General features: G+C 64.3%; 55 protein-coding genes (1 of these 55 cut by a window edge). 26 read left to right on the forward strand and 29 right to left on the reverse strand.

Translation table 11 applies throughout. From position 1 onward, the window contains the following. Window positions 1-29: 29 nt before the first annotated feature. A complete protein-coding gene (gap, locus tag AC6I9R_RS15040; RefSeq protein WP_461426379.1) occupies window positions 30-1,034 on the forward strand; it encodes a type I glyceraldehyde-3-phosphate dehydrogenase in 1,005 nt (334 codons plus the stop codon). A gap of 193 nt (window positions 1,035-1,227) precedes the next feature. On the opposite strand, the gene AC6I9R_RS15045 is transcribed toward gap (AC6I9R_RS15040), so the two are convergent. Further along, window positions 1,228-1,635: a DUF6841 family protein gene (locus tag AC6I9R_RS15045; protein ID WP_461426380.1), complete on the reverse strand. Its 408-nt coding sequence runs from the start codon at window positions 1,633-1,635 to the stop codon at window positions 1,228-1,230. Between the two features lie 163 nt (window positions 1,636-1,798). Between AC6I9R_RS15045 and AC6I9R_RS15050 the strand changes: the two genes are divergently transcribed. The 11 genes from AC6I9R_RS15050 to AC6I9R_RS15100 all read left to right on the forward strand — a co-directional run bounded on the left by AC6I9R_RS15050 (window position 1,799) and on the right by AC6I9R_RS15100 (window position 11,168). After that, window positions 1,799-2,284 (forward strand): cupin domain-containing protein, encoded by a 486-nt coding sequence (locus tag AC6I9R_RS15050; protein ID WP_461426381.1) that lies wholly within the window; start codon window positions 1,799-1,801, stop codon window positions 2,282-2,284. 53 nt (window positions 2,285-2,337) lie between these two features. Further along, a complete protein-coding gene (locus AC6I9R_RS15055; RefSeq protein ID WP_461426382.1) occupies window positions 2,338-2,481 on the forward strand; it encodes a hypothetical protein in 144 nt (47 codons plus the stop codon). A gap of 137 nt (window positions 2,482-2,618) precedes the next feature. After that, entirely contained in the window at window positions 2,619-3,620 is a 1,002-nt protein-coding gene (gap, locus tag AC6I9R_RS15060) for a type I glyceraldehyde-3-phosphate dehydrogenase (RefSeq protein ID WP_461426383.1), read from the forward strand. 145 nt (window positions 3,621-3,765) lie between these two features. Continuing rightward, on the forward strand, window positions 3,766-4,956 hold the full coding sequence (locus tag AC6I9R_RS15065) for a phosphoglycerate kinase (RefSeq protein WP_461426384.1): 1,191 nt from the start codon (window positions 3,766-3,768) through the stop codon (window positions 4,954-4,956). 129 nt (window positions 4,957-5,085) lie between these two features. After that, window positions 5,086-5,976 carry a fructose bisphosphate aldolase gene (locus AC6I9R_RS15070; protein WP_461426385.1) on the forward strand — a complete coding sequence of 297 codons (891 nt, stop codon included), beginning with the start codon at window positions 5,086-5,088 and terminating at the stop codon, window positions 5,974-5,976. A 132-nt stretch (window positions 5,977-6,108) separates the two neighbouring features. Then, window positions 6,109-6,402: an FtsB family cell division protein gene (locus AC6I9R_RS15075; protein WP_461426386.1), complete on the forward strand. Its 294-nt coding sequence runs from the start codon at window positions 6,109-6,111 to the stop codon at window positions 6,400-6,402. Between the two features lie 186 nt (window positions 6,403-6,588). After that, window positions 6,589-7,617: a pyruvate dehydrogenase (acetyl-transferring) E1 component subunit alpha gene (gene pdhA / locus AC6I9R_RS15080; protein WP_461426387.1), complete on the forward strand. Its 1,029-nt coding sequence runs from the start codon at window positions 6,589-6,591 to the stop codon at window positions 7,615-7,617. Between the two features lie 29 nt (window positions 7,618-7,646). Further along, on the forward strand, window positions 7,647-8,198 hold the full coding sequence (locus tag AC6I9R_RS15085) for a hypothetical protein (protein ID WP_461426388.1): 552 nt from the start codon (window positions 7,647-7,649) through the stop codon (window positions 8,196-8,198). Window positions 8,199-8,211: 13 nt separating this feature from the next. Next, window positions 8,212-9,585, forward strand: a complete 1,374-nt coding sequence (locus tag AC6I9R_RS15090; RefSeq protein ID WP_461426389.1) for a pyruvate dehydrogenase complex E1 component subunit beta — start codon at window positions 8,212-8,214, stop codon at window positions 9,583-9,585. Then, window positions 9,585-9,833 (forward strand): hypothetical protein, encoded by a 249-nt coding sequence (locus AC6I9R_RS15095; RefSeq protein ID WP_461426390.1) that lies wholly within the window; start codon window positions 9,585-9,587, stop codon window positions 9,831-9,833. The genes AC6I9R_RS15090 and AC6I9R_RS15095 overlap by 1 nt, the downstream gene beginning before the upstream one ends. Window positions 9,834-9,863: 30 nt before the next feature. Then, window positions 9,864-11,168, forward strand: a complete 1,305-nt coding sequence (locus AC6I9R_RS15100; RefSeq protein ID WP_461426391.1) for a pyruvate dehydrogenase complex dihydrolipoamide acetyltransferase — start codon at window positions 9,864-9,866, stop codon at window positions 11,166-11,168. A gap of 127 nt (window positions 11,169-11,295) precedes the next feature. Here AC6I9R_RS15100 and AC6I9R_RS15105 read toward each other — a convergent pair whose 3' ends face one another. The 5 genes from AC6I9R_RS15105 to polA all read right to left on the reverse strand — a co-directional run bounded on the left by AC6I9R_RS15105 (window position 11,296) and on the right by polA (window position 16,023). Beyond that, window positions 11,296-11,874 carry a YdeI/OmpD-associated family protein gene (locus AC6I9R_RS15105; protein WP_497862959.1) on the reverse strand — a complete coding sequence of 193 codons (579 nt, stop codon included), beginning with the start codon at window positions 11,872-11,874 and terminating at the stop codon, window positions 11,296-11,298. Next, complete coding sequence (locus AC6I9R_RS15110) at window positions 11,859-12,392, reverse strand: pseudouridine synthase (RefSeq protein ID WP_461426393.1); 534 nt, start codon at window positions 12,390-12,392, stop codon at window positions 11,859-11,861. The genes AC6I9R_RS15105 and AC6I9R_RS15110 overlap by 16 nt, the downstream gene beginning before the upstream one ends. After that, a complete protein-coding gene (locus AC6I9R_RS15115; RefSeq protein ID WP_461426394.1) occupies window positions 12,389-12,805 on the reverse strand; it encodes a hypothetical protein in 417 nt (138 codons plus the stop codon). The genes AC6I9R_RS15110 and AC6I9R_RS15115 overlap by 4 nt, the downstream gene beginning before the upstream one ends. 2 nt (window positions 12,806-12,807) lie before the next feature. Continuing rightward, entirely contained in the window at window positions 12,808-13,170 is a 363-nt protein-coding gene (locus tag AC6I9R_RS15120) for an MmcQ/YjbR family DNA-binding protein (RefSeq protein WP_461426395.1), read from the reverse strand. Between the two features lie 63 nt (window positions 13,171-13,233). Then, window positions 13,234-16,023 carry a DNA polymerase I gene (gene polA / locus AC6I9R_RS15125; protein WP_461426396.1) on the reverse strand — a complete coding sequence of 930 codons (2,790 nt, stop codon included), beginning with the start codon at window positions 16,021-16,023 and terminating at the stop codon, window positions 13,234-13,236. Window positions 16,024-16,062: 39 nt separating this feature from the next. Here polA and AC6I9R_RS15130 point away from each other — a divergent pair, with 39 nt between their 5' ends. Continuing rightward, window positions 16,063-16,524, forward strand: coding sequence for a hypothetical protein (locus tag AC6I9R_RS15130; RefSeq protein WP_461426397.1), 462 nt, complete (start codon window positions 16,063-16,065; stop codon window positions 16,522-16,524). A gap of 69 nt (window positions 16,525-16,593) precedes the next feature. On the opposite strand, the gene AC6I9R_RS15135 is transcribed toward AC6I9R_RS15130, so the two are convergent. The 3 genes from AC6I9R_RS15135 to AC6I9R_RS15145 form a co-directional block, all read right to left on the reverse strand. Next, on the reverse strand, window positions 16,594-16,773 hold the full coding sequence (locus AC6I9R_RS15135) for a zinc-finger domain-containing protein (protein ID WP_461426398.1): 180 nt from the start codon (window positions 16,771-16,773) through the stop codon (window positions 16,594-16,596). Window positions 16,774-16,885: 112 nt separating this feature from the next. Next, window positions 16,886-17,260 carry an HIT domain-containing protein gene (locus AC6I9R_RS15140; protein WP_461426399.1) on the reverse strand — a complete coding sequence of 125 codons (375 nt, stop codon included), beginning with the start codon at window positions 17,258-17,260 and terminating at the stop codon, window positions 16,886-16,888. A 16-nt stretch (window positions 17,261-17,276) separates the two neighbouring features. Continuing rightward, window positions 17,277-18,854, reverse strand: a complete 1,578-nt coding sequence (locus tag AC6I9R_RS15145) for a DUF5928 domain-containing protein (protein ID WP_461426400.1) — start codon at window positions 18,852-18,854, stop codon at window positions 17,277-17,279. Window positions 18,855-19,008: 154 nt separating this feature from the next. Between AC6I9R_RS15145 and AC6I9R_RS15150 the strand changes: the two genes are divergently transcribed. The 3 genes from AC6I9R_RS15150 (at window position 19,009) to AC6I9R_RS15160 (ending at window position 22,033) form a co-directional block, all read left to right on the forward strand. Next, window positions 19,009-19,827 carry a sulfotransferase family protein gene (locus AC6I9R_RS15150; protein ID WP_461426401.1) on the forward strand — a complete coding sequence of 273 codons (819 nt, stop codon included), beginning with the start codon at window positions 19,009-19,011 and terminating at the stop codon, window positions 19,825-19,827. Between the two features lie 155 nt (window positions 19,828-19,982). Further along, a complete protein-coding gene (locus tag AC6I9R_RS15155) occupies window positions 19,983-21,212 on the forward strand; it encodes a tetratricopeptide repeat protein (protein WP_461426402.1) in 1,230 nt (409 codons plus the stop codon). A gap of 2 nt (window positions 21,213-21,214) precedes the next feature. Then, entirely contained in the window at window positions 21,215-22,033 is an 819-nt protein-coding gene (locus AC6I9R_RS15160; protein WP_461426403.1) for a FecR family protein, read from the forward strand. Between the two features lie 13 nt (window positions 22,034-22,046). On the opposite strand, the gene AC6I9R_RS15165 is transcribed toward AC6I9R_RS15160, so the two are convergent. Continuing rightward, on the reverse strand, window positions 22,047-24,242 hold the full coding sequence (locus AC6I9R_RS15165) for a CHASE2 domain-containing protein (protein WP_461426404.1): 2,196 nt from the start codon (window positions 24,240-24,242) through the stop codon (window positions 22,047-22,049). A gap of 189 nt (window positions 24,243-24,431) precedes the next feature. Between AC6I9R_RS15165 and AC6I9R_RS15170 the strand changes: the two genes are divergently transcribed. Continuing rightward, complete coding sequence (locus AC6I9R_RS15170) at window positions 24,432-25,124, forward strand: cyclic nucleotide-binding domain-containing protein (protein WP_461426405.1); 693 nt, start codon at window positions 24,432-24,434, stop codon at window positions 25,122-25,124. A gap of 11 nt (window positions 25,125-25,135) precedes the next feature. Here AC6I9R_RS15170 and AC6I9R_RS15175 read toward each other — a convergent pair whose 3' ends face one another. The 4 genes from AC6I9R_RS15175 to nth are packed head-to-tail and all read right to left on the reverse strand — an operon-like array spanning window position 25,136 to window position 27,933. Further along, entirely contained in the window at window positions 25,136-25,831 is a 696-nt protein-coding gene (locus AC6I9R_RS15175; protein WP_497862960.1) for a cyclic nucleotide-binding domain-containing protein, read from the reverse strand. Between the two features lie 16 nt (window positions 25,832-25,847). Next, window positions 25,848-26,843 (reverse strand): adenosine kinase, encoded by a 996-nt coding sequence (locus AC6I9R_RS15180; RefSeq protein WP_461426407.1) that lies wholly within the window; start codon window positions 26,841-26,843, stop codon window positions 25,848-25,850. Beyond that, a complete protein-coding gene (locus AC6I9R_RS15185; RefSeq protein ID WP_461426408.1) occupies window positions 26,840-27,265 on the reverse strand; it encodes a RidA family protein in 426 nt (141 codons plus the stop codon). Before AC6I9R_RS15185 ends, AC6I9R_RS15180 begins: the two co-directional genes overlap by 4 nt. Next, the gene (gene nth / locus AC6I9R_RS15190; RefSeq protein WP_461426409.1) at window positions 27,262-27,933 is read right to left on the reverse strand and encodes an endonuclease III; all 672 of its coding nucleotides are present in this window, start codon (window positions 27,931-27,933) and stop codon (window positions 27,262-27,264) included. Before nth ends, AC6I9R_RS15185 begins: the two co-directional genes overlap by 4 nt. A 127-nt stretch (window positions 27,934-28,060) precedes the next feature. Between nth and AC6I9R_RS15195 the strand changes: the two genes are divergently transcribed. The 3 genes from AC6I9R_RS15195 (at window position 28,061) to AC6I9R_RS15205 (ending at window position 30,668) form a co-directional block, all read left to right on the forward strand. Beyond that, window positions 28,061-28,915, forward strand: coding sequence for a methylated-DNA--[protein]-cysteine S-methyltransferase (locus AC6I9R_RS15195; RefSeq protein ID WP_461426410.1), 855 nt, complete (start codon window positions 28,061-28,063; stop codon window positions 28,913-28,915). Window positions 28,916-29,107: 192 nt separating this feature from the next. After that, complete coding sequence (locus tag AC6I9R_RS15200; protein ID WP_461426411.1) at window positions 29,108-29,767, forward strand: YiaD family glycine zipper/OmpA-like lipoprotein; 660 nt, start codon at window positions 29,108-29,110, stop codon at window positions 29,765-29,767. Between the two features lie 133 nt (window positions 29,768-29,900). Then, the gene (locus AC6I9R_RS15205) at window positions 29,901-30,668 is read left to right on the forward strand and encodes a FadR/GntR family transcriptional regulator (RefSeq protein ID WP_461426412.1); all 768 of its coding nucleotides are present in this window, start codon (window positions 29,901-29,903) and stop codon (window positions 30,666-30,668) included. Window positions 30,669-30,757: 89 nt separating this feature from the next. Here AC6I9R_RS15205 and AC6I9R_RS15210 read toward each other — a convergent pair whose 3' ends face one another. Next, on the reverse strand, window positions 30,758-31,978 hold the full coding sequence (locus AC6I9R_RS15210) for a mandelate racemase/muconate lactonizing enzyme family protein (RefSeq protein WP_461426413.1): 1,221 nt from the start codon (window positions 31,976-31,978) through the stop codon (window positions 30,758-30,760). Window positions 31,979-32,065: 87 nt separating this feature from the next. Next, a complete protein-coding gene (locus AC6I9R_RS15215) occupies window positions 32,066-33,148 on the reverse strand; it encodes a Zn-dependent alcohol dehydrogenase (RefSeq protein ID WP_461426414.1) in 1,083 nt (360 codons plus the stop codon). Between the two features lie 133 nt (window positions 33,149-33,281). Here AC6I9R_RS15215 and pcaD point away from each other — a divergent pair, with 133 nt between their 5' ends. The 3 genes from pcaD (at window position 33,282) to AC6I9R_RS15230 (ending at window position 36,725) form a co-directional block, all read left to right on the forward strand. Continuing rightward, entirely contained in the window at window positions 33,282-34,073 is a 792-nt protein-coding gene (pcaD, locus tag AC6I9R_RS15220) for a 3-oxoadipate enol-lactonase (protein WP_461426415.1), read from the forward strand. Further along, window positions 34,070-35,371 carry a lyase family protein gene (locus tag AC6I9R_RS15225; protein ID WP_461426416.1) on the forward strand — a complete coding sequence of 434 codons (1,302 nt, stop codon included), beginning with the start codon at window positions 34,070-34,072 and terminating at the stop codon, window positions 35,369-35,371. Before pcaD ends, AC6I9R_RS15225 begins: the two co-directional genes overlap by 4 nt. 136 nt (window positions 35,372-35,507) lie before the next feature. Beyond that, window positions 35,508-36,725 carry a TCR/Tet family MFS transporter gene (locus AC6I9R_RS15230; RefSeq protein ID WP_461426417.1) on the forward strand — a complete coding sequence of 406 codons (1,218 nt, stop codon included), beginning with the start codon at window positions 35,508-35,510 and terminating at the stop codon, window positions 36,723-36,725. On the opposite strand, the gene AC6I9R_RS15235 is transcribed toward AC6I9R_RS15230, so the two are convergent. The 7 genes from AC6I9R_RS15235 to fabA all read right to left on the reverse strand — a co-directional run bounded on the left by AC6I9R_RS15235 (window position 36,722) and on the right by fabA (window position 42,730). Beyond that, window positions 36,722-37,702: a threonine ammonia-lyase gene (locus AC6I9R_RS15235; protein ID WP_461426418.1), complete on the reverse strand. Its 981-nt coding sequence runs from the start codon at window positions 37,700-37,702 to the stop codon at window positions 36,722-36,724. The two genes, AC6I9R_RS15230 and AC6I9R_RS15235, sit on opposite strands and share 4 nt — an antisense overlap. Beyond that, entirely contained in the window at window positions 37,699-38,532 is an 834-nt protein-coding gene (locus tag AC6I9R_RS15240; RefSeq protein WP_461426419.1) for an alpha/beta fold hydrolase, read from the reverse strand. Before AC6I9R_RS15240 ends, AC6I9R_RS15235 begins: the two co-directional genes overlap by 4 nt. Further along, window positions 38,532-39,218, reverse strand: coding sequence for a haloacid dehalogenase type II (locus AC6I9R_RS15245; RefSeq protein ID WP_461426420.1), 687 nt, complete (start codon window positions 39,216-39,218; stop codon window positions 38,532-38,534). Before AC6I9R_RS15245 ends, AC6I9R_RS15240 begins: the two co-directional genes overlap by 1 nt. A 191-nt stretch (window positions 39,219-39,409) precedes the next feature. Then, window positions 39,410-40,198 (reverse strand): enoyl-ACP reductase FabI, encoded by a 789-nt coding sequence (locus AC6I9R_RS15250; protein WP_461426421.1) that lies wholly within the window; start codon window positions 40,196-40,198, stop codon window positions 39,410-39,412. Between the two features lie 10 nt (window positions 40,199-40,208). Then, complete coding sequence (locus AC6I9R_RS15255) at window positions 40,209-41,453, reverse strand: beta-ketoacyl-ACP synthase II (RefSeq protein ID WP_461426422.1); 1,245 nt, start codon at window positions 41,451-41,453, stop codon at window positions 40,209-40,211. Window positions 41,454-41,546: 93 nt separating this feature from the next. Beyond that, the gene (locus tag AC6I9R_RS15260) at window positions 41,547-42,221 is read right to left on the reverse strand and encodes a M50 family metallopeptidase (protein WP_461426423.1); all 675 of its coding nucleotides are present in this window, start codon (window positions 42,219-42,221) and stop codon (window positions 41,547-41,549) included. After that, window positions 42,221-42,730 (reverse strand): bifunctional 3-hydroxydecanoyl-ACP dehydratase/trans-2-decenoyl-ACP isomerase, encoded by a 510-nt coding sequence (gene fabA / locus AC6I9R_RS15265; RefSeq protein WP_461426424.1) that lies wholly within the window; start codon window positions 42,728-42,730, stop codon window positions 42,221-42,223. Before fabA ends, AC6I9R_RS15260 begins: the two co-directional genes overlap by 1 nt. A gap of 193 nt (window positions 42,731-42,923) precedes the next feature. On the opposite strand from fabA, the gene irrA reads away from it, so the two are divergent. From irrA to AC6I9R_RS15280, 3 genes are all read left to right on the forward strand, one after another. Continuing rightward, entirely contained in the window at window positions 42,924-43,343 is a 420-nt protein-coding gene (gene irrA / locus AC6I9R_RS15270; protein WP_461426425.1) for an iron response transcriptional regulator IrrA, read from the forward strand. Window positions 43,344-43,491: 148 nt separating this feature from the next. After that, the gene (gene typA / locus AC6I9R_RS15275; protein ID WP_461426426.1) at window positions 43,492-45,309 is read left to right on the forward strand and encodes a translational GTPase TypA; all 1,818 of its coding nucleotides are present in this window, start codon (window positions 43,492-43,494) and stop codon (window positions 45,307-45,309) included. A gap of 167 nt (window positions 45,310-45,476) precedes the next feature. Further along, window positions 45,477-47,648 carry a hypothetical protein gene (locus AC6I9R_RS15280; RefSeq protein WP_461426427.1) on the forward strand — a complete coding sequence of 724 codons (2,172 nt, stop codon included), beginning with the start codon at window positions 45,477-45,479 and terminating at the stop codon, window positions 47,646-47,648. 4 nt (window positions 47,649-47,652) lie between these two features. Here AC6I9R_RS15280 and cysE read toward each other — a convergent pair whose 3' ends face one another. From cysE to AC6I9R_RS15310, 6 genes are all read right to left on the reverse strand, one after another. Beyond that, entirely contained in the window at window positions 47,653-48,480 is an 828-nt protein-coding gene (gene cysE / locus AC6I9R_RS15285; RefSeq protein WP_461426428.1) for a serine O-acetyltransferase, read from the reverse strand. Window positions 48,481-48,571: 91 nt separating this feature from the next. Further along, the gene (locus AC6I9R_RS15290; protein WP_461426429.1) at window positions 48,572-49,279 is read right to left on the reverse strand and encodes a DUF2793 domain-containing protein; all 708 of its coding nucleotides are present in this window, start codon (window positions 49,277-49,279) and stop codon (window positions 48,572-48,574) included. Next, window positions 49,272-53,714, reverse strand: a complete 4,443-nt coding sequence (locus AC6I9R_RS15295) for a baseplate multidomain protein megatron (RefSeq protein WP_461426430.1) — start codon at window positions 53,712-53,714, stop codon at window positions 49,272-49,274. The genes AC6I9R_RS15290 and AC6I9R_RS15295 overlap by 8 nt, the downstream gene beginning before the upstream one ends. A gap of 1 nt (window position 53,715) precedes the next feature. Beyond that, complete coding sequence (locus AC6I9R_RS15300; RefSeq protein ID WP_461426431.1) at window positions 53,716-54,150, reverse strand: C40 family peptidase; 435 nt, start codon at window positions 54,148-54,150, stop codon at window positions 53,716-53,718. Further along, window positions 54,147-55,025, reverse strand: a complete 879-nt coding sequence (locus AC6I9R_RS15305; RefSeq protein WP_461426432.1) for a phage/gene transfer agent baseplate hub protein — start codon at window positions 55,023-55,025, stop codon at window positions 54,147-54,149. Before AC6I9R_RS15305 ends, AC6I9R_RS15300 begins: the two co-directional genes overlap by 4 nt. Further along, on the reverse strand, window positions 55,022-55,493 hold the 3' portion of the coding sequence (locus AC6I9R_RS15310) for a phage distal tail protein, Rcc01695 family (protein ID WP_461426433.1). Its footprint extends 161 nt past the window's final position; the window shows 472 of its 633 coding nt (coding positions 162-633); the start codon falls outside the window, past its right edge — the gene reads right to left on this strand; the stop codon is at window positions 55,022-55,024. The genes AC6I9R_RS15305 and AC6I9R_RS15310 overlap by 4 nt, the downstream gene beginning before the upstream one ends.

A 55,493-nucleotide genomic window follows, 5' to 3' on the forward strand; every position in this document is an offset into this window, starting at 1 on the left:
GGGCAAGATCGACCCATAGGAGAGCGTCCATGACCATCACCCTCGGCATCAACGGTTTTGGCCGCATCGGACGCGCTACCCTGGCCTATATCGCGGAAAGCGCGCGCAATGACGTGCAGGTCGTGAAGATCAACGCAACCGGCCCGGTCGAGACCAGCGCGCATCTGCTGCGCTACGACAGCGTCCATGGCCGCTTCCCCGGAGAGGTGCGGGTCGACGGCGACACGATGGATCTGGGGCGCGGGCCGATGAAGGTGTTTTCCACCTATGATCCGGCAGAGCTGGATTGGGACGGCTGCGATGTGGTGCTGGAATGCACCGGCAAGTTCAACGACGGCGTGAAATCGGCGGTGCATCTGGAGCGGGGCGCGAAGAAGGTCTTGATCTCGGCGCCTGCGAAAAACGTCGACCGCACGGTGGTTTACGGCGTGAACCACCGCGACCTGCGGGCGGATGAGCGGATGATTTCCAACGGATCCTGCACCACGAACTGCCTCGCCCCCCTGGTGAAGGTGTTGAACGAGGCCATCGGCGTGGAGCGTGGCATCATGACGACGATCCACAGCTACACCGGCGACCAGCCGACCCTGGACCGCCGCCACGACGACCTTTACCGTGCCCGCGCCGCTGCCATGGCGATGATCCCGACCTCCACGGGTGCAGCCAAGGCCCTGGCCGAGGTTCTGCCCGAGATGGAAGGCCGCCTGGACGGCACCGCCCTGCGCGTGCCCACGCCCAACGTCTCTGCCGTCGATCTGACGTTCGAGGCCGCGCGCGATGTCACGGTTAACGACGTTAACGACGTCGTGGCCGAGGCCGCCGCGGGCCATATGGGCGCGGTCCTGTCCTACGATCCGGCGCCCAAGGTCTCCATCGATTTCAACCACACGACACCCTCGTCGATCTTCGCCCCCGACCAGACGAAAGTTGTCGGCGGCCGCACGGTGCGGGTGCTGGCCTGGTACGACAACGAATGGGGCTTCTCGGCCCGCATGGCCGACGTCGCAGGCGCTATGGGCCGGTTGCTGCACTGAATTTCTGCGCTACCGCCCTTCGGGCTACTTGAGCGCGGGGATGCGCTACCGCGCTTCGCGCTACTTGAGCGGAGTCTTTTATGCGCTACCGCCCTTCGGGCTACTTGAGCGGAGTCTTTTATGCGCTACCGCCCTTCGGGCTACTTGAGCGCGGGGTGCGTGGCCGCCCTGCACTACTAACAACAACGCAACCTCACATCAGCGGGATGCCTTGCGACAAACGCTCTTTCCAAGGCGGCAGGATCTCGTGGCCGATGATTTTCCACTCCCCCGCCGGGTCCTGCTTCCAGATGTATCCGGCGTGAACCGCGCTAATCACGGCACCCCGGTCGTTGAAATTCGTCCATGTCACAAGCAGTTGCACCCGCCCGTCCGGCGCGTCCGTGCGGTGTTCAATCTCGATATCGGTATGGTCGTAGCTTTCGACCATCAGGTTGGAGCGGTAGGCGCGCAGCGCGTCGAGCATCACGTTTTCCGTCGCAAGCGACAGGATCTTGTCCCCGACATGGACCACGCCGGGGATCGCGAATGCGGCGGCAACCCTCTCCAGCTTCCCTTCCGAGAAGTCTCGGGCGATACCTTTGATCAGCGTCTCTGGCACAGCGCCGCCTCCGAGGATGCAATCATTGCCTGTGGCTGCGCCAAGCCTACGCGTCTTTGCCCCGCAAGTCGATGATCGCGCCCGCACACCACCGCCGATCCGCGCTTTACGCCGCGCGCGCCCTGACCCACACTTGCGGCAATGAATTGCCGGGAGATGCGCCATGTCCGACACCTACCTTCTGAAAGCCGCCGAGATTGCCGCGATGGAGGGCCTCGCGAAGGTCCACTTCGTCAATCCCGCCGCCAAACGCATCAACAAGTCCCTCGGCGACGAGACCGGGCTGACCGGCCTTGGCATCCACCTTATCGAAGTCGCCCCGGGCGATGAGACCACCGAATACCACGTTCACCACTTCGAGGATGAGGCCGTCTATATCCTGTCGGGCACCGGCACGGCCACCATCGGAGAGGACGACCACGCCATCGGCCCGGGCGATTTCATCGGCTACCGGGCGGGCGGGTTGGCCCACACCATCCTCAACACCGGCACCGAGACCCTGCGTATTCTCGTGATCGGCCAGCGCCTTGCCCATGATGTCGGCGATTACCCCCGCAAGAAGCAGCGGATCTATCGCAATGCCGGCCAACCCTATGAGCTGGTGCCCCACGATGCGATCCTGCACCCCGTGATGGGCGCCAAGAAGTAGCGCCCTGCAATCAGGCTTCCCCCCCGGCGCGCGCCGTGGCAAAGACTGCGGCCATGACCAACACGATTGCCATATGGATCCTGATCCTGATCGCCGCGTTTCTGGCCGTCGATGCGGTGCTGTTTGAATGGGCCAATTCGCTGTTTCTGGGCCGCAAGTTCGCGGATCTGCTGTCGTGGATGGCATTCTGGCGTTAACGACGCTGCCCCTTCCCAACGGGCAAAACACGCGCTAAGACGGCGCTGTTACCGCTAACAGTGGTCACACAACGCCGCCTTTGTGGCATCGTCCGCATTCGCCGCGCCCCTGCGGCATTATCCATAGGAGTCTCCCCATGGCCGTCAAAGTCGCCATCAACGGGTTTGGTCGCATCGGGCGCAACGTGCTGCGCGCGATCATCGAATCTGGCCGCACCGACATCGAAGTCGTCGCCATCAACGACCTCGGCCCGGTCGAGACCAACGCCCATCTGCTGCGCTACGACAGCGTCCATGGCCGCTTCCCCGCGACTGTCACGACGACCGAGACCACGATTGACGTGGGCCGTGGCCCGATCGACGTCACCGCGATCCGCAACCCCGCTGATCTGCCCTGGGCCCATGTGGACATCGTGCTGGAATGCACCGGCATCTTCACCTCGAAAGAGGCCTGCCAGGCGCATCTGGAAAACGGCTCCAGCCGCGTGCTGATCTCGGCGCCCGGCAAGAACGCCGACAAGACAATCGTTTACGGCGTGAACCATGACCAGCTAACTGCGGATGACCTCATCGTCTCCAACGCGTCCTGCACCACCAATTGCCTGTCCCCGGTCGCCAAAGTGCTCAACGACGCCGTCGGCATCACCAAGGGCTTTATGACGACGATCCACTCCTACACCGGCGACCAGCCGACGCTGGACACCATGCACTCCGACCTCTACCGCGCGCGCGCGGCAGCGATGAGCATGATCCCCACCTCCACCGGCGCCGCCAAGGCCGTGGGCCTGGTGCTGCCCGAGTTGAACGGCAAGCTCGACGGCGTCGCCATCCGCGTGCCCACCCCCAACGTCTCCGTCGTGGACCTGACGTTCGAGGCCAGCCGCGCCACCACGGTGGACGAGATCAACGCCGCCATCGCCGAGGCCGCAAACGGCCCCCTCAAGGGCATCCTCGGCGTCACGGACGAGAAACTGGTGTCGATGGACTTCAACCACGACCCCCATTCCTCGATCTTCGCCACCGACCAGACCAAGGTGTTGGACGGCACCATGGTCCGCATCCTGACCTGGTACGACAACGAATGGGGCTTCTCCTGCCGGATGAGCGACACCGCCGTGGCCATGGGCAAATTCCTGTAACCCCCACCAAAAGCCGCGCGCATTTGTCTAAAATTGCGCGCGCTCCCCTTCATCTTGCCAAAAAACTCCCGCCGGAGGCATCTAAACTCTTTTGGCGGCCCCTCTACGCGTGGCATGACCTCACCACCACAACGGGAGACCTCCGATGCGCTTCAACACCCTCGACGACATGGACCTTGCGGGCAAACTGGTGCTCACCCGGGTCGACATCAACGTCCCCGTGGAAAACGACACGGTAACCGACGCCACGCGCATCACCCGCATTGTTCCCACGATCCGCGACATCCTCGCCAAAGGCGGCCGCCCCGTCATGCTCGCCCACTTCGGGCGCCCCAAGGGCCAATACGTCCCTGAGATGTCCCTGCGCGTCACTCTTCCCGCGCTGGAAGCCGCCCTCGGCCAACCGGTCACCTTCATCGAGCGGCCCGACCGCGCCAGCCTCGACGCGCTGCCCGAGGGCGCCGTCACCCTGATCGAGAACACCCGCTTTTCCGCTATGGAAGAGGCGAATGATCCGAAGATGGCGGGGTTCCTCGCCTCCCTCGGCGATGTCTATTGCAACGACGCCTTCTCTGCCGCGCACCGCGCGCACGCCTCGACGGAAGGCGTCGCGCGCCTGCTGCCTGCCTGCGCCGGGCGGCTGATGGAGGCCGAGCTGAGCGCCTTGGATGCCGCGCTCGGCGCGCCCGCGCGGCCCGTCACCGCCGTTGTGGGCGGGGCCAAAGTGTCGTCCAAGCTGGATCTGCTCAGCAACCTGATCGAGAAGGTCGAACACCTGGTGATCGGGGGCGGCATGGCCAACACATTCCTCGCCGCCCAGGGCCATCCCGTGGGCACGTCGCTGTGTGAACATGACCTCGCCGACACCGCCCGAGACATCGTGGAGAAGGCCAAAACCACCGGCTGCACCATCCATCTGCCCGTCGACATCGTGGTCGCGCGCGCGTTCAAGGCCCACGCCCCGTCCGAGACGGTCGCCGCCGACGCCTGCCCCAACGACGCGATGATCCTTGATGCAGGGCCCGCCACGGTCGCGGGTTTTGACGCGCTGTTGTCGGACACCGCCACGCTGATCTGGAACGGCCCCCTCGGTGCGTTTGAGATGGCGCCGTTTGACGCGGCCACCGTGCAGGCCGCGAAGCTGGCTGCGATTGCGACGACCGCCAAGGACCTGATCTCGGTCGCCGGCGGCGGCGATACGGTCGCAGCCCTCAACCATGCGGGCGTGGCCGAGGACTTCACCTATATCTCCACCGCGGGCGGCGCGTTTCTGGAGTGGATGGAGGGCAAGACCCTGCCCGGCGTCGCGGCTCTGGAGGCCGCGCTTCAAAAATAGTGGCGCTGGAGGCGGCGCTTCAAAGATAGGGGCGTTGGAGGCGGCAAAGACCGCCTGATAGCGCAACCATCATGGACGCCTGCGCCCCTGCGGCCTAAACCCTCGGCAACCGAACCGAAGGAGGCACCGATGGGCACGTCTGATCAGATCGCACAGATGCAAAAGGGCGCGGGCTTCATTGCCGCGCTGGATCAATCGGGCGGCTCCACGCCCAAGGCGTTGAAGCTCTACGGTGTTGACGAGACGGCCTATGCCTCGGACGCGGAGATGTTTGATCTGATCCACCAGATGCGCTCGCGCATCGCCTCGGCCCCTGCGTTTACCGGCAAGAAGGTCATCGGCGCGATCCTGTTCGAGATGACGATGGACCGCGAGATTGGCGGGCGTCCGGCGGCGGATTACCTTTGGTCCGAGCGTGGCGTCGTCCCGTTCCTCAAGATCGACAAGGGGTTGGAGGCGGAGGCCGACGGCGTGCAGATGCTGAAACCGATGCCGGATCTGGACGCGACGCTGGCGCGCGCAGCGCAGAAAGGCATCTTCGGCTCAAAGGCGCGCTCGGTCATTGCCGAGCCCAACGCCAAGGGCATCGCCGCCAATGTGGCACAGCAGTTCGAGGTCGGCGCGCAGGTGCTGGACCACGGCATGGTCCCGATCATCGAGCCCGAGGTTTCCATCAACGCCCCCGCCAAGGCCGAGGCCGAGGCAGTGCTGCGCGACGCGTTGTTGGCGGAGTTGGACAAGATGTCCGGCGACCGGCAGATCATGTTGAAGCTGACTCTGCCCGACGAGGCCGATTTCTACGCGCCGCTGATTGCCCACCCAAAGGTGATGCGGGTCGTGGCGCTCTCGGGCGGCTATGCCCGCGACGACGCAAACACCAAACTGGCCGCCAACCACGGCATGATCGCCAGCTTCAGTCGCGCCCTGACCGAGGGGCTTTCCGCTCAGCAGGACGAGGCGGCGTTCAACGCCAAGCTGGATGAAGCGATCAGCGCGATCCACGCGGCCTCCATCACCTGAGTCCGATGCGCCACGGCTTGGGGGCCGCCACAAGATGTGGGGGATTCCCAAAGCAGTCCATTTGTGCGACTCTCCTGCCCACGCGCCCGTCAGAGGCGTGCGACCAAGGCTTTCGAGCCAAGAGGCAGTGACATGTTGCGGACCCTATCCCTGACCCGAGCCATCGTGCCGGGCATCCTGTTCCTTGTGGGATTTTATTTCACCTTCACCGCCGTGCAGGGAAACAACGGCCTGTTCCAGCGCATCCAGGTGGAGGCCGAGCGGGACCGATTGACCGATGAGCTTGCCCGTTTGCAGCTGCAAACCGCCCGGATGGAGATCCTGACGCGCCGTTTGTCGGACGACTACCTTGACATTGATCTTCTGGATGAACGGGTGCGCGACGTGTTGGGCTACGCCCGTCCGGACGAGTTGATCCTGCCCTAAGGGCCAAAACCGCGGGGGTGTGCCGCCGTGCACATCTTCCTATACCCCTGAAAAACAAGCATTTCCCAAATTGCATAGCGGGTCTGTGCCCCTGCGTCAGCTTTACCCCAAGACTCTGCCGACAACCTCTGATAATAGATGGTTCAACGTTAAACTATTCCCGAACAGGGAGAGGAGTGGCGCAGGATGGCTGCACGCAAGACGACTGCCAAAGCGGCAACGGAATCCAAGAGTGGCGGGGCGAACGTCTCGGCGGAGGAGCTGAAGACGTACTACCGCGAGATGCTTTTGATCCGCCGGTTCGAAGAAAAAGCGGGCCAGCTATACGGCATGGGCCTGATCGGCGGCTTCTGCCACCTTTATATCGGCCAGGAAGCCGTTGTTGTGGGCCTTGAGGCCGCCGCCGAGGAAGGCGACAAGCGCATCACATCCTACCGCGACCACGGCCACATGCTGGCCTGTGGCATGGACGCCAAGGGCGTGATGGCGGAACTCACGGGCCGCGAGGGGGGCTATTCCAAGGGTAAGGGCGGCTCCATGCACATGTTCTCCAAGGAGAAGCATTTCTACGGCGGCCACGGGATCGTGGCGGCGCAGGTGCCGATTGGCGCGGGGCTGGCCTTTGCCGACAAATACCTCGGCAACGACCGCGTGACCTTCACCTACTTCGGCGATGGTGCAGCCAACCAGGGCCAGGTCTATGAGGCCTACAACATGGCCGAGATCTGGGGCCTGCCCTGCATTTTTGTCATTGAAAACAACCAATACGCCATGGGCACCTCCACCAAACGCTCCACCCACTCGCCCTCCTATTGGGAACGGGGTGCGGCTTACGGCATCGCCGGGGAAGAAGTGGACGGCATGGATGTGCTGGCCGTGAAAGCCGCCGGTGAGAAGGCCGTCGCCCACTGCCGCGCGGGCAATGGGCCCTATATCCTAGAGATCAAGACGTATCGCTACCGCGGCCACTCCATGTCGGACCCGGCGAAATACCGGACCCGCGAAGAGGTTCAGGAGATGCGCGAAAAGCGTGACGCGATCGAGAACGTGCGCCAGATGCTGCTGACCGGGGGCCATGCCAGCGAAGATGACCTGAAGGCCATCGACAAGGAGATCAAGGAAATCGTCAACGAGGCGGCCGAGTTCTCCAAAACTTCGCCCGAGCCCGCGTTGGAAGAGCTTTGGACCGACATCTACGCCGAGGTCCCTGCGTGATTTCAAGGCGGCTCAAAAGGGCTGGCGCGGTGGCGTTGGGTGCTGTGCTGGCGGTCGCGCCGGTCAGTGCCGGAACGCCCGCGGATGCGGGGGCACGGATCACGGCGATCCTAGCCGCCAGCGGCCCGACGTCGACCGGCATCCAGATGATGAATACCACCGTCACTGGATGCCAGTTCGTCGTCGCCTTCGACGCGATCGAGAACGGCGATCCGCTGTCGGGGCAATTGACCGGGAACCTTACCGATATCTCGGGCGACGCCATCACCCTTCGCCCCAACGAGACGGACCAGGACCTGTTCTTTGAGCTGCCGGGCCCCCTGCCCGAATGGACCATCACCGCCGTCGCCCCCGTTGGGACGGAACTTTTCACCACCCTTTCGACCGACCCGGCCGCGTTGCCGTATGTGGCGGCCGACTGCAATGAAACCCAGTGCGACCTGATCTTCGATATCGGTGGCGGCTGGGACACTTACACAATGAACGTGGACCTTACAGAAGTTGTAAGCCGCCCCGACGCCGACCTTTTGCTGGTGGCTTTCCGGGATCTGGCGGGCCTTTGTAACGACCGCGCGGAATAGGGATAGCACGACCATGGCAACTGAAATTCTAATGCCCGCCCTCTCCCCCACGATGGAGGAAGGCACGCTGGCCAAATGGCTGGTGAAGGAAGGCGACACCGTCGCGGCTGGCGACATCCTGGCCGAGATCGAGACCGACAAGGCGACGATGGAGTTCGAGGCCGTCGACGAAGGCGTCATCGGCAAGATCCTGGTGGCCGAGGGCACCGAAGGCGTGAAGGTGAACACCGCCATCGCCGTGATCGGCGAAGAGGGCGAGGATATGTCCGCCACCTCTGCCGCGCCTGCCGCAGCCCCCGAGGCGGACGCCCCCGCGCCTGCCGCTGAGGAAGCGCCCGCCGCCCAAGCCGCCGTGCCCGCCGCGCCCAAGGTCGACACCAGCCCCGATTGGCCCGAGGGCACGCCGATGAAGACCCAGACCGTCCGCGAAGCGCTGCGCGACGCGATGTCTGAGGAAATGCGCGCCGACCCCACCGTTTTCGTGATGGGCGAGGAAGTGGCCGAGTACAACGGTGCCTATAAGATCACCCAGGGCATGCTGGACGAATTCGGCGAAAAGCGCGTGATCGACACGCCGATCACCGAGCACGGCTTTGCCGGGATCGGTGTGGGCGCGTCCTTTGGCGGCCTCAAGCCGATTGTCGAGTTCATGACCTTCAACTTCGCCATGCAGGCGATTGACCACATCATCAACTCTGCCGCCAAGACGCTCTATATGTCCGGCGGCCAGATGGGCGCACCCATGGTGTTCCGGGGCGCCAACGGTGCCGCCGCCCGTGTGGGCGCGCAGCACAGCCATGATTACGCGACGTGGTATTCTCAGGTGCCGGGCCTCAAGGTCTGCATGCCCTATTCGGCAGCCGACGCCAAAGGCCTGCTGAAAACCGCCATCCGCGACCCCAACCCGGTCGTGTTCCTGGAAAACGAGATCCTTTATGGCCGCTCCTTCGAGGTGCCGGACCTGGATGATTTCACCGTGCCCTTCGGCAAGGCCAAGATCTGGCGCGAAGGCACTGATCTGACGATTGTCTCTTTCGGCATCGGCATGACCTATGCCCTTGAGGCCGCAGACAAATTGGCCGAGGAAGGGATTTCTGCCGAGGTCGTGGACCTGCGCACCCTGCGTCCGTTGGACTATGACACGCTTCTGGCCTCGGTGATGAAGACCAACCGCTGCGTCACCGTGGAGGAAGGCTTCCCGGTCTGCTCCATCGGCAACCACCTGTCGGCCTACCTGATGCAAAACGCGTTCGATTACCTCGACGCGCCGGTCATCAATTGCACCGGCAAGGACGTGCCCATGCCCTATGCGGCCAACCTGGAACGCCACGCGCTGATCACCACCGATGAGGTCGTGGCCGCGTGCAAACAGGTGACGTACCGCTGATGCGCATCCTGGGAAAAAATCCCTCTGCTGACGCCTACCGCGTTTCCGTCGATCTTGGCGGGGATGCGGTGGTGGCTCTGGTCCCGGACGCGTTGCTGTCGCAGCAATACGGCGTGGACACCAAGGTGAGCCACGAGCAGGCCTACGAGTGGATTGCCGCCCAGCAACACGACCTGGCCGACGCCATCAAAGCCCTCAAGAAAGGCGCCGCCCCGCGCGCGCCGTTCACTCACATCACGCTCGAATAAGCGACACCCCCTCCAAGGGAGACGATCCAAATGCCCATCGAACTTCTCATGCCCGCCCTGTCCCCCACGATGGAGGAAGGCACCCTCGCCAAATGGCTGGTCAAGGAAGGCGACACCGTCGCCGCCGGGGACCTGCTGGCTGAAATCGAAACCGACAAGGCCACGATGGAGTTCGAGGCCGTCGACGAAGGCGTGATCGGCAAGATCCTGGTGGCCGAGGGCACCGAGAATGTGAAGGTCAACACCGCGATTGCCCTGATCGGCGAAGAGGGCGAGGACTTCAGCGCCGCCCCTGCGGCTCCCGCCGCCGAGGAAGCCGCGCCCGCGGCGGAAGAGGCGGCTCCGGCGGCGGCGTCAGCTGCCGCAACCCCTGCCCCGGCAGCGCCCGCAAGCGCTGACGGCGCGCGCATCTTCGCCTCTCCGCTCGCGCGGCGCATCGCTGCCGACAAGGGCCTCGATCTGAGCCAGATCAAGGGCTCCGGCCCCCATGGCCGCATCGTCAAAGCCGATGTGGAAAGCGCCTCTGCCGCGCCGAAAGCTGCCGCCGCACCTGCTGCGGTCGCGCCTGCCGCTGCGCCCGCGGCCTCTGGTGCCATGCCCACCGGTCCTTCTGCCGAGCAGGTCCTCAAGATGTACGAGGGCCGCGAGTTCGAAGAGGTCAAGCTGAACGGCATGCGCAAGACCGTCGCCGCCCGCCTGACCGAGGCGAAACAGACGATCCCGCACTTCTATCTGCGCCGTGATATCCAGTTGGACGCGCTGCTGAAGTTCCGCTCGCAGCTCAACAAGCAGCTGGAAGGGCGCGGCGTGAAGCTGTCGGTAAACGACTTCGTCATCAAGGCCTGCGCCCTGGCGTTGCAGGCGGTGCCCGACGCCAATGCCGTCTGGGCCGGGGACCGGATGATCAAGCTGAAACCCTCGGACGTGGCCGTGGCTGTGGCCGTCGATGGCGGGCTGTTCACGCCGGTCCTGAAAGACAGCGACACCAAGAGCCTTTCGGCCCTGTCGGCAGAGATGAAGGACCTGGCAGGCCGCGCCCGCGACGGGAAACTGGCGCCGCACGAATATGTGGGCGGCTCCTTCGCGATCTCGAATTTGGGCATGATGGGGATCGAGAATTTCGACGCCGTCATCAACCCGCCCCACGGCGCGATCCTGGCCGTCGGCGCGGGCGTCAAGAAGCCTGTTGTCGGGGCGGATGGCGAGTTGGCGGTGGCGACCGTGATGTCCACCACGCTGTCGGTCGATCACCGTGTGATCGACGGCGCCTTGGGGGCCGAGCTACTGGCCGCGATCAAGGACAACCTGGAAAACCCGATGGTCATGTTGGCGTGACGGCGGCATTGAGGGGCTAGCCCCTCAAGCTCCCCAGAGTTTTCTGGGCAAGATGAAAGGGAAGACCGCTGCGAGGAGCGTTCGCCCGAAAGGGCGATAGCGAGGAGGGGCGGTTTGGACCGGCGCGTCAGCGCCGGAATATCGAGGGCCGCAGCCCCGCGCCTGCGCTTTGGGCCACGTCGTCAATCCGCCGCGCGCGCGTCGGCGCCGTCTTCGCCGTCTTGATCCACTCCAATGTCCCGCGCTTGACCGAGCGGGGGTACGCCTCCCACACCGCGCGCGCGGCGCCCAGGGCTTCGGCCAGGTCACCCGGCACCTCCAACCGCTCTACGTCGTCGAGAAACGTCCACATCCCGTTCGCCTCGGCCGCCGCGATCTTCGCCTCCCCCGCGGGCGTCATCCGCCCCTCGGCCCGCATACGCGCGACGATCTCCTTGTTGACCGCGGACCAGGCGCTGGTCGCGCGGCGCGGCGCGATCCGGTGCTTCATCCGGTCCGCATCCAACGCCGCGACCTGCGCGTCGACCCATCCCCAGCAGAGCAGTTCCTCCACCGCCTCCATCCACGGCACATAGTCGGGATGGTGTTTCTTATAGGTCGCCAGCCACAGTCCCTTCCCCTCGCCGTGATGCGCCGCGAGCCAGGCCCGCAATTCAGCGCGAGATCGGACCGTCAGCACCTCCGCTATCCCTAGACCTCCCGCCATGCGCCGGGGGCTAAGTTCTTGATATCATAGGGCCCGATGGAAAACCGCACCAGCCGGATCACCGGGTAGCCCACCGCCGCACACATGCGGCGCACCTGTCGGTTGCGGCCCTCGGTCAGGGTCAGGCGCACCCAGGTGTCGGTGATCGATTTGCGGATCCGGACCGGCGGTTCGCGGTCCCAGATCCACTCGGGCACGTCCACGGCCTCGGCCTCGCAGCGCGCCGTGCGGCCATCTTTTAGGTCCACGCCTGCCCGCAGCCGCGCCAGGGCCTCGTCGGTCGGCACGCCCTCCACCAGCGCGAAGTATACCTTGGGTGATTTGAACTTCGGCGAGGAAATCCGCGCCTGCAGCCCGCCATCGTCGGTCAGCAACAACAACCCTTCCGAGTCGCGGTCCAGCCGCCCCGCCGCGTAGACGCCCTTGGGCAACCCGAGCCCATCCAGGGCGGGCCACCCCCCTTCCGAGGTGAATTGTGACAGCATATTCATGGGCTTGTTGAGCGCGATCAGGGTCAATGCTCTGCCTCTGGCATGCGCGTTCCCATCGTCATTTCGCGTCGGAGCCCGAAGGCGCCGACCCAGAAGATCGTCCCGAAAATCGCGCCCGCGAAGGGATAGGCAACCGCGTCGATCAGCAAGCCCGGCACGCCATTGCCTGATAGGCCCAAGAGGAAGGCGAGAACGAAAAAGACGGCGGCGCAGATTGCGGCGGCTTGGGTTATCGTGACGGTCTTCGCGAGCCGCGCCAGCACCGCCCAGATCACCACGACGATGACGAGGAAGGGGATCAGCAGCACGAGCCCGATCATGGCGGTCAGCCCCAGTGCGTCGGTGCCCCGCCCGTCGATGATCATCGTGGCCAGCATCATGACGGCGACGCCAAAGCCGTAAGCGAGCAGACATCCGCGTAAAACGTAGAGAATTTGCATGGTTAGCCCTGCTCTGCGTCGTATTTCGCCAGCCAGCGCTTGGGCGCCAGATCACGCCAAGTGCGGCGCAGGCGGGCCTCGACCCAGTCCCGCTCGATCCGCCCAGCGGCGACGAGGATGCAGCCGTAGTTGGCGTAGTGGTCGTGGAGGATGAAGGTTTCCGGGTCGGCCTGCATCAGCATCTCCCGCTCCTCCACCGAGCCTTTGAAGATCGCCGCATCGACGTAAGGGCTCCACCAGCACCACATCTTGCCGTGGGCCTTGAGGTTGGGGTTGCCCCAGGAAACGGCGTCCTCGACCTTGGGCAGATAAAGCGCGACCGCGAAATCGCGGAGTTCGGGCCAGGTTTGGATCGGAACATTCATTTCAGCATTCTCCGAAGCGGGTCATCAGGTCGCGACCGGGTTCCTTATAGCGCAAAGGCCCTGTTAATGCGCCTCTGCCCAGTTTGCGCCCTGCCCGAAGTCCACCGTAATTGGCACGCTCAGGTGCACAGCGGGGTCGGCGGCGCCTTCCATGACCTCGCGGGCTTTTTTGATCAGCGTGTTAGTCGCGTCTTCATCGACCTCAAAAACTAATTCGTCGTGGACCTGCAGAAGCATCCGCGCGGGGATGCCTGCAATGGCGTCCTCCATGCGGATCATCGCGCGGCGGATGATGTCGGCAGCGGTGCCCTGGATCGGCGCGTTGATCGCGGCGCGGCCTGCGAAACCGGCGCCCGGGCCCTTGGCGTTGATCTCGGGCGTGTGGATTTTTCGGCCAAAGAGCGTCTCGACGTAGAGGTGTTCCTTGGCGAACTTTTTGGTGTCGTCCATGTAGGTGCGGATGCCGGGGAAACGCTCGAAATAGCGGTCTATGAAGCCCTGCGCTTCACTGCGCGGGATGCGCAGGTTGCGCGCGAGGCCAAAGCCCGAAATGCCGTAGATAACGCCGAAGTTGATCGCCTTGGCCTGGCGGCGGACGTCCGGCGTCATGTCCTCAAGCGGCACGTTGAACATCTCGGACGCGGTGGCGGCGTGGATGTCCTGGCCATCCTTGAACGCCTGTTTCAACGCGTCGATGCCCGCGATATGGGCGAGGATGCGCAGTTCGATCTGGGAATAATCGAGCGCGACCAAGACCTTACCGGGTTCGGCCACGAAAGCCTCGCGGATGCGGCGGCCTTCTTCGGTGCGGATCGGGATGTTTTGCAAGTTTGGATCGGTGGAGGCGAGGCGCCCGGTGTTGGCGCCGGCGATGGAGTAGCTGGTGTGGACGCGGCCCGTGTCCGCGTTGATATGGTCCTGCAGCGCGTCGGTGTAAGTGGATTTCAGCTTTGAGAGCTGCCGCCAGTCCAGCACACGGCCCGGCAGGTCGTGTTCGGTCGCGAGGTCTTCCAGGACATCGGCGCCTGTGGAATACTTGCCGGTCTTGCCCTTCTTGCCGCCCTCCAACCCCATCTTTTCAAACAGAATTTCGCCAAGCTGCGCGGGGGAGCCGACGTTGAAGGCCTCTCCGGCGAGCTCATGAATTTCAGCCTCAAGGCCCGCCATTTTCTGGGCAAAGGCGTTGGACATGCGGCTGAGGACCTCGCGGTCCACCTTGATGCCAGAGCGTTCCATGCGGGCGAGGACGGGCACGAGGGGGCGTTCGAGGCGCTCGTAAACCTTGGTGACGCCGACGGTATGCAGTTTCGGCTTGAACAGCTTGTGGAAACGCAGGGTGATATCGGCGTCTTCGGCGGCATAGGGGGCGGCGTCGGCGATGGGGACGCGGTCGAAGGTGATCTGGGATTTTCCGCTTCCGATCAAGGACTTGATCGGCAAGGGCGTGTGGCCCAAGTAGCGCTCAGACAGGCTATCCATGCCGTGATTGTGGAGCCCTGCGTGGAGGGCGTAGGACAGCAGCATCGTGTCGTCGATGGGCGCGACGGTGACGCCGTAATTGGCGAGGACCTTGACGTCATACTTGGCGTTCTGGGCGATCTTCAGGACGCTTTCGTCTTCCAGCATCGGCTTGAGGGTGGCCAGCGCATCTTCAAACGGGATCTGCCCTTCTGCGAGGGAGGTGTCGGCGAAAAGGTCATCGCCCCCGCCCCGGTGCAGCAGCGGGATGTAGCAGGCTTTCCCGGGCTCAACGCAGAGCGAGACGCCGACAAGCTCGGCCACCATTTCATCGAGCGATGTCGTCTCTGTGTCAAAAGCCACTTCGCCGCGCGCCGTGGCGTGGTCGACCCACGCCTGCAAGGTCTTAACGTCGTTAACCACCTCATACTTTGTGTGATCAATCGCGGGCATCTCGGGCGCGTCGGGGGCGGCCTCGGGCGTGGGTTCCTCGATCACCGGGGCCTCGACGCCCGCACTTTCGGCGATGCGTTTGGTGAGCGTGCGGAACTCCATCTGGGCGAGGAATTCCAGCAGCACCGTGTGATCCGGCTCGCGCACTTCCAGCGCGTCCAGGCCCTCTTCCAGCGCCATGTTCTCATCGAGCAGGACCAACTGGCGCGACAGGCGGATCTGGTCGGCGTGGTCGATCAGGGTCTGGCGGCGCTTGGGCTGCTTGATTTCTTCCGCGCGGGCCAGAAGGCTGTCCAAGTCCCCGTATTCATTGATCAAAAGTGCGGCGGTCTTGATCCCGATACCGGGCGCGCCGGGCACGTTATCAACGCTATCACCCGCCAGGGCCTGTACGTCCACGACCCGCTCGGGCCCGACGCCGAACTTTTCCCACACGCCGTCCCGGTCGATGCGGTTGTTCTTCATGGCGTCGAACATCTCCACCCCGTCGCCGACCAGTTGCATCATGTCCTTGTCGGACGAGATGATCGTGCAGCGCCCGCCCGCCTCGCGCGCCATCCGGGCGTAGGTGGCGATGATGTCGTCGGCCTCAAACCCCTCCATCTCGATACAGGCGAGGTTGAAGGCGCGGGTCGCGTCGCGGGTCAGCGGGATCTGGGGGCGCAAATCCTCTGGCATCGCTTCGCGGTTGGCTTTGTACTGATCATAGAGGTCATTGCGGAACGTATGGCTGCCTTTGTCAAAGATCACAGCGGCATGGGTGGGGCCATCGGCGCCCGCATTATCGACGATCATCTTGTGGAGCATGTTACAAAACCCGCTCACCGCACCGATGGGCAGACCATCGGACTTGCGCGTCAGTGGCGGCAGCGCATGATAGGCGCGGAAGATGAACGCCGATCCATCCACGAGGTGAAGATGATGCCCTTTTCCGAATGCCATGTGCTAGTTTCTCCGTTTGACCCTGCCGCGCGCCGCGTGATGCGCCTGTTCTACCCCAGTGCCCTCGTCGCTGCGACAGTGATTTTTGCAGGCAGCGCAATGGCCGACATGTCATTGGATCCGGCCTGCATTTACCAGGAGGGCAGCCAAGCCAGCTGCACCCATGTGGTGGCCTGCATTGGCGGCGACACGCTGTTTGTGGGCGGGTCGGTGGGTTGGGATGCGGGTGTGCTGACCGGGAGCCTGTCCACGGGGGCGCAATGCACGGGCGTCTGGGACAACGCGCGCGCTGTGGCCAATTTCACCTGCGACGATGGGCAGACCGGCATCGTCAATTACACCGTGATGGATGGCCGGACGGGAACCGCCTTGGGCCAAGGCACCACGATCGCCGGGCGCAATGTTGAGGCCTGGTCCGGCCAGAACATCGCCGAGTATATCGAGCGTGAGACAGGCCGCGTGACGCTGCAATGTGGCGTCGAGGATCTATTGTTGGGTTAGCTTGCCCGCCATGACGGGCGGCAGAAGGCGCTGCACCAAAAAAGCTCAGAGCCCAACGGGGTCGCGATGTCAAACCTTGTCGGCGAAATCCGCGTGGATGAACTTCTTGTCGCAATAGCCGCATTCGACAAAGCCCGTGTCGGGGTCAATCATCAGCCAGACGCGGGGATGGCCCAACGCGCCCTCGCCGCCGTCGCAGGCGACGCGCGTGGTGGTCACGATCTCGGTTTCCGGTGCTTCCATCGACATGGCCCTGGCCCTTCTTTTGCGTCGCGCCCTCTATCGCACTTCCGTCTGGGCCGGGCAACAGCTTGGCGTCCGCACCGTGCAACAGCTTGACGCCCGCACCGGGCAAGACGCCTCAGGCCTTGGCCAGCATCCGGCCCAGGGGCCGCCCGGCAAGGAGGTGCATGTGGTAATGGGGCACGTCCTGGACACCGTCGGTGCCCGCGTTGGAGATCGTGCGATACCCCGCCCCGCCCGCACCCGGAGAGATCTCGGCGCAGATCTGCGCCGCGACCCGGTGGAAATCCGCGATTTCCGCGTCCGAGGCCTCTGCCGCGAAGTGATCAAAGCACACATATGCGCCCTTGGGGATCACCAGCACGTGGACGGGCGCCTGGGGGTAGATGTCGGCGAAGGCCAGCGTATGCTCGGTCTCGGCCACGGTATGGTTGGGGATTTCCCCGCGCAGGATCTTGGCGAAAATGTTCTGGTCGTCGTACTCGAATGCCATGGCTTGGGCCCCTCTTTTAATCTGCAAACAGGTGCTGGGTCTCGGCCAACTCACGGCCCCGATCCTGGTCGATGCCGAAGAATTCTGCCAGAACCGCGCCGTTTTCATCCGCCGAGCGGCCTTCGCGCAGGCGCCAGTGCTGTTTGAACTCCGCCTCGCGGATTTCCATTTGCTCGTCCAGGAATTCGTGGCGCAGCGTCGGCAACATGCGCTGCAACACCTCGCCCGGCGTGTCGTCGGTGGCAAGGCCCACGCGGTGGGCGTGGCCGACCAGGTACTGGTCGTCGAAGTTGCACTGCAGCTCTAGAATGCGGGCATTGGCGCGGTCGGACATGAAATCGCGCATCAGGTCGAGGTTGGCGGGGTCGAGGCAGATCACCAGCTGCTCGGTCCCGTAATAGTCAAACAGCATCCGCATCAGCGCGCGGCGGTGGCGGTTGCGTTTTTCCATCGTCCGCTCGATCCCGCCCAGATGCGGCACGCGGCACCCCGCCTCATCAAAAAGGTATTCGATCCCGCGCATGTCCAGCTTCTCGGTCGAGGCCTTCAGAAGCCGCTTGGCGACGTGCCATTTCTTGCACACCAGCATGTAAAGGTCGCGGTCCGCGCCCAAGGTGCTTTCGCGTTCCCAGAACCGCGTCCCGAAGCGTTTGCCGACCCGGCCCCGCCCGGTCAGGAATGCATGCAGCTTTGGCCCCTCCTTGGAGGTCGCGAAGTCCTTGCGGCCCGAACTCCACAGCGCGCCAAGACGCTCTTTCAGAAGCGTGGCCTCGGCAGAGATCTTGCGTGCAAAAAGGTAGTCTTGCGAGATCAACAGGTCGTATTGGTCGTTATAGAAGGTCACCGGCATGCCGTAGTCGCTGAACATCTTGAACGTCAGGGTGCGGCTTTCAATCTCGCGCGCGGGCACAAGGTGGCGCACGAGGGTCTGAAAGAACGTCTCATCCGGGATCCAGGTGGTGCGGAAGAAGCGGATCACGTCGGGGCGGTCGCGACAGAACTCTTGGATCGCTTCGATCGTGGTGCGGCGCAGGCACCACCATTGGCTGCCGATCATCACCTGGATATCGTCGGGGATCTTGCGTTCCAGCCGCAGTTTGCGCTGCAGGTTGAACGAGGCGTAGAACAGCTTCTTGTGGTTCCGCTCGTTAAAGAAGTGGCGGTAAAACAGCCGCTCGCCCTTGAAGCCGGTCTTGATCCAGTCGGAGTTGAAGAAGTCGAACGACTCGACATAGTCCATGTCGCGGTCATCGAGGAACTTGTGCGCGTAGTCCGCCGATTTGACCGAGGCACAATCGCCCGACAGCATGTAGAAGTGTGTGGCCTTCGGAAACGCCTCCACCGCCGCGTCGATGGCGTGGAGCGTGGCCTGGCACAAAGACCATTCCCCCCAGCCGCATTTGATGCGTTTCTTGGCGAAAGTGACGCCCGCGTTGTCCTTCAACGCCGTTTGCAGCGCGGTGAACTCTGCCGCCTTGGCACTTGCGTCAAAGTGAATCGACACATAATCACCGGTCGCCGTCAAACGCTCAGCCTGACGGATGATGCTTGGCGCATCCTTGTGACACAGGAGAATGAAGGCGATTTTTGCCATTCTGGAAACGATTGCCCCGGATCTGAGCGCATTGTTGCGCCTTATTGTTAACTTATTAATACCTGAGAGTGATTGATGCGACACCAATTCTTTGCAATTTATGTCTTAAGACTTGGTGAACGACACGCCAGGCGAGCGGTGAGGTAACGAGATTATGGGTTTTCCAGGCACTTGGATGACGACGAGCGAAAGCATGGTGTACCGCGTGGTGCCAAAATGCGCCTGCTCGACCATTGGACAGATCATGTATTACTCCGACAACGGGGAATACTTCGACGGCGACATTCATGACGCCAAGGGGGGCATGCACAAGTGGGCCTTCGACAACAGTCAGCCAGTAATCGAGGCCAATGTCACGGGCCACAAAAGCTTCGCATTCACTTGCGTGCGCAACCCTTACACGCGCATCCTGTCGTCGTTCTTTGACAAGATCTGCGGCATCCAGCGCAACGGCAAGCGCTACCGGGGCAACATGGTGCCGCTTCTGATCCAGAAATACGGGATCGAGGTGGGCGGCGATGATGGCAAGGGCGAGTTCGACCAGATCGCCAGCTTCCGCCGGTTCCTGCTGTTCACCCGTGACACCATCCGCTGGCGCAAGCCGATGGACCCCGACATCCATTGGTCGGCCATGGCGGGCCATGTCTCGACGTTTATCGTGAACGGCGGCAAATACGACAAGATCTTCTGGACCGAGAGCTTTAACGACGGCATGCAAAGCGTTCTGGACGCGACAGAAAATGCCAATCCGATCAAGCTCAAGGACGTGCCGCGCTTCAACGAAAGCGAGGGCCACGGCCCCAAGCGTCTGCACCCGGTGGAGGATTACTTCGACGACCTGTCGATGCATCTGATCAAGGAAATCTACCACCGCGATTTCGAGCTGTTCAAATACGATTTCGACAATCCCGCCAACAAGATGCCGATTGCCGAGATCGATCTGGACGAGGTTCACGCCAAGCTCGGCGGTTGATCGCCTAAATACGAGGCAAAGGGGTCCCAAAACCGTTGCGCCAATGCCGCGGCTGCGCTCGCGTGACGGCCTGCGCGTTGAATAATGGGCGGTGCAGCCCTAGGGTTGCGTCGATTGAGACGACTCCCATTTTCCCCTCGTGAGGCCCAACCGATATGTTTCGCGCCCCCCTTCTCGCGTCCGTCGCCGCCCTAAGCCTGTTCTCCGCCCCGCTCGCGGCGCAGAACGCAGGCGCAGAGGCACAGCGCCAGGCCGTGTTCCAGCAGATGCTCACCGATCCCGCCAACCGCCAGTTGATGCAGCAATACGCGCGTCTGTCAGTGGAGGCCCGTGATTTTGAGGCCGCCGCCGCGACGCTGGAGCGGCTGGTCGATCTGGAGCCCAACAATACCACCGCCCGGGTCGAACTGGCCGTGGCCTATTTCGCCCTCGGCTCCTACGCCGTGGCCGAATATCACCTGGCCGCCGCCCAGGCCTCGGGCACGTTGACGCCCGCGCAGGCCACCCAGGTCGCGCGCTACCAGGAAGAAGCGCAGGACCGCGACGACCGTTCGGACTACTCGGGGCGCCTGGCGATCGGCTACGCCTACGCCGACACCACCGGTGAGCAAGGCGCCTTTGTCAGCGGCTCGGTCGATTGGCGTCTGGACATGGGCAATGCCGATGTGACGCAATGGGTCACGGAATTCGCCTTCAGCACGTATCGGCCCGGCGATAACTCGATCAACGACCGCACCAACCTGCGTCTTCGCACCGGCCCGGAATGGCGCATCGCGGGCGATGCTTACGGCCCCCGCCTGCAAGCCTACGCGGAACTCGGCTGGTTCCAGAACGACGACCTGCTGCCGGGCGATTTCACGTCCTGGGGCATTGGCCTGGCCTATGCCAACCCGATCAACGAACGCTTTACGGTCTACGCCGATCTGGCCACGGGCAGAGAGATCGCGGATGCGGCGGGCGACGCGGATTTCAACTTCCACGAGTTTGATCTGGGCGTGACCTACCGCCCCTCCCGCGACACGCGGGTGCGTTTGTCGAGCACTTTTGGCTCTCGCACGGAGGTCGACGCGGCGAACCCGATTGAGTTCACCGAAGCCTCCGTCAGGCTGGCCGCGCAGCACGCCTTCGACGTGGGCTGGGAAAACCTGCCCAACCGCTGGATCGCCGGCGCCTTCGCCGAGATGGGCCAGACCGAACTCGTCAATGGCGGCACTATTACGGACCTTGAAGAGCACAGCTACGGTCTGTGGCTGCGCGCCTTCATTTTTGAAGACATTTACATCGAGACGGCCGCCGCCCAGGTCCATGAGGACGCGGTGACAGGCGGCCTTACCACGACGCGGGAAGAAATGATTTACACGTTCCAAGTCGGTTGGGAGTTTTAAGCATGCCCTTCAAGACATTCGCATTTGCCGCAGCGGCGGCGCTGGCATTGGCGGCTCCGGTCGCGGCCCAGAACATCGGCACTGTCGCCTCCTCCGAGCCGACCCTGCGTGGCACCCCGCCGGGTGCGGGCACCCGCACGCTTGGCCTGGGCACGGGCGTGGTTCAGGACGAGACGATTGCCTCCTCCGCCTCGGGCCGGGGACAGATCCTGTTCGTGGACCAGACGACCCTGTCGCTGGCGCCCAACACGACGATTGTGCTGGACCAGTTTGTGTTCAACCCCGACGGCACGGGCCAGATGGGCCTGCAGATGACCCAGGGCGCGCTGCGCTTCATCGGCGGCACGCTGTCGCGCGGGCAAGAGGCGACGGTGACAACGCCCACGGCCACCATCGGCATCCGTGGATCGAGCGCGCTGGTCGTGCATCTGAACGGCGAGACGACGACGGTGTTTTTGGCCGGGGAACGCCTGTGTATTTCCTCGGCGCGCGGACGCGCCTGTACCAGCCGCCGGGGCGGCGTCTTGACCGAAGATGGATACCAGGGCCGGGTGAACCCGGCGTTTCTGGCGCAGATCCTGGCGCTGATCGACGGCGCGCCTGGCGGCGGCGGCGGCACGGGCCTGGGCTCGGGCGTCGGCGACCCCAACCCATCGGATCGCGGCCCCGTCTCGACCGAAGGGGAAGAGTTCGACCCTGAGATTTTCGATGACGATTTCCGCTTTGACGACCTGCTGGACGGCCTGCCGGAACGCGAGATCATCATTCAGACCGACATCACAACCTGCAACCCGCTGGATCCCGCGCCGGGCTGTTTCTGACGCAGGCCGTGCCCTAACGCTTTGACAGCGCGACATATTCCCCCGCCCATCCTTCGGGCGGGGGATTTTGTTTGTGGGTCGCAATGCGGTCGAGGTACAGCTGCGCGAGAAGCCCGGTGTTAATTGTCGGCACCTTGATCCTGGCGACCTTCATGAAGGCCGCCTCTGCCCCCTGCCAATCGCGCGCGATGTAGGTGGCGCGGGCCTCGGCCAGGGCGCGGGCGAAGTCCGCCAGCCCCGGTGTCATGCGCGGCAGAACCGTGGCGACATCGACGGCCCGCGCAAAGCCCTTCACGGCAATCAAATCCAGCGAAACCGCCTGCAAATGCGGCGGGCAATGGGCCACGGTATTCGGCCCCACGCAATTTCGCGTGCCATAGATCCGGGTCAGCCCCTCCAGCCGCGCGGCGAGCGTCACGCTATCGCCGATGCAGGTGTAAGACAGCCGATCGCGCGAGCCCATCAGCCCGACCGAGGCAGGCCCGGTGTTCAGCCCCACGCCAAGGTTCACACGCGGCAGCCCCTGCGAGGTCAGCATGAAATTCGCCTGTTCCGCCGCATCGTTGACGGCGTGCAAGGCGCCCAGGGCGGCGGCCGCGTGGTCTTCGCGCTCAATCGGGGCATTCCAGAACGCCATCACCGCGTCGCCCATGAATTTGTCGATGGTCGCCCCGTGATCCACCAGCGTCTCGGCCACGGCAGAAAGGAAAGTGTTAACGAGCGTAACCACCTGGTTCGGCGGCATGCCTTCGGAGACTGTGGAAAACCCGCGCATGTCGACGAACATCACGGTCAAATCCCGTTCCGCCCCTTCTGGCGTGAGCGCAGCGGTGGGGTTCTTCTCAATCTCGGCAATTAGCGGCGGCGGCAGGAAGCGGGCAAAACGCTCACGGATCGAGCGGCGCGCGCGTTCCTTGGCCAGATACCCCAGGGTCGTGCCGGGAATATAGACCAGCACGGAGGTCAGGACCGCCATCAGCGGGCTGAACAACAGCCCCGCTTGAGCAAACGCGAATATGCCGCCCGCGACCGAGCCGCCGCTGACACCCAGCGCGGCCGCAAGGCCCAGGACCGGGCGTTCCAACCGGTTCAGGATCGTCAGGGAAAGACCCGCCAGTGCGACGATCAAAATCTCCAGGCCGCGCATCCAGTCAGGCCGCGACAGGAAAGCGCCCGCCACGATTTGTTCAATGATTTCAGCATGAAGCGTGACGCCCGCAATCTGGCCATCGAGCGGCGTGGTACGGATGTCAAAGAGCCCCTGCGCGCTGGAGCCCACAAGGATGATCCGCCCCGCCAACCGCTCCTGCAAGGTGGGGTCAATGCCATCGGCCTCCAACAGATCGCCCACGGGGGTCACGCGCGCGGCCTGGTATCCGGCGTAATAGATCCGGATGCGCCCGTCGGCTTCCAGTGGGAACGCCAGCGCGCCGGTCTGCATGGCGGTCGCCGCGGCGGTGCCGCCCGACACCTCGCCGGACGCCTCCGTCGTGCGCAACACATGCCCGCCCGCGCCCTGGGCCACGCGCAAAAGCTCCGCCGACAGGGACGGGATCAGCACGCCGCCGAAATCGGACACCATGGGGACGGTGCGCGTGATCCCGTCGGCATTGCGCCCCAGGCTGATCGTGCCGATGCCGCTGGCCGCTGCGGTCAGTTCGGGCAGATTGCTGATCGCGCCGGGATAGGCCGTCAGCGTGGTCGGCGTGGCCCCGGTGACGGCAAAGCCCGCGACCGCTTCCGGCATCGCGCCGTCAAACCCGCCCGCGACCGACAGCACGACGGGGCGGTCGCGAATGGCATCGGCAAAGCGTGCATCATGGGGCGCAATCCCGAGGTCGGGCAGCACGGGCGGGAGGGCATCGGTGAAGCGGGTCCAGCTTTCCGCGATCAGATCGGGCGAAGTGCGATCAGGCTCGGGGAAGAGCACGTCGAACCCCACCGCCGCCGCGCCGTGATCGAACAGACGGTCCGTCATCTCGGCCATGTAACTGCGCGGCCAGGGCCATTGGCCGTAGGCCTCCAGCGCGGCCTCGTCGATATCGATGATGTGGACGGGCGCGCCTGGGTCGTACGCGCGGGGCGCGCTGCGCTGATAGCCGTCAAAGATTGCATCGCGCGCGCGGTCGAGGATGGGCGGCGGGAACGCCGTCAGCCCTACCATCGCCGCCGTCACCGCAATGCCCAGCACGACCGTCACCCGGGACATCGGGCGGCCCTTGGTCTATGCGCGGTGTGTCGTGGCACGGTTTTCCTCTCGGCTCAGAGCGGATGGTGGCGGATTTTCCGTGTCGTCGCAAACCCTTCTGGCGTCGGGGATGGATTTGACAGGGCCGGTGTGGCAGTCCACCCTTTGCCGCGACACGGGGCCTCTTTCAGCTTCAAGGAAAAGCTGCCCATGGAATTTTCGATCTGGTCAACCTCCGGACTTGTCGGGGTTGCCCTCTATCTTGCGGCCTACGGTGGGTTGCAGTTGGGGCTGCTGCGCGGCAGCTCCATCACCTATACGGTGATGAATATGCTCGCCGCGATGGCGGTGCTGGTCAGCCTCGTGGAGGCGTTCAACCTGTCGTCGCTGCTGATCCAGGTGTCCTGGATCACCCTGTCGCTTATCGGCCTGGGGCGGATGGCCTGGGCGCGCAGTCAGCTGCGATTCTCGGACGAGGAAAGGGCGTTTCTCAGCGCCCATTTCAGCGCCCTGTCCCCGCATCTGGCGCGCAAGTTCCTGCGCTTGGGGCGCTGGCAAACGGTCAGCGCCGGGACCGTCCTGGCCCGCCAAGGCACCCCCGTGCATGAGTTGGTCTACGTGGCCCAGGGCAGCGCCGATGTCTGCGCCCATGGCACCGTGGTGGCAACGATCGGGCCGACGGCCCTGATCGGAGAGATGACGATCATGCACGGCGGAGAGGCCACCGCAGACGTGGAAATCACGTCAGAGGCGCGCATCTTCACCCTGCCCCGCGCCGCCCTGATCCGAGAGCTGGAAGTGGACCATGAATTTGCCCTGGCCGTGTCAAACGCCCTGCAGATTGAGGCGCAACGCAAGATTGAGGCCTCAAACCGGGATCGGGCGGGGGTGGCTGCGGGGTAGGCGTTAACGCGTTAACGTTTCGCTGCCCGCTCCATCGGCACCGAATCCGCGACCTTGCGCGCCAGTTCCGCCCCGAAAAGCGCCACCATTGCGTTATTGAACGCCGGCGAGCGGGTCATCCGCGTGCGCAGCGCCGCGCTATTGATCCGCATTACCGTGCCACCTTCGGGCAAACTCACATCGGCGCTGGAGGGATTGCCCGTCAGGAACGCCACTTCGCCCACGAAGGACGGACCCGCGATGGGGAAGCTTTCGCCGTGTTTGGCGATCAGGATGGTGGGCGCGAAGACCAGCATCAGGTCGGCGACCGCCTCCCCCTCTTTCGTGAGCACCTCTCCGGGCTCTACGGCCTGGGCGATCAGCATCTTGCGCAACCTGCGGAACTGGCCGGGGGTGAGGGTCGGGAAATGGGCGAAGGTTTTCCGGTCATCTTCTGACATCCGCCAAGTCGTGCGCTCGAACACGATCATGGCGATGAAGATCACGTTGACCGCCAGCAGCGCGATGTTGGACAGGAGGACCGAGGGAAGGATCGGATCGGCGCGGAAGAAGTAGTAGGCGGCATCACAGACAAACCCGCAGACGACGAACACCCGCAGCCACAATTCGTCGCGGACAGCGAATCCGGTCAGTTTGAACATAAGCCCAAGCGCCAGGATCGCCGTCATGCCGCCACCGGTACTCAGATGTGCGATAAAGTCGATCACCTGCGTCCCGTCCGGCCTAGATCAGGCCTTGCTCGGCGAAGACCTCGCGCAGCGGTCGTTTCGGGCGGGGGCCGACATGGGCGATCACTTCTGCTGCCGCCGCGACACCCATTTTCCCTGCCGTTTCCATGGTTTGCCCCGTGGCCACCCCGTAAAGGAAGCCCGCCGCGAACTGGTCACCCGCGCCGGTGGCGTCGACCGGCGTGACCCGGGTGACGGGCACTTCGACCCGGGTGCCGTTCTGGATCAGGATCACGGGATCGCCGGAGCGGGTGCACACCACCGTCTCGCAAACCGCAGACGCCTGGGCCAGCGCGTCGTTGATATCCTCCACCTCAAACAGCGACAGCCACTCCTCTTCATTGCCAAGGGCGATGTCCATTTCCTCGGTGATCAAACGGCGGAAATCGTCGCGGTGGCGGTCGACGCAGAACGGATCTGACAGCGTCACGCCGGCCTTGCCCCCGCCCGCGTGGCAGGCCTGAGCCGCGGCGGTAAACGCCCGCTTCCCCTCATCCTTGTCGTAGAGGTAGCCCTCCAGAAACAGGTAGCGTGTGTCGCCGGCAACACTAGCGTCCACGTCGCCTTCATCGAAATCCGCGCCCGCGCCAAGGTAGGTGTTCATCGACCGCTCGCCGTCGGGCGAGACGAAGATCATCGACCGCGTGGTGGGCGCGATCTCGGCGCCCGAGACCGGCGGATTGGGGAAATCGATGCCGTCCGCCGCCATGCCGTTTTGATAGAAGAGCCCCAGCGCGTCGTCCTTCACCTTGCCCAGAAACGCCGTCTTCAGGCCCAGAGAGCCCGCGCCGTAAACCGTGTTGCCGACCGACCCGCCGGGGGCCTGCACCCGGTCGGTCATCGCGCCGTAAAGGATCTCGGCGCGCTCACGCTCGATCAACTGCATGATGCCCTTCTGGATGCCCATGTTGTCGAGAAAGCTGTCATCGGCATGAGAGATGACATCGACAACGGCGTTGCCAATGCCCACGAGGTCGTAGGTTTGAGTCATGTTTCTTCCTTTAGAATGGCGTCGAGCTCGATCTCGACCAACCAGTCGGGATCAACGAAAGCGGTGACCGCCATCACCGTGGTGACGGGGCGGATGTCTGTGAAAACCTCGGCGTGGGCCCGGGCGGCTGCGTCGAAGGTGTTGATGTCAGTCAGGATTATACGGGTGCGGATGACGTCATCTGCCGTGCCGCCGGCTTGGGTTAACGCCGTTAAAGCAATCTCCAGGCAGCGTTTGGTCTGGCCATAGACGTCCCCGATACAGTCTGTGCCGCCACCCGCCGCAATCGGGGCGGTGCCGCCGATGGCAACGGTATTGCCGATCCGCACGGCGCGGGAAAAGCCGATCTGCGGCTCCAGGTACGAGCCGGATGAAACGTTGTCGCGCCACAGGCGCGCATGGGCAGCAGGGTCGCGGTTCATACTTTGGACTTTCCCGGCAGCGGATCCGGTGTCTTGTCCTCAAACACGCAGAGATCGCGGATCAGACACGCGCCGCACTTGGGCTTGCGCGCGACGCAGATGTAGCGGCCGTGCAGGATCAGCCAGTGATGCGCGTGCAGCTGGAACTCGGCCGGAATATTGTCCTCCACCGCGCGCTCGACCGCGTCCACATCCTTGCCGGGGGCAATCAACGTCCGGTTGCCGACCCGGAAGATATGCGTGTCCACGGCCTGGGCGGGCATCCCCCACCACATGTTCAGCACCACATTCGCGGTCTTGCGCCCGACACCCGGCAGCGATTGCAGCGCAGTCCGGGACGAGGGCACCTCGCCGCCATACTCATCCACCAGGATCTGGCTTAATTTTATGACATTCTTGGCTTTATTCCGGTAGAGACCGATTGTCTTGATCATCTCCGTTACCCGCTCCAACCCCAGATCGAGCATCTTTTGCGGCGTATCTGCGAGGGCGAAAAGCGGCCCCGTGGCCTTGTTCACCCCCGCATCGGTGGCCTGAGCCGACAGCGCCACGGCAACCACCAACGTGTAGGCGTTGACGTGGTGCAACTCGCCCTTCGGCTCGGCCTCGGCGGCGCGAAACCGGGTGAAAATCTCGTGAATCGTATGGTAGGGGAGTGACTTGGCCATGGCCTCCCTTTTGGCCTGCCGCGCGCGGCCCGACAAGCCCCCCAAAACAGCACGATCATCCCGCAAGAACCGGGTCGCGGCCCCCCTCCCCGCCCGATACGTTAACGGCGTTAAGGAGATCCAAGCCATGTCCCACACCACTGCCCCCGACGCCGCCAACAGCTACCATTTCAACGTCATGCGCCGGGCGCTGGATCTGATCGACGCCAACCCGCATCAGACCCTCGATGATCTGGCCAAGGCGCTCGACATGAGCCCCGCGCATTTCCAGCGCACGTTCTCGGGCTGGGTCGGCGTCAGCCCCAAGCGCTACCAGCAATACCTGACGCTGGACCATGCGCGCCGCCTTCTGGCGGATCGCTTTACCGTGCTCGACACCGTGGGCGAAACTGGCCTAACCTCCGGCGGCCGCCTGCACGACCTGTTCCTGCGGTGGGAAGCGATGAGCCCCGGCACCTATGCCTCGGGCGGCGAGGGCCTGACGATCCGCTGGGGTTGGTTCGACAGCCCTTTCGGCCCGGCCCTGGTGATGGCCACTGATAAAGGCATCTGCGGCATCGGTTTCGCCTCAGAAACCGGGCCAGAGCCCACGATGGCAGACCTGCGGTCTCGTTGGCCCAACGCCACCTACGTCGAAGATCCCATGGCCCTGAAGCCCATGGCCGAGGCCGCGTTCACTGGCAGCGGCGATGTGCATCTGTCCCTGATCGGCGCGCCCTTCCAGATCAAGGTGTGGGAGGCACTGCTGTCCATCCCCACAGGCCATGTCACAACCTATTCCGAGATCGCCGGCGCCATCGGCAAGCCCCGCGCGGTGCGCGCCGTGGGCACCGCCGTGGGCCGCAACCCGATCTCCTGGCTGATCCCCTGCCACCGCGCGCTGCGCAAATCCGGCGGGCTTGGCGGCTACCATTGGGGCCTGCCCGTAAAACGCGCGATGCTCGCTTGGGAAGCCGCCACCACAGAGGACGGAGCCGCCTGAACGCTGCGAGGACCGTTCGTCCCTAAAAGGGGCGATAGGGAGGAGGGGCCGCCCCGCAAGGCGCCATCGGCGCCGTCCTGCCCGTGGCGCGCGCGCCGCTCTTTTCCCCCTGTGCCGGGGCCAAAGGCCTGATATACAGCCGCCAATAAGTCTCGTCGGGAAACGGGGCACTGGCTTAAAGGGCAAGCACTCATGGCACTTCTGATCAAACCACTTCTTCTGGCAAGCGCCGCCGCATTGGCGCTGACCGCCTGCGTCGGCAACACTGTGGCCCCGGGCGGGCCCGAGCAAAACCGCACCCGCGACGGCGCCGTCATCGGCGGTCTTCTGGGCGGCTTCCTGGGCGCGGCCTCCAACGACGAAAATCAGGGCCGCAATGCGCTGGTCGGGGCGGCCATCGGCGCGGCGGCGGGCGGGGCCATCGGCAACGCGCTCGACCGTCAGGCGCAGGACCTGCGCGGGCAATTGGCCAACGACAGCATCCTGATCGAGAACACCGGGTCCGAGCTGATCGTGACCATGCCCGAGGGCATCCTGTTCGACATCGACAGCGCCGCGATCCGCGCGGGCCTGCAATCGGACCTGCGCGCGCTGGCGGCAAACCTCAATCAATACCCCGCGACGGGTGTCGAGGTTGTGGGTCACACCGACAACACCGGATCTGCGGCCTACAACCAGGACCTGTCGACGCGCCGCGCGCAAGCGGTGGCGGGCGTTCTGCTGGAAGCGGGCGTTGCGCCCTCGCGCGTGCGCTCGCTCGGGCGCGGTGAAAGCGCGCCGATCGCGACCAACCTGACACCGGAGGGGCGGCAGCAGAACCGCCGCGTGGAAGTGATTATTCGCCCCCGCTGATCCTTGTTTTCGGCTTGAAATCAACGGCCTGCCCCATCGGGCGGGCCGTTTTCGTTTGTGGCGCGCTTCGATCTTGGGTGGACAGCCCCGCGCAGTGGTCATATCGTTTGACCAATTTCGAAGGAGGCGTCCCATGCCTTTCCAACGCATCGAGGCCGAGAAGCTCTCGGCCTCTGTGGTCAAGCAAATCGAGCAGTTGATCCTGCGCGGCATCCTGCGCCCCGGAGAGCGTTTGCCCTCTGAGCGGGAGCTGAGCGAACGCCTGAGCGTCTCGCGCCCGTCGCTGCGCGAGGCGGTGGCGGAGTTGCAGGAGAAGGGGCTTTTGGCCACCCGCGCGGGCGCGGGAATCTATGTGGCCGACGTCTTGGGCTCGGCGTTTTCGCCAGCTCTGATCGACCTGCTGGCCGCCCATGAAGAAGCCGTTTTCGACTATATCTCGTTTCGCCAGGACCTCGAAGGGATCGCCGCAGAGCGCGCTGCGATCCATGGCTCGGACACCGATCTGAAGGTCATCGACACCATCTTCAAGAAGATGGAAGTGGCCCATCGCAAGAGAAACCCCGCCGATGAGGCCGAGTTGGACGCCGAGTTCCATCTGGCGATCATCGAGGCCAGCCACAACGTGATCCTGCTGCACATGATGCGCGCCAGCTTCAACCTGCTGCGCCAAGGCGTGTTCTTCAACCGCCAGCAGATGTTCAAGAACCGCACCACCCGCGACATGCTTCTGGATCAGCACCGCGCGATCAACACCGGCATTCAGGAGCGCGACGCAGAGGCCGCGAAGGCCGCCGTGATCCAGCATCTGGACTATGTGAAAGAAGAGATGAGTGCGCTCAAAGCCTCGGAAAAGAACGAGGAAATCGCGCGGCTACGCTATGCCCATGAGCGCGAGAGGTAGGGGCAAACGGTGGGTTTCACCCACCCTACAGGCCCCGTGTGGGGGGGGGCCGCAGAGCGGGTGTAGGGTGGGTGAAACCCACCGGCCGTTCAGTCCACCGCACCGCCGCCGAAGGAATTGCCGTTCTGCCAATCGCAGGGCGCTTCCTGCATCTCCAGATGCAGGCGGTCGCCGGTGTAGAGGTTGGCATTTGCCACATCGTCATTCAGCGTGATGCCCAGGCCGGGGGCCTCGGGGGCCTGGACGAAGCCGTTTTCAACCTTCGGACGGCCCGTGACCAGGGCCTCATGGAACGGCGTTTCAATCGCTTCGACCATCAGGAGATTGGCACAACTCACGCCCAGATGCACATTCGCTGCCCACTCGACGGGACCCGCATAAAGGTGCGGGGCCAGTTGCGCGCCCCAGGCCTCGGCCAGGGTGGCGACTTTCTTGGCCTCCCAGATCCCACCCGCGCGGCCCAGGGCGGGCTGAAGAATGCGCGCGCCGTGGCGCAGCGCCTCCAGAAACTCACCCTTGGTGGTCAGGCGCTCACCGGTCGCGATGGGGATGCTGGTGTGGGCCGCGACCTCGGCCAGACCCGGCAGATTGTCAGGGGGGATGGGTTCTTCATACCAGAGCGGATCATGGGGTTCGATGGCCTTGGCCAGCCGGATCGCGCCGGACGGGGCGAACTGGCCGTGGGTGCCGAAGAGGAGGTCGGCCTTGGTGCCGACCGCATCTCGGATCGTGGCGCAGAACCGCGCCGAGAGGTCGATATCGCTGAGCGCCGGCATATGACCGCCGCGCATCGTGTAGGGGCCAGCGGGGTCAAACTTCACCGCGGTGTAGCCTTCGGCCACCCGGGCGGCGGCGGATTCAGCTGCCATCTCTGGTGACGTCCAGAAGGCCGCAGTGTCGTGGTGCGGCTCTGGGTAAAGGTAGGTATAGGCGCGGATCTGGGCGTTCATCTTGCCACCCAGAAGCGCGTAGACGGGACAATCGCGGGCCTTGCCGAGGATGTCCCAGCAGGCGATCTCCAGGCCTGAAAAGGCGCCAAAGACCGTGGGATCGGCGCGCTGGGTAAAGCCTGAAGAATGGGCCCGGCGCGACATCAGTTCGATGTTTGCAGGGTCCTCGCCCTGCATGTGGCGGGTGAAGACGTTCTGGATGACGTGCTTCATCGCCTCGGGCCCGACGCCTGCGGCGTAGACTTCGCCCAGGCCCGTGAGGCCGCAATCGGTTGTGACGCGCACAATCAGCCAATAGCGCCCGCCCCAGCCGGGGGGCGGGGGGGCGACGGCGAAGATCTCTAGGCTGTCGAGGCGCATGGGGTGGATGCTCCGAAGCGGGGGGCCAGCCCCCCGCACCCCCCGGGATATTTCAGGAACGGGGAATGAGGGGCGTGGCGCGGTGGATCAGAAGGTGATGACGTTGCGGCGGGCCTGGCCGGAGTTGGTGTCGGCGATGGCCTCGTTGATCTGGTCGAGGGTCCAGCGGGCGGAGACGAGTTCGTCGAGCTTCAAGCGCCCTTGGGAATAGAGGTCCACCATCCAGGGGATATCGCGTTTGAGGACGATCTCGCCGAGGAATGAGCCTCGGATGCCCTGGCCCGTGGCGGCGAGGACCACAGGCTCGTAGGGGGTGGTGTCCCCAGAGTGGGGCATGCCCACGGCATAGGCGGTGCCGCGCGGAGCCAAGAGGCGCAGGGCGCTCTCGTAGGCGGGAATGGCGCCGACGGAGACGAACACGTGATCGGCAAGCGTGCCGCCGAGGATCTTGGAAAGCGCTTTCCAGGGCTCTTTCGTTTGGGCGGGCAGCGTGTCGGTGGCGCCGAATTCCAGCGCGTCTGTCAGTTTCTTCTCCTCCAGATCCATCGCCACGATCCGCGCCGCACCGGCGATGCGCGCGCCCTGGATCGCGTTGAGGCCCACGCCACCTGCGCCGATGACCACAACCTTGTCGCCGGGCTTTACCTTGGCCGTGTTGATCGCGGCACCGACGCCCGTGGGCACGCCGCAGGCGAGCAGGCAGGCGACGTCCGAGGGAATGTCATCGCCGATTGGCGCGGTCTGACTAGCGTGGACGACGACCGCCTCGGCAAAGGCACCGCAATTCATCGCCTTGACGACCGGGCCGCCGCTTGTGGTGGTCAGCACCTGGGCCTCTGGCGTGTTGCCGCCGCAATACATCGGTTGCGCCGAGGCGCAGGACGGGCACTGGCCGCAGGATTTGGCGAGGGTCACGATGACACGGTCCCCGACCGATAGGGCCACGCCGTCGCCCACCGCCGTCACCCGTCCGGCCGCCTCATGGCCATAGACCGCTGGCAGATCCCCGCCCCAGGCGCCTTCCATATAGGAGATGTCGGAATGGCAGATCGCCACCGCGTCCAGAGTGACCTCGACCTCTCCGGCTGCGGCGTCGCGCAGGGTGATCTCTTCGATGGAAAGCGGCGCGCCATGTTCATGGCAAAGGGCGGCGCGGATCGTCTTGGGCATGGCTATCTCCGACAGGTTGACGCCCACCATTGCGGGTGTTGGGCCGAAATGCGAGGGGAATTGCGTCATCCCGCGCGCCGGTACCGACGGTATCGGCTTGCGCCGAAGTGGCGGAATGGGGAACAAACGGGCCATGGATATTCTGACGTTTGACGATATGACCCTGCATGTGCAGGTCGAGGGGCCTGCGGATGGCCCGGCGGTCGTGTTTGGCAATTCGCTGGGGACGGACCTGCGGCTGTGGGATCCGGTCGTGCCGCTCCTGCCCAAGGGGCTGCGGATCATCCGCTACGACAAGCGCGGCCACGGGCTGTCGACCTGCCCTGCGCCGCCCTACACGATGGGCGCGTTGGTGCACGACGCGGAGCGGATGATGGACGCGCTGGCGGTAAGCGATGCGGTCTTTATCGGGCTCTCGATTGGCGGTTTGATCGCCCAGGGGTTGGCGGCAAAGCGGCTAGATCTGGTGCGTGCGGTCGTGCTGTCAAACACCGCCGCCAAGATCGGCACCCGCCAGATGTGGGAGGATCGGATCTCCACCCTGCGCGCGGACGGGTTGGCGTCCATGGCCCCGGCAATCCTGGAGCGGTGGTTTGCGCCCCGTTTCCGCGACAGCCCCGCCGTTGCCCCCTGGCGGCGGATGGTCGAGACCTGCCCCGAGGATGGCTACGCGGGCTGCTCTGCCGCGATTGCCGGCAGCGATTTCTATGCGACCACCGCCGCCTTGCGCTTGCCTGCCCTGGTGATTGCGGGGGACCGCGATGGCGCGACGCCCCCTGATCTTGTGCGCGAACTGGCCGACCTGATCCCCGGATCCCGGTTCGAGCTGATGCGTGGCACCGGGCATTTGCCCTGCGTGGAAGACCCGCAGACCTACGCCGCCCATCTGACGTCATTCCTTAGTGATATCGGGCACGTGCCATGAGCACCTCTGTCTTTGACAGCGTAATCCATCGCGACCTGTTCGGCGACGCCGAGGTTGCGCGGCTGTTGTCTGACAGTGCCGAGGTGCGGGCGATGATGCTGGTCTTGGGCGCGTTGGCCAAGGTGCAGGGGGCCGCGGGGGTGATCCCCGAGGTCTCGAGCGCGTTCCTGCACCGCGCCACGATGGAGATCCAGATCGACCCCATGGGTCTTGGCGGGATGAACGGCGTCCTCGTGCCGGCTCTGGTGGCGGCGATGCGCCAAGCGTTGGAGGCGCCGGAACACGCGCAATACCTGCATTGGGGCGCGACCTCCCAGGACATTCAGGACACCGCCCAAAGCCTGCGCTTGCGCCAGATCCTCACGCTGATCGAGGCGCGGCTGCGCGAGGTGTTAACGGCGTTAACCGATCTGGCCGAGGCCCATGCAGAGACGCCGATGGCCGCGCGGACCTATGGCCAGGTCGCCGTTCCCAGCAGCTTCGGCGCGCTGGCGGCGTCCTGGGGCTGGCCGGTCATCCGCCTGCTTGACCGCCTGCCGGACCTGCGCGCGCAGGCGCTTTGCGTGTCGCTGTCAGGGGCGGCGGGCACATCCAGCCAGCTCGGCCGCGACCCGTTGGCCCTGCGCGAGGCCCTCGCAGAGGCCCTGGGGCTCAATGACCCGCAGCAGTCGTGGCACGCGGAACGCTCCCGAATTATCGAGATCGCGCAGTGGCTTAGCGCTGTCGCCGTGACGATGGGCAAGATCGGCGAGGACGTCCTGCGCCTCAGCCGGTCCGACGTGGGCGAGATCAGCCTCGGCGGTGCCGGGGCCTCCTCCACCATGCCGCAGAAACAGAACCCCGTTGTGGCCTCGGCCCTCGTGGCACTCGCCCGCACCGCGCCCGCGCAAGCCGCCGTCCTGTCGGTCCCCCATGGCGAGGCCCGCGACGGCGCCAGCTGGTTCACCGAATGGCTGACCCTGCCGCCCTTGGTCTCCATGGCGGCCCGGGCCAGCGCCCTCGGCGGCGATCTCGCCCGCAGCATCACCCCCCAGGCCGAGTCCATGGCCGATCGCCTCAACGACCCGCTCGGCTTGATCCATGCCGAGGCGCTGTCCTTCGCCCTCACCGCGACCCTGCGCCGCCCCGACGCGGCGGCTGAGGTCAAGCGACTGACGAAAGAGGCCCTTGCCAAAGGTCGCCCCCTTCCCACACTGGTCGCCGAAGCCCACCCCGACTCGCCACTGCCCGACCTGGAAAGCCTCGGCCAAGCCCCACAAGAGGCCCGCGCCTTCGTGAAAGCCGCCCGCGATATGTGACAGCTGCGAGGACGGGCGCAGCCCGGAGGAGGGGTCGCTGCCCAAAGCCTTCCCCCCGGGCGCCAATCCCGCAATCGCCCCTTGCACCCCCAGAACTGTCAATCTAGCTTGACACATCCAAGCACGATTGCCCCCCATGCGCCTCCCCACCCTGTTCATCCTGATCACCGTCACCATCGACGCAATGGGCATCGGCCTGATCCTGCCGGTCATGCCCGACCTGATCACCGAGGTGCGCGGGGCGGGCCTGGCGAACGCCGCGCTTTGGGGCGGCGTGCTGTCATCCACCTATGCGGTGATGCAATTCCTCTGCTCGCCGACCCTCGGCAACCTCTCGGACCGTTTCGGCAGGCGCCCGATCCTGCTGGTCTCGCTGGCCGTTTTAGCGGCGGATTACGTCGTGATGAGCCTTGCGGGCACGATCTGGCTTCTGATCATCGGGCGCATCGTGGCGGGCATCGCGGCAGGCACCCACGCGACCGCGCTGGCCTACATGGCCGACATCTCTCCGCCCGATAAGCGCGCGCAGAACTTCGGCCTCATTTCGGCAGGCTTCGGGATGGGTTTCGTCTTCGGCCCGCTGCTGGCCGCTTTTCTGGGGGACATCGACCCCCGCGCGCCCTTTGTCGCCGCCGCCTGTCTGGCCGCCGCCAACTTCGCATTCGGCTACTTCATCCTGCCCGAAAGCCTGCCCAAGGACCGCCGCCGCCCGTTCCAATGGCGCCGCGCCAACCCGGCGGGCGGGCTGATGCAGATCGGCGCCCTGCCCGGCGTCCGCCTTCTCTTGGTGGTCATGCTCGCCTACCAGATCGCCAACTTCGTCTACCCTGCGATCTGGGCCTACTACGGTCAGGCCAATTTCGGCTGGACGTCGCGGATGATCGGCTTTTCACTCGGCGTCTACGGTGTCGCCATCGCAGTCGTGCAAGCGGGGTTAATTCGGTTAATCCTTGCGCGCCTTGGCACCGGGCGCACAGTCTTTTGGGGGCTGATCCTCAACACAGCCTGCCTCGTCCTCTACGGTTTCGCGACCGAGGCCTGGATGATCTGGGTGCTGATCCCGATCTCGGCTGTCGGCGCTGTCGTCGCCCCCGCGATGCAGGGCGTCATGAGCCGCGCCGCCGGAGCGGACCAGCAGGGCGAGTTGCAGGGCGTCCTCGCCTCCATCTCATCGCTTTCGATGATCCTCAGCCCGCTGATCATGACCCAGGCCTTCTTCTGGTTCACCCGCGAGGACGCGACACTCACCCTGCCCGGCGCGCCGTTCCTGGTGGCCGCCGTGCTGATGCTAGGGGCCTTCGCGATCTTCGCAAGCACCCACAGGCCAGTGCCCGCGCCCGCGTCGGAGGTCTAGGCCTCTTCCGCCAAGATCGTTGAAAACAAACCCAAATCTACGTTCCCGCCCGACAGCGTCGCAATCACGGGGCGATCTGCGTCCAGCGCATCCCCGTGGAAGAGCGCCGCCGCCAGGGCCACCGCCCCGCCCGGCTCCACCACCAACTTCAAGCGGCTCGCAGCCACCCGCATCGCCGACTTCACCTGGGCATTCGTCACCACGATCCCCGGGCCGCACAGGCGCTGCATGACCGGAAAGGTCAGCGCGCCTGGCGCGCGGGTCAACACCGCATCGCACAGCCCCACTTCCGCACCGGTGTTTGAAAGAATTTCGCCCGCCGCCAAAGACCGCGCTGCGTCGTCGAACTCCTCCGGCTCCACCGGGCGCACCTTCAAACCCGGCGCCTTCGCCGCCAGCGCCGTCGCAATGCCCGAGGTCAACCCGCCCCCGCCGCAACAGGTCAGCACTGTCGCCGAGTGGACCCCGATTTCCGCCGCCTGTTCCGCGATCTCCAACCCGCAGGTGCCCTGGCCTGCCATCACGCTCGGATCGTCATAGGGCTTGATCAGCGTCAGCCCGTTTTCTGCGCTCAGCCGCGTGCCGATCACGGCCCGGTCCTCACCGCCCGCCCGGTCATAAAGCACCACCTCCGCGCCCATCGCGCGGGTATTGGCAATCTTCAAGGCGGGCGCGTCCGAGGGCATCAGGATCGTCGCCGGGACGCCCAACATCTCCGCCGCGCGCGCCACGCCCTGGGCGTGATTGCCCGAGGAATAGGCGATCACACCGCGGGCGCGTTCCGCATCGGTTAACGCCGTTAACGCCGACCAGCCGCCGCGAAACTTGAACGATCCGGTGTGCTGCAGAACCTCGGCCTTGAGGAACACCGGCCTGCCCGCGATCTCATCCACGAAAGGCGATGATAGCAACGGCGTGCGCCGCACGACCCCCTCGGCCCGCGCGGCAGAGGCCTCGATATCCTCGATCGTAATCATGCGCAGCGCTCCAGGACCGTGTCGATCACCGCCTGCGCGCCCGGCTCGTCCAGAAACGGCACATGGCCCCGGTCGCCGAGCTCCACAAACGCCATATCAGGACGCCGCCGCCGCATCTCAGCGGCGGTCTCAGCGGAGAGAATGTTGGACTGAGCCCCCCGGATCAAGCCAAGCGGCAGGCCCGCGAGCGCATCAAACAACGGCCAAAGATCCGGCGCCACGAAGTCCGGCGCGAAGGCCGGTGCGACCGCGTCACGCAACTTCGGGTCATAGCGCAGATGCAACCTGCCCCCCTCCTCGCGCCACACACGGCGGGCGAAGTCAGCCCAGGTGGCGGCGGGCACATTGCGAAACGTCCCATCATAATACGCGGCCACGGCCGCGGCGGCCTCTTCCAACGACGTCGCTGACGGGGGCCTTCCGATGTAATCCATGATCGCTGACAGCCCCTCGGCCATGACCTCCGGCCCGATGTCGTTAAAGATCACCCCAGACAGCCTGTCGCGCGCCATCACCGCCATCATCAGCGCCACGAGCCCGCCGCGCGAGGTGCCCAGAACACAGACACCCGCAAGCCCCAGATGATCCAGCAGTGCGACCACATCCTGGGCCTCCTGCATCGGCGAATAGGTGGCGAAATCCGCGTAGTCCGAGGCCCCGCGCCCCCGGAAATCCATCCGAATGACCCGCGCGCGCCCTGCGTAGTGATCCAACACGGGCTCAAAATCATCCATGTTCCGCGTCAGGCCCGGCAGGCACAGCAACGCCGCCCCCTGCCCTTGGTCATCATAGGCCAGACGCACCCCGTCTGCGGCGGTCACAAAATCCATTACATGCTCGCCATCACAGGCACCCCGGTCAAATCCTCTGCCTCGCGCCCCGGCCTGCCGGACAGCCGATCCATCGGCTCGCCGCCCCGGTTCACCCACAGCGTGTCAAACCCGTAGGCCGCCGCAAACGCCGCGTCCCAGCCATTGGCCGAGACGAACAGAACCTCCCCCGGCGCGCAGCCAAACCGCGCGCCCACCATGTCATAAACCCGCGCGTCCGGCTTGAAGACGCCAACGTCTTCCACGCTCAACACCGCATCAAGCATGTCACCGATCCCCGCGCTCTTCACCGCGCCTTCCAGCATGGCAGGCGATCCATTCGATAAGATCCCCGTCTGAAACCCCGCTTCCTTCAGCATCGCCAATATGGTCGGCACCTCCGGGTAAGCTTCCAGCGTCCAGTAAAGACCCATCAACGCCTCGCGCAGCTCCGCATCCTCCAGCCCCGCGCGCGCCAATGCCCAGTCGAGCCCGTCGCCCGTCACCTTCCAGAAATCGCAATGATCCCGCGCCACGGCCCGCAGCCACGAATACTGCAATTGCTTCAAGCGCCAGTCATTGGCCACCTGCATCCAGACCTCCGCAAAGGCCTCCCGCCCCGGCTGCCCTGCCAACTCCCGCGCCGCCGCCGCCACGTCAAAAAGCGTGCCGTAAGCGTCAAAAATACATGTTGTGATCCTGGTCATGGACATCTCCCTTGCGGGAAACCTGCCACGCCCACCCATGCGCCGCAACGCCCCTCCTTCCCCGTTCCGGAAATATCCCGGGGGAGGCGATCTTTTCGATTTCGCGAAAAGACGCCAGAGGGCAGAGCCCCCCGCGCCCTTGGGCGCCCCTAAAAAAAGGAACGCGCCGCAGGCGTGCTATTTGCTTGAAATCACAGGTTTTCGGGCTGCGCCATGCTCAGTACATGGAAACCGCCGTCGACGCAGACGATCTCTCCGGTGGTGCAAGCCCCATAGTCCGAGGCGAGGTAAACCGCCGTGCCGCCGACCGCCTCCAACGTTGCATTTGACCGCATCGGCGCATTGGCCTCTGTCGTCTTGAACGTCTTGCGCGCCCCGCCGATGGCGGCCCCCGCAAGGGTTTTCATCGGCCCCGGCGAGATCGCGTTCACGCGGATGCCCTGCGGCCCCAGGTCATTGGCGAGATACCGAACCGACGACTCAAGTGCCGCTTTCGCGACCCCCATCACGTTGTAAAACGGCGTCACCCGGTTCGACCCCTGATAGGTTAACGTCAGTAACGTGCCCCCATCCGGCATCAGTTCCGACGCCCGTTTGGCGACGTCAATGAACGAGTAGCAGCTGATCGTCAGCGAGTTCTTGAAGTTCGCCCGCGTCGTGTTGATGAAACGCCCAGTCAACTCGTTCTTGTCGGAATAGGCGATGGCGTGGACCACGAAATCAAGGCTGCCCCACTCCTCCTTCAAGGTCGCGAAACAGGCGTCCATGGACTCGTCGTTGTTGACGTCCACATCCACCATGACGGTGCTGCCGACCGAACCCGCCAGCGGCTCCAACCGCTTGCCGAACGCCTCGCCCTGATAGGAAAACGCCAGCTCCGCCCCTTCGGCGTGCAGCGCTTTGGCGATGCCCCATGCGATGGACCGCTCATTGGCGACACCCATGATCAGGCCCCGCTTACCCTTCATCAAATCAGCCATTTTCAGACTCTCACTTCTCAAACCGGCTGAGCAGCATGGAGCCGTTCGTGCCGCCAAAACCAAAGGAATTCGTCATCACGGTGTCGAGGCCCGCGTCCGCCTTGAAGCTGGTCGCGATCTCTGCCGGGTCAAGCGCCGGGTCGAGCGTTTCGACGTTGATCGAGGGCGTGATGAAATCGCCGTCAAGCATCAGAAGGCAGAACGTTGCCTCCAACGCACCCGCCCCGCCTTGAGCGTGGCCGGTCATTGATTTCGTTGAGGAAATCACCGGCGTGCTGCCCTCGTACAAGGCATTGGGCGCGAAGACCCGGCGCACTGCCTCGACCTCGCCCACATCGCCCACGGGGGTGGAGGTGCCGTGGGCGTTGATGTAGCCCACCTTGCGGCCCTCGGGCAGGGTCTGCATCGCCAGGCGCATCGCGCGTTCACCGCCTTCGCCCGATGGGGCCACCATGTCGTGGCCATCGGAGGTAGCGGCAAAGCCCGTCACTTCCGCGTAGATCTTCGCGCCGCGCGCCACCGCGCGCTCCATCTCTTCCAGCACCAAAATGGCGCCGCCGCCGCCGATCACGAACCCATCACGGTCCGCATCAAACGCGCGGCTCGCGCGTTCGGGCGTGTCGTTATACTTCGACGACATCGCGCCCATGGCGTCGAAAAGGCACGAGAGCGTCCAATCCAATTCCTCCGCGCCGCCGGCAAACATTACGTCCTGTTTGCCCATCATGATCTGTTCGGCAGCCGAGCCGATGCAGTGCAGCGACGTCGAACAGGCCGAGGTGATCGAATAATTAATGCCCTTAATCTTATAGGCCGTGGACAGGTTCGCGCTGATCGTGGACGACATGCATTTAGGCACCGCGAAGGGCCCGATCCGCTTCGGTGCGCCCTTTTCGATCACCGTCTGGTGCGCGGTGAACATGGCCGAGGTCGACGGCCCGCCCGAGCCTGCGATCAGCCCTGTGCGCTCATTCACCACTTCATCCTCGGAAAGGCCCGCATCGGCAATGGCCTGACCCATGGCGATATAGGCATAGGCCGCACCCGGCCCCATGAACCGCAGCGCGCGCTTGTCGACATGCTCGGCCACGTCGATCTTCAGCGTGCCGGCAATCTGGCTGCGAAACCCGTGCTCCGCCATTTCCGGCGAGGCCTCAATGCCCGAGCGACCCGCCTTGAGACTCTCCGTCACCTCGGCGGCGTTGTTCCCGATGGGCGACACGATGCCCAACCCCGTCACGACGACTCGTCTCATGTGCAAACCTCCCGTCCGGCGCGATCCGTGGCGCGCCCCTGTTGCAGCGTCTTGGGGGGTATCTAGGCGGTCGCCCCCGCCCGGTGCAACCATTTAGCGGGTGAAGTGCAGGTTGCTGTCAGCCCCCAGGCCCTTTCGCAGGCACCAGTAAATCACCGCAAGGCTGATGATCAGCCACAGGCCGCCCCACATCATCGTCGTGCCGCCGATTTCCTCGGCCAGCATCCGCGCGTCCGAGTTCAACTCGGAACGCCGCAGCGTGTCGTCGAAGATGTCGTAGGGCACGTAGATCAGCGAGCTGAGGCCAATCACGCGCAGGATCAGGTCGCAGATCTGTTCGCTGAAAAAGCGCGCCGCCGCGATCAGCGCGGCGCCTGTCAGGCCGCAAATGATCAGCGCCGGGATGTCGCGCACGTAAAGCACAAGCACCACCAGCATCACCACGCCGATCCCGCCCAAAAGGGCCTTGTCGTGCCGCGAACGAAGCGCCGCGAGCAACAGCCCCGCCCCGATGGCGAGCGATCCCAGATACCCCGCCGTCAGGGTCAGGAACCGCGATCCGCCCCGCGTCCAGACCTCGCCGCCCTGCTGGAAATTGACCGAAAGGCTTTCGACCGAGCCGCCGGTCAGGAATGCGACCACGGCGTGGGACAGCTCATGAAAGAAGACGACCAGCAGTTTCAACGGCAACACGACGGGTGTCGACCATAGGGCAAACACCGCAATCGTTAACGCGATTAACTGCCAATGTCCGCGCAGGAAGGTCATCAGCTTTCGCTCAAGGCGACCTTCATATCCTTGACCATATAGATCACCTCGCCATCGGCCTCGACCCGGCCATCGGCGACGCCCATTGTCAACCGCCGCGTCTGGATCGCCTTGGTGAAATCCACATAATACGTCAGCATCTTACGGTCCGGCCGCACCATGCCGGTCAGCTTCACCTCACCCACACCCAGCGCATAGCCGCGCCCCTGCCAGCCGCGCCAGCCGAGGTTGAAGCCGGTCAGCTGCCATAGGCCGTCGAGGCCCAGACAGCCCGGCATGATCGGATTGCCGGGAAAGTGACACTCGAAGAACCAGGCCTCGGGCGTGATGTCGAACTCGGCCACGACATGTCCCTTGCCGTGCGCGCCGCCATCGCCCGAGATGTCAGTGATCCGGTCCATCATCAGCATCGGCGGCTCGGGCAGCTGCGCATTTCCCTCGCCAAAAAGCTCTCCGCGCGCGCAGCGCAGCAGGTCATCGCGGTCAAAGCTCGTTGGATAGTTGGACATGAAGGCCCCCTGCTCGTCTTGTTTGGTGCCGCATGCGGCTGGCGTCCCGTCTATCACCCGCGCCTTTTCCGGCGCAAGGGCGCGGGCATATGCAACAAAATGCACCAAGTGCGGCGCGACATAGTTCGCCATTTGCAAAGCGCTCGCAAAACGCCATATATGGGACATCGACCTTATAGAAAGCCCCGGGACCATGACCCCCGAAGCCCTCGAACGCTCGCAAACCTGGCTCGGTCAGGCCGAGCTGCGCCCCACCCGCCAACGCCTTGCGCTGGCGTCCTTGCTTGTGGGCGATGGTCAGAACCGTCACGTCACGGCGGAAAGCCTGCATGAGGCGGTGCTGCACACCGGCGACAAGGTCTCGCTGGCGACGGTCTACAACACGTTGCGCGCGTTTTGCGACGCGGGGCTGATGCAGGAAGTCACCGTTGACGGCAACCGCAGCTATTTTGACACCCGCGTCGATGACCACCCGCACTTCTATCTGGAAGGCTGTGGCACACTGACGGACGCGCCTTCGGCAGAGTTGCAGATCAAATCGCTGCCCGACGTGCCCGAAGGGTATGAGATCGCGAAGGTCGACGTCGTGATCCGCCTGCGCGAAAAGTCGTAAGCCGTCAGATCAAAAGCTTAACGCCGTTAACTTGCATGACGCTTCTCGCGGCGATCATGGCACCCTTGCGCGATATGGCTCTAGCCATTCCGCGCAAAACCCCCTAAGCGCGCGTCAATAACTCCCATACCCGACAAAGGCCATCACAATGGACCTCCGCAATATCGCGATCATCGCGCACGTTGACCACGGCAAAACGACCCTCGTGGATGAGCTTCTCAAGCAATCCGGCGCCTTCCGCGAGAACCAGGCCGTGGCCGAACGCGCCATGGACAGCAACGATCTGGAGCGCGAGCGCGGCATCACCATTTTCGCCAAGCCCACGTCGCTGGAATGGAAGGGCACGCGGATCAACATCGTCGACACGCCGGGCCACGCCGATTTCGGCGGCGAGGTGGAGCGGATCCTGTCGATGGTCGATGGGGTCGTCTTGCTGGTCGATGCTGCCGAAGGGCCAATGCCCCAGACGAAATTCGTGACCTCCAAGGCGCTGGCCCTGGGCCTGCGCCCGATCGTGGTGCTCAACAAGGTCGACAAGCCCGACGCCGAGCCGGATCGCGCGTTGGACGAGGTCTTTGACCTCTTCTCCAGCCTCGACGCCAATGAGGACCAGTTGGATTTCCCGCATATGTATGCCTCGGGCCGTTCCGGTTGGGCTGATCATGAGTTGGACGGGCCGCGCAAGCATCTTGACGCGCTGTTCAATCTGATCGTGAACCATGTGCCGACGCCCAAGCAGATCAACAACCAGGATGATGATTTCCGCATGCTCGCCACGACCCTTGGCGCCGACGCCTTTGTCGGGCGCCTGCTGACGGGCCGTGTGGAATCGGGTCGCCTGAAGGTCGGCCAGACGGTCCAGACGCTCAGCCGCCTGGGCGAGAAGATCGAACAGTTCCGCGTCACCCGCATCCAGGCCTTCCGCGGTCTGGCACAGCAAGACATCGACGAGGCGCTGGCAGGCGACATCGTCTCCCTCGCGGGGATGACGAAATCCACCGTTGCCGACACCATCTGCGCGCTGGCCGTGGACGAGCCGCTGCACGCGCAACCCATTGATCCGCCTACCATTACCGTGACATTCGGCATCAACGACTCGCCCCTTGCAGGGCGTGACGGCAAAAAGGTGCAATCCCGCGTCATTCGCGAGCGCCTGATGAAAGAGGCGGAAAGCAACGTCGCCATCAAGATCAGCGACACCCCAGGCGGAGAGGCCTTTGAAGTCGCCGGTCGTGGTGAATTGCAGATGGGGGTTCTGATCGAAAACATGCGCCGGGAGGGGTTTGAGCTGTCCATCTCGCGCCCGCAGGTCCTGTTCCGCGAGATCGATGACGTCCGCCACGAGCCCGTCGAAGAAGTCACCATCGACGTGGACGACGAATACTCCGGCGCGGTGATCGAAAAGCTGACCGGCGCGCGCAAGGGCGAGTTGGCCGAGATGAAGCCGGCGGGCGCGGGCAAGACCCGGATCATCGCCCATGTCCCGTCCCGGGGCCTCATCGGCTATCACGGCGAGTTCCTGACCGACACGCGCGGCACCGGCGTGTTGAACCGCGTGTTCCACGAATGGGCGCCGTTCAAAGGCTCGATTCCGGGCCGCCGCCAGGGTGTTCTGATCTCGATGGAAAACGGCACCTCGGTGGCGTTCGCGCTATGGAATCTGGAGGATCGCGGCAAGATGTTCATCGGCGCGCAAGCGCCCGTCTATACCGGCATGATCATCGGCGAGCATTCGCGCGACAACGATCTGGAAGTGAACCCCTTGAAGGGCAAGAAGCTGACCAACGTGCGCGCCTCGGGCACGGACGAGGCGGTGAAACTGACGACGCCCGTCACGATGACGCTGGAGCAGGCGATTGCCTATATCGACGATGACGAATTGGTCGAAGTGACGCCCAACGCCATCCGCCTGCGCAAGCGCCACCTTGACCCGCACGAGCGCAAGCGCGCCGCGCGGGCCGGATGATGCCTGCCTGAAATTTGGGCGTGACAGGCAAGGTCACGCCCCACTAACCTGCGGGTATGTTTTATAAATCTATTGCTGCCGCCGTCCTATTTTCAATCATTTCCGTTGCTCCCGCCTCCGCCCAGTCGGCCCCTTGGCCGACGACGGAATGGGTTGCCCTGTGCTCGTTGGATGAGCGACACGGCCCCGGCGCCACGGTCACCTACGCCCCGGAACCCGGCATTTATTGCCGGTTTGATAACTACGCTTTTCGTCGGGCGGGCGGACGGCTCGTCACCATTTCCGTGCGTCAAAGCGATGTGGATGAAGCCCTGCGCTACGCGCGCTTCGCGTCCGAGCTGTTCCAGGATTGGGGCCTGACCGCGCCTGCCCTGCCAATCGAACAGACCCCCGCCGCAGTGCCCCTGCGTTTCGGGTCCGGCGAGGGCTATGTGATGAATGTGGTGCCCGAGATTTTCTACTCGGAGGACCCCGAGGACGACCCAAACGGTGTGTTTTCATCGGGCAGTGCCGGTGGAAGCTGGCTGTCCGCGCCGGAACTGGAAAGCCGGCCCGGCAGGCTGAGTGTCCGGTTCCGCCCGGCACGGACCGGAGATGTGACAGGCGAAACGGGCCCGAACATCCAGCGTTTCTTCACCGTCGCCCATGAATTGTTCCATGCCATTCAGCTCGCCTATTACTACGAAACCGACATCGAGAGCCTGTGGTATGAGAATTGGGTGACCGAAGGAATGGCTGATGCGATGGCCATGACCGCGTTTCGTATCTTCGATGAATACGACCAGGTCGTTCCTTCCGGCACGGCGACGCTCGCGCCGCTGATCGCTGAGCCGCGTTACACCCATTTTCTCGGGCCGCAATCGCGGCGCTACACAGGATTTGAAGGGGGGTTGTTCGCCACCGATTGGCGGGCCGAATACGATACGTCGTCGTTCTGGTCGCACCTGTTCGCGCGCCAGATCAGCGATATGCGCCAGGTCGATGGCATGTACCGCGCCCTCGAAGGCGACGATGAAGGCGGGGGTTACGTCGTGGATGAGTGGCTGCGGGATACGCGCGCGCAATCCTTGCCGGAGGCCTATCAGGATTTCTTGCAGGAGATCATCCGCAACGGCTCGTTCTACGATGGCACGCACGAAGATCAGCTGCTCGGATGCGGCCCTTACGAGGTCACTTTCCCTGCCAACGGCACGCGCGTTCACCTCCATGAACGGCCCGTCGTCGAAAGCCAGCGCGAGGCGCTGCGTGGCCTGCGCGTCTCGTGCTACGACTACCAGGTGGACGCATCCAACGGCGAGGTGGTCGTCTCGCTTGATGCGGAGTTCAACGGGTCGGCGCCGTCGCCGCATCTGCAGATCTTTACCGGGGACACCGTGCTCAGCGCCGGGGAAACGCTGACGCTGGCTGCCGGGCAAACCCATACGCTGCGCACGGTGGCGTTTTTCAGCCCCGTTCAGCGCCTTGCAGAGCCGGAAGATCTTATTCTGCGCGATTTCGCCGTCCGCTTTGAGCAATCCCCCCAAAGCGCCTGCAACACCCAGACGCTGGCCTTGAACAACATCGCCAACGCCTGGGGCACCTGGGACAACGGCGCGTCCCAGCCAGACCTGCTGCCGGAGTACGGAGAGGCCTTCATCCAGGCCACGTTCGGGGGTAAAGCCATCCGGGGCCCGGCCTGTATGCGCTTGATCTTGCTGGATTATGGCCATGTTCAAGGGCCCGCGCTGACCGTGCAGCTCGCCCACAACCCCACCAACCCCTACTGGGGCGTTCCGACCGGCAACTGGGCGAACATCAACCTCCACATGCCGCCGGGCAGTTTCGACCCGGCGGATCTGGCCAGCGGTCGCGAGATCGCGTTCGACCAGCTCATCGTGATCGATGGAGAGCCCAGTTCCATCGCGACCACGTCGGACCAGTTCTCCGCAGGGGAGCAGCATCCATTCATCAGCCATTTCTCGACCGGCCCCAGCCCATCAACCGTGGGTGTGTTCGGCCATCATCTGAACGAAAGCATGACGCTGCGGTTCGAGGACGCGGGCCAGCTTTCCGCAACGGGCACGTTCACCTTCAACACCTTTGGCCCCCGGGTCGAAAGCCCCGACTTCGAGCTTGGTCCTGCCAGCGGGGGCGGCACATTCACCGTGCCGATCACAAGATTGGGCCTGCCGGAAAACAGGGCGACCTGGGGCGAGGAGTGCCTTGTCGCGATGCACGAGGGAAGAGCGTGGGATGCCGTGATGTGCGCCCGCGCCATACCCGACGACGCGAACGCAAGTAACGTCCTGTTATCAATGGACCTTTTCCACAGCTGGCTGTTCTACACCTACATGCAGTAGCGGCCTAGCCCTGGAACGGCCCGCCGAACAGGTGGTCCATCGTCAAGGACGGCTGCGCGCAGCCCGCTTCGCCCACGATCTTCGCGGGGATGCCGGCCACGGTCTTCATCGGCGGCACGGCCTCCAGCACCACAGAGCCCGCGGCGATGCGAGAGCAATGGCCAACCTCGATGTTGCCCAGAACCTTCGCGCCCGCACCGATCAACACGCCATTGCCGATCTTGGGGTGACGGTCTTCCTCTTCCTTGCCGGTACCGCCAAGCGTGACGGAGTGCAGCATGGAGACATTGTCTCCCACCACCGCCGTCTCACCGATGACGATGGAATGGGCGTGGTCGATCATGATCCCCTGGCCCACACGGGCCGCGGGATGGATGTCGACGCCGAAGACTTCGCTGACGCGCATCTGGATGAAGTACGAAAGGTCTTTGCGCCCCTGCCGCCAGAGGTAGTGGCCGACGCGGTAGGCCGTGATTGCCTGGAAGCCTTTGAAAAACAACAAAGGTTGCAGGAAACGGTGGCAGGCGGGATCGCGGTCGAAGACCGCCACGATATCCGCACGCGCCTGCGCCCCAAGGCCAGGGTCCGAGGCAAAAGCCTCATCCGCAATCTCGCGCAGCAACTGCTCGGACATCTCGGACGAGGACAGTTTTTGCGCAACCCGGTAGGCCAACGCATTCTCAAGGGAGGGGTGATGAAGGACGCAGGCATGGACCAACCCGCCAAGCAACGGCTCGGCGACAACGGCGGCCTCGGCCTCGTCGGTGATCCGGCGCCAGACCGGATCGATTTCAGTCACATGGGCCCGATCTGGGGATTGAGTGCGCGCCATAGGCCGCCTCCTTTGCGGTGGTACTCTCGCCAGAATAAGCGAGGCCACCGCAAAGGTCCATGCAACGAAATGTGTAGACTGTTAGCTCAGCTTACACTGGGTCGGGCAAGGAAAGTGTCGCGTAATGCGCGATCAGGCGGATCGTACCGCCCGCAAAATCGCCGCCCTGCGCGGTGATTTCCAGCGCTGTCGGGGACCAATAGACCTGCGGCGCGCCCGGCCCGCTGACCCAGGAATTCAAGCTCGTGCCCAGGCCCGCGCCATAGCGCTGCAAATCACCAGCCACGCCGATGTCCCAGGTCGTGGCGGTCCCGGTAATGGCTGAGACGACGCGCCCCGTAATCCCGTAAGCGATTGCCCGTGCTGGAAAAAGCACAGGCGTCGTTACGCTGGACCCGGCGGCCAGGGTCACGTCGAACTCCGCCGACGTCAGCCCGACAGAGGCCCCGCCCTGCGTCAGCGTCTGCGCCCCAATGCGCCAGGCCGACCCGTTGAAAATCGCCAAAGACCCGGCGTCCAGCACCACCGCGCGCCAACCGCGCTGCGCCGGCACAAAGACCCAACCGCCGCCCGAGGCGATGGCGACAGACCCCTCCTGCCCCGCCCAGGCATTCACCGCGCCCGAGGGCACGCCGTAGGCGAACCCGTCCAAAGCGGCGGGAGGTGTCGTCTCGGTCACGGACTGAAGGCGCAACTGCGCAAGGCCATCCAGACGCACCAACGCCTCGTTGACGGTAACATGCTTTTGCGCCTGGGCGGGGGCCAACAGCGGCAGAGCCAGTTCGGGGGTGTCAGTCATTGATCTGAATCCTTGCTATGGGCCCCGCTCCGAACCGTTCGGAGACTTGAGCAACCTCGATGGAATAGTCACTAAGCGTGCCATCGCTGGCGCGCATCGCGTCGGTGTAGGTGAAACTCGGCGCGCTCAGCACCACTTCCCGGCGGATGGCCGTGGCATCCGTGATCCGCAGAATGTACTGCTCGGACGCCTCGCCCAACGGCACATCCGTGCCATCCCAGGTGTCCGCATCAATCCGCGAGCGGCGGATCCAGCTGACATCGCGCCCCGCGCCCTCTCGCGGCGCCCGCAGGTGAACGGGGCTGTAGGGCCGCAGGCCAATACCCTGAAATGCCAGGACCTTTTCCGTGTAGCTGGCATCATCAACGGATCTGCGCGACGGGCCGACGCGCCAGTAACGCTCCAACCCGCGGGCGGTGCTGGCCAGATCGACCTGCCCCACCGCACTATCGAGAAGCACGAAGATGCTACCGGCGGGCCAGACCTCTGGCATCACCGCGTCGGTGCCCTGCTGGCCGCGCAGGCGCAGGCCGATCTCCCAAACGTCCGGGGCGACAAGCGTAGCGTCGGCGAATTGCATCACCTCCCAGGTATCATCCTCTCCGGAACCGATGGCCGCCGCGTTCGCGCCTGCCAGGACGGCTTGCAACTCGGAAGAGGACAGGCTGCCCGTCTCCAACCGGATCTGCACAGCACCCGAGCGGTCCCAAATACCGGGGTTCTGCGCCACCAGAGGCTGCATCAACGTCCCCACAATCGCGGGACGCTCCACCAACGTATTCAGCGCAAACCCGTCCGGACCCGGCGCGGAATAGACCGCCGCAGAGCCTGGCCAGGGCTCAGCCGCGACGGCCAGATGCGGCGCGTGCTCCACTTCGTCACCGGTCAGAAGCGGCAAATCGAGGAAAATCGGCGTGACTGGCAAGGGCGGCACGAATGCCTCGAAACTCGCGACTTCTTCTACCTCATCGGACGGGACAGAGGTAGAGGGTTCTACCCGAACCGCCTCCATCTGGCGGAAGCCGCGATCTTCTACACGATCCACACGCCAGGTGTGGCCGTCTTCCGTCGCAACCAACGCGCCCGCCCCGATGGCGCGCTCGGACGGTGGCAGCGCAAAGCGCAGCGTGTCTTGCGCCACACGGCCCTCTGCCAACCAACGCTCGGCCATGCCCTGCCCTTCCGAGGCGGTCAACGCCATCGGCAGGTCCACGTCATTGACCTGATCGGCCCCGTCACCGGGGAAAATCGCCTCGGCAACCTTGTCGTCATAGCCGCCCTCCGCCTCGGTATAACCGATGCGCAAGCGACCCACCGTCTCGGCCTCCGGCGCGCGCGTATGGGTGAATCCGCCCTCACCATCGCCATCCCGCGCCGTCATCGGAACGGAAATCACGTGTTCGGGCTGCTCAGGCACGGGCAGGAAGACAAGCTTCCCATCCCGCTCTACGGCATGGAAGCCATAAGCCAACATCAGCGGCTGCAACCGGGCCCGCGCGCTTTGGGTCTGGGCCGAGACATGGCCGCGCACCAACCCATAAAGCCGGGAGACATCGTAATCCGTGATGCCCGCCTCTTCGCAGATTTCAGCGACGACCAGGTCCAATGGTTGCGCATCAAGACGCCCGGTCAGCCAATGGCCGCGCCCCCAATTGATGCCATCGGTCCAACGTTCACGGTCGTTGGGGAAGGCTGGCCAAGGCCGCGCGTCCCAGGCCCAGGCATGGGCCCGCCCCAGATCCAGCATTGGCCCATCATATTGATCGGATTGCGGATTTCGTCCCTCCTCCGACCAGTAATCCATGACCGCGCGCAGATATTGCGCCTGAATAAGATCGTCGCGCCGTCCATTCGAATAATGCGGGATCGAGCTTTCAGAGGATTTTGGGTCAAGGAACTTGTTCGGCTGATTGCTGCCCTTGTCGATGGCCGCGCACCCGAACTCCGTGAACCAGATCGGCTTGGATTTCGGAACCCAAGGGCTGACGGCATCCAGCACTTCGACGCGAACTTCCGAAATCTGCTGAACCGCGCCTGCCGGCGAGTAAATCGTGAAGCCGTTGAGGCCAATCATCAGGCGCCAGGACACGGCGTCAGCCGCAATTTGCCCGGTCCCCAAATACTCATCCGGAGAGAACTCGATGCTCCGCTCCACCCATCCGTCCGCAACCTCCAGACCCGTCCAGAGCTTCTGGTTCCGCAGCCCGCCATAGGATCCGTCGGCGTTGAAGTACGTCAGCCAGATATAGTGCCAATGCGGGTTACCATCCGTGGGGTCAGAAACCAGGCGCGTGCGCAAGGTCATCTTGATCCTCTGGCCCGGCACAATATCGCGCGCGCCCCGCTCAGACATGATCCGGTACGCCCCGGTTGCCTGAACCACATTGCCCTCGCCCGAAACGGGCACGATCTCCACGTCGGGAAAGGCGTCGACCGAGGGCGCAGTCAGGAGTGTAGTCTTTGAGTAGTTGAAGTTCTGAACCCAGTAGTCCGAGGTGAAGACCTCGCCATCAAAAGCGGGCCCCTCAACCGTCAAATCACTCAGGCGCTGACCGCCCCGGCGCTCGTGGTGCTCGCTTTGCCACCAATTGCGCAGGTCCTTGTAGCGGAACACCCAGGGCGCCCCTTGCCCATCTGTGATCGGCTCGCGACGCTGTGCAGCACGCGCCTCGGGGCCGGTATAATACCAGTCATAACCTTCACCGCCCTCGATCCCGGATTTCAGATGATCAAGATTGTGGATCGGGCCCTTGGCGTAATCGGCATGCTCCGTCCCATCGCGCCAGTCACTTACCGGCATGTAGTTGTCGATGGCGATGACATCGATGTTGTCATCTGCCCAAAGCGCATCGAGATGGAAGAAAACGTCGCCGGATCCGTCCTGGGGATGGTAGCCAAAATATTCAGACCAATCAGCGGCATAGGTGATCTTGGCGTTGGGCAGCAGGGCGCGCACTTCGGCAGCCAGGGCGATGTAGGCCTCCACCGCCGGGAAGCCTTGATCGTCGCGCATTTGCGTAAGCCCGCGCATCTCGGACCCGATGCAGAACGCCTCCACTCCGCCCGCCTGGGCGCATAAGGCCGCGCAGTGCAAAATGAAGCGGCTGTAGCTCCATTCCACCGGTCCGGCGTACTGGATACCGCCAGGCCCCGTCGTGAAGTCCGACGCCTCAGCCGTTCCGAAGAACGCCTCAACCGCCGCCCGGTTGGCCGCCGTCCCGTCGGGCGAGCCCTCCAAGCCTGGCGCCAAATCGCCCGTCATCCGCCCGCGCCACGGCAAAACGGCCTGCTCGTCGCCGCCGTAAGGGTCGGGCAGGCCGTTGCCCTCCAGCATCTCCATCAGCAAAAACGGGTAGAACGTGACCTCTTGTCCGCCTGCGTGGATCGCCTCAATCGCCTCCAGCACAGAGCCATCGGCAGGCGTTCCACCATAGACAGAACGCCCATCGATCTGGGCGATTTCGTCGGCCATCGATCGGGTAATCCCGGCGGCCTCCCACGGCATCTCCATGCCATCGTGTTCAGTCTGCTCCACCTTTGGACGGACCGAACATTGGCCCACCCGCAGGTCGTCCCCAAACCACGAATAGATCAGCGAGATCGACTCGAGGTTGGGCAGCGTGTCCCGTAAGTGCCCAAGAGATTGAGAGAAATCGCTCAACCCCCCTTCCGCGCTCACGTTGTTGGAGGCACCTCCCGCCAGACCAATCCGACGGCTCACAGGCGTCGTCGCCAGCGCATATTCCCCCGTCCCCGGCATCAGTGCGACAGCCCGCACCGCGGACGCGGCACTCGGAACATGCTCAACCTCGGGCTGCGCCGGACGCACGACCTCGAATGCAAACTGCGGCACCCGGTTGCCGTAGGGCGACAGGTCCAGATCCTCGAACACGATATAGGCCGTGCCCCGATAGGCGGGCACTGCGCCATCACCTTCGACGGCCTCCAGCAAAGGATCAGGCATCTGATCCGCCGTGCCTTTGTAAAGCCGCCAGGTCACAGACTCGCGGTCGATCTCAACCCCATCGGCCCAGATCCGGCCGACACGCGAAATCTCGCCCTCGCACAGCGCGACGGCAAGGCTGATGCTATAAGAATAGGTCGTGGTCTGAGGTTGCGGCGGCGCGCCCTTTCCGCCCCCGGTTGTGCTGGCGCGTTCCTGAAACTGGGTCGCCCAAATCACATGGCCCCCCATCCGCATCCGACCAAAAAGCTGCGCAATCGGCGCGCCTTCCCCCGCCCCCGTAATGCGCAGACGGTCCGTCTGGCCCACCTCGATCGGGTCCGAGCCGGTGCCCATAAGGCGCTGGTCAATCACGCGCCCGAGGGTCGCACCAACGGCACGGCCCAGAACGGCGCCGGTCATGCCCAGGATCGGCGCCTGGATCAGGCCGCCCACCGCGGCACCGGCTGCTGAAAGGAGAAGGGTTGCCATATCAGTTTTTCCTTTCGGGAAAGGTGAAACGCGCAACAACGCGCCTTGCCCAGGGGGTCGTCAAAGCGCCTTCGGCGACGCCACGCCCAGAATAAGCGTGCAGAAACCGAGGCTTATCGCCTGTCTGCGTTTGCAGACCGACGTGTTTCGCCACAGCGCCCGCGCGCATCCGGAAAATCAAAATGTCGCCAGGTTCGGCGTCGCGAAGGCCCTTTTCGGCCATATGCGCGCGCGCGGCCTGCAAAAGCCGCTCCTCGCCTGACGTCTCGGACCAATCGTTGGTGTAGGCGGGCACGGGCGCGGGCAAATTGCCGTGAAACTCACGCCAAAGACCCAGCAAAAGACCCAAGCAATCACACCCCGCCCCCTTGCAGGCGGCCTGATGAACGTAGGGCGTACCGAGCCAGTTTCGCGCCGCCGTCACCACCGCGCTCATCTGCGCGAGCCGCCACTGCGCGATGACACCCGCGTGGGATGCGCAACCTGCCAGTCTTCGTTCGGAATGTCCGGGAAGCCCTGAAAGTTAACGACGTTAACGAATTTCAGGCGACAGGTTTCCATCCGTTTGTCGCACCCCGCAGTCAGGCGCACGGTGTCGCCGGGGCCGATATCTTCGCGCAGGCTGTCCCATAGCTCGACCATGCGCGTGTCATCTGCGACCCGGTCGAGTTTCACCGCGCCCGAAAGCCCGGCTGCCGCGCCCGTCAGAACCTGCATACGCCCGCGCTCAAACCAGCGCGGCTCGAATCCGGTGAGGCCCTCGAACGTGAACACACGCCCATCGCTCGTGGTCACCTCAGCCTCGGTCACATAGCCCGCCGTCTCCAGGTCGAAGCCGCATTGCGCGTCGCCCAGAACCGCCTGACAGGTGCGCTGATAGACGCGCCCCGAGGGCACGTTCATCCGCTCCGCCAAACCCCGTAGCTCAGCCGAAAACGCCCCATTCGCGCGAGTGATCTCCCCCAGAGAGCCCCGGAATTGGAGCACCCGATTTTCCGGCTCGGCCCATTGCACCAACCAGGCCTCGACCTCGGCGCCATCGAAACGGCCCGCGAAGATATCTTCCTCGGTGATCGCCAGGTCCGACAGCGCGCCGACAGCCTCGGTGTTGTCCACCGACAGGCCCGTCGTCTGGCTCAATGCCGCAGCACTCAGCCCCGTGCCCGCGCGAAAGGTGGTGTCGTCGAACGCCAGATCACCGTCGTGATCCGTGAAGCCAAACTGGGTGCCATCCACGCGCGTCACCCGCCAACAACGCGAGACACCGGTCGCGCCGGTTTTCAGATGTAAATCAAGATCTTGAACGCTCATATCCGGATCTCCACCACGGGCACATTCGGCACTTCACCGGCCTGGAACGACGCGACAGAGGTCTGGATCATGTCGGTATCAAAGCGCACCGGCACGTCGAACTCGTAGCCCGCCGTGACCTCCACATCCTTGGGGGGGGCGTCGACAAAAGTGATCTCGCCGGTCGTGGTGTTGACCTCGAAATGCACGCCCGCCGTTTGCTCATCGACCGAGACGCCCGCCAAAACGGTCGCGGCCACTGGTTTGGTTAACGGCCGCGCATAAGAGTTAATGCCGGACTGGTAGGTTTTGGTCAGCTGGAACGTCTTGGTCACGCCGTCACCGGTGCCAATCCGCTGGTCGCGAAAGCTCGGCTCGGCGGACGGCGCGCACGATTTGAAGTCCGACCAATCCTTCCAGCGAAACCCATAGAGCTGCCCGCGACGGGCTTCGAAAAAGTCGATCATCAGCGCGATGTCGTCCAGCGAG

The sequence above is a fragment of the Gymnodinialimonas sp. genome, assembly GCF_059726805.1.

Coding starts and splice junctions, on each gene's coding strand:
- gap (WP_461426379.1), top strand. CDS start 30: ATGACCATCACCCTCGGCATCAACGGTTTTGGCCGCATCGGACGCGCT.
- AC6I9R_RS15050 (WP_461426381.1), top strand. CDS start 1,799: ATGTCCGACACCTACCTTCTGAAAGCCGCCGAGATTGCCGCGATGGAG.
- AC6I9R_RS15055 (WP_461426382.1), top strand. CDS start 2,338: ATGACCAACACGATTGCCATATGGATCCTGATCCTGATCGCCGCGTTT.
- gap (WP_461426383.1), top strand. CDS start 2,619: ATGGCCGTCAAAGTCGCCATCAACGGGTTTGGTCGCATCGGGCGCAAC.
- AC6I9R_RS15065 (WP_461426384.1), top strand. CDS start 3,766: ATGCGCTTCAACACCCTCGACGACATGGACCTTGCGGGCAAACTGGTG.
- AC6I9R_RS15070 (WP_461426385.1), top strand. CDS start 5,086: ATGGGCACGTCTGATCAGATCGCACAGATGCAAAAGGGCGCGGGCTTC.
- AC6I9R_RS15075 (WP_461426386.1), top strand. CDS start 6,109: ATGTTGCGGACCCTATCCCTGACCCGAGCCATCGTGCCGGGCATCCTG.
- pdhA (WP_461426387.1), top strand. CDS start 6,589: ATGGCTGCACGCAAGACGACTGCCAAAGCGGCAACGGAATCCAAGAGT.
- AC6I9R_RS15090 (WP_461426389.1), top strand. CDS start 8,212: ATGGCAACTGAAATTCTAATGCCCGCCCTCTCCCCCACGATGGAGGAA.
- AC6I9R_RS15095 (WP_461426390.1), top strand. CDS start 9,585: ATGCGCATCCTGGGAAAAAATCCCTCTGCTGACGCCTACCGCGTTTCC.
- AC6I9R_RS15100 (WP_461426391.1), top strand. CDS start 9,864: ATGCCCATCGAACTTCTCATGCCCGCCCTGTCCCCCACGATGGAGGAA.
- AC6I9R_RS15105 (WP_497862959.1), bottom strand. CDS start 11,874: ATGGCGGGAGGTCTAGGGATAGCGGAGGTGCTGACGGTCCGATCTCGC.
- AC6I9R_RS15115 (WP_461426394.1), bottom strand. CDS start 12,805: ATGCAAATTCTCTACGTTTTACGCGGATGTCTGCTCGCTTACGGCTTT.
- AC6I9R_RS15120 (WP_461426395.1), bottom strand. CDS start 13,170: ATGAATGTTCCGATCCAAACCTGGCCCGAACTCCGCGATTTCGCGGTC.
- polA (WP_461426396.1), bottom strand. CDS start 16,023: ATGGCATTCGGAAAAGGGCATCATCTTCACCTCGTGGATGGATCGGCG.
- AC6I9R_RS15130 (WP_461426397.1), top strand. CDS start 16,063: ATGCGCCTGTTCTACCCCAGTGCCCTCGTCGCTGCGACAGTGATTTTT.
- AC6I9R_RS15135 (WP_461426398.1), bottom strand. CDS start 16,773: ATGTCGATGGAAGCACCGGAAACCGAGATCGTGACCACCACGCGCGTC.
- AC6I9R_RS15140 (WP_461426399.1), bottom strand. CDS start 17,260: ATGGCATTCGAGTACGACGACCAGAACATTTTCGCCAAGATCCTGCGC.
- AC6I9R_RS15145 (WP_461426400.1), bottom strand. CDS start 18,854: ATGGCAAAAATCGCCTTCATTCTCCTGTGTCACAAGGATGCGCCAAGC.
- AC6I9R_RS15150 (WP_461426401.1), top strand. CDS start 19,009: ATGGGTTTTCCAGGCACTTGGATGACGACGAGCGAAAGCATGGTGTAC.
- AC6I9R_RS15155 (WP_461426402.1), top strand. CDS start 19,983: ATGTTTCGCGCCCCCCTTCTCGCGTCCGTCGCCGCCCTAAGCCTGTTC.
- AC6I9R_RS15160 (WP_461426403.1), top strand. CDS start 21,215: ATGCCCTTCAAGACATTCGCATTTGCCGCAGCGGCGGCGCTGGCATTG.
- AC6I9R_RS15165 (WP_461426404.1), bottom strand. CDS start 24,242: ATGTCCCGGGTGACGGTCGTGCTGGGCATTGCGGTGACGGCGGCGATG.
- AC6I9R_RS15170 (WP_461426405.1), top strand. CDS start 24,432: ATGGAATTTTCGATCTGGTCAACCTCCGGACTTGTCGGGGTTGCCCTC.
- AC6I9R_RS15180 (WP_461426407.1), bottom strand. CDS start 26,843: ATGACTCAAACCTACGACCTCGTGGGCATTGGCAACGCCGTTGTCGAT.
- AC6I9R_RS15185 (WP_461426408.1), bottom strand. CDS start 27,265: ATGAACCGCGACCCTGCTGCCCATGCGCGCCTGTGGCGCGACAACGTT.
- nth (WP_461426409.1), bottom strand. CDS start 27,933: ATGGCCAAGTCACTCCCCTACCATACGATTCACGAGATTTTCACCCGG.
- AC6I9R_RS15195 (WP_461426410.1), top strand. CDS start 28,061: ATGTCCCACACCACTGCCCCCGACGCCGCCAACAGCTACCATTTCAAC.
- AC6I9R_RS15200 (WP_461426411.1), top strand. CDS start 29,108: ATGGCACTTCTGATCAAACCACTTCTTCTGGCAAGCGCCGCCGCATTG.
- AC6I9R_RS15205 (WP_461426412.1), top strand. CDS start 29,901: ATGCCTTTCCAACGCATCGAGGCCGAGAAGCTCTCGGCCTCTGTGGTC.
- AC6I9R_RS15210 (WP_461426413.1), bottom strand. CDS start 31,978: ATGCGCCTCGACAGCCTAGAGATCTTCGCCGTCGCCCCCCCGCCCCCC.
- AC6I9R_RS15215 (WP_461426414.1), bottom strand. CDS start 33,148: ATGCCCAAGACGATCCGCGCCGCCCTTTGCCATGAACATGGCGCGCCG.
- pcaD (WP_461426415.1), top strand. CDS start 33,282: ATGGATATTCTGACGTTTGACGATATGACCCTGCATGTGCAGGTCGAG.
- AC6I9R_RS15225 (WP_461426416.1), top strand. CDS start 34,070: ATGAGCACCTCTGTCTTTGACAGCGTAATCCATCGCGACCTGTTCGGC.
- AC6I9R_RS15230 (WP_461426417.1), top strand. CDS start 35,508: ATGCGCCTCCCCACCCTGTTCATCCTGATCACCGTCACCATCGACGCA.
- AC6I9R_RS15235 (WP_461426418.1), bottom strand. CDS start 37,702: ATGATTACGATCGAGGATATCGAGGCCTCTGCCGCGCGGGCCGAGGGG.
- AC6I9R_RS15240 (WP_461426419.1), bottom strand. CDS start 38,532: ATGGATTTTGTGACCGCCGCAGACGGGGTGCGTCTGGCCTATGATGAC.
- AC6I9R_RS15245 (WP_461426420.1), bottom strand. CDS start 39,218: ATGACCAGGATCACAACATGTATTTTTGACGCTTACGGCACGCTTTTT.
- AC6I9R_RS15250 (WP_461426421.1), bottom strand. CDS start 40,198: ATGGCTGATTTGATGAAGGGTAAGCGGGGCCTGATCATGGGTGTCGCC.
- AC6I9R_RS15255 (WP_461426422.1), bottom strand. CDS start 41,453: ATGAGACGAGTCGTCGTGACGGGGTTGGGCATCGTGTCGCCCATCGGG.
- AC6I9R_RS15260 (WP_461426423.1), bottom strand. CDS start 42,221: ATGACCTTCCTGCGCGGACATTGGCAGTTAATCGCGTTAACGATTGCG.
- fabA (WP_461426424.1), bottom strand. CDS start 42,730: ATGTCCAACTATCCAACGAGCTTTGACCGCGATGACCTGCTGCGCTGC.
- irrA (WP_461426425.1), top strand. CDS start 42,924: ATGACCCCCGAAGCCCTCGAACGCTCGCAAACCTGGCTCGGTCAGGCC.
- typA (WP_461426426.1), top strand. CDS start 43,492: ATGGACCTCCGCAATATCGCGATCATCGCGCACGTTGACCACGGCAAA.
- cysE (WP_461426428.1), bottom strand. CDS start 48,480: ATGGCGCGCACTCAATCCCCAGATCGGGCCCATGTGACTGAAATCGAT.
- AC6I9R_RS15290 (WP_461426429.1), bottom strand. CDS start 49,279: ATGACTGACACCCCCGAACTGGCTCTGCCGCTGTTGGCCCCCGCCCAG.
- AC6I9R_RS15295 (WP_461426430.1), bottom strand. CDS start 53,714: ATGGCAACCCTTCTCCTTTCAGCAGCCGGTGCCGCGGTGGGCGGCCTG.
- AC6I9R_RS15300 (WP_461426431.1), bottom strand. CDS start 54,150: ATGAGCGCGGTGGTGACGGCGGCGCGAAACTGGCTCGGTACGCCCTAC.
- AC6I9R_RS15305 (WP_461426432.1), bottom strand. CDS start 55,025: ATGAGCGTTCAAGATCTTGATTTACATCTGAAAACCGGCGCGACCGGT.